The organism is Cellulosimicrobium cellulans, from assembly GCF_016907755.1.
Taxonomy (GTDB): domain Bacteria; phylum Actinomycetota; class Actinomycetes; order Actinomycetales; family Cellulomonadaceae; genus Cellulosimicrobium; species Cellulosimicrobium cellulans_D.
The window spans coordinates 3,904,156-3,961,826 of record NZ_JAFBCN010000001.1 but is presented as its reverse complement, the minus strand read 5'-3'; the positions used below and the strand labels follow the sequence as shown (position 1 = coordinate 3,961,826).

At 74.7% G+C, this 57,671-nt stretch carries 43 protein-coding genes (2 of these 43 only partly in view); 19 read left to right on the top strand and 24 right to left on the bottom strand.

Translation table 11 applies throughout. The features are described 5' to 3' along the window. A protein-coding gene (locus JOE63_RS17140; protein WP_087469629.1) for a carbohydrate ABC transporter permease crosses the window boundary here: on the top strand, positions 1-686 show its 3' portion. Its footprint begins 376 nt before the window's first position; the window shows 686 of its 1,062 coding nt (coding positions 377-1,062); its start codon lies off the left edge, out of view; its stop codon occupies positions 684-686. 120 nt (positions 687-806) lie between these two features. Here the strand turns inward: JOE63_RS17140 and JOE63_RS17135 are convergent, their stop codons facing one another. Further along, the gene (locus tag JOE63_RS17135; protein WP_204542740.1) at positions 807-1,838 is read right to left on the bottom strand and encodes a DUF2804 domain-containing protein; all 1,032 of its coding nucleotides are present in this window, start codon (positions 1,836-1,838) and stop codon (positions 807-809) included. Positions 1,839-2,042: 204 nt separating this feature from the next. On the opposite strand from JOE63_RS17135, the gene JOE63_RS17130 reads away from it, so the two are divergent. Next, complete coding sequence (locus JOE63_RS17130) at positions 2,043-3,260, top strand: ferrochelatase (RefSeq protein WP_204542739.1); 1,218 nt, start codon at positions 2,043-2,045, stop codon at positions 3,258-3,260. 93 nt (positions 3,261-3,353) lie between these two features. Then, entirely contained in the window at positions 3,354-4,088 is a 735-nt protein-coding gene (gene hemQ, locus JOE63_RS17125) for a hydrogen peroxide-dependent heme synthase (protein WP_047232081.1), read from the top strand. A 125-nt stretch (positions 4,089-4,213) separates the two neighbouring features. Here the strand turns inward: hemQ and JOE63_RS17120 are convergent, their stop codons facing one another. Continuing rightward, complete coding sequence (locus tag JOE63_RS17120) at positions 4,214-6,091, bottom strand: M48 family metallopeptidase (protein ID WP_204542738.1); 1,878 nt, start codon at positions 6,089-6,091, stop codon at positions 4,214-4,216. Between the two features lie 138 nt (positions 6,092-6,229). On the opposite strand from JOE63_RS17120, the gene JOE63_RS17115 reads away from it, so the two are divergent. After that, on the top strand, positions 6,230-7,060 hold the full coding sequence (locus JOE63_RS17115) for a tryptophan-rich sensory protein (protein WP_204542737.1): 831 nt from the start codon (positions 6,230-6,232) through the stop codon (positions 7,058-7,060). An 83-nt stretch (positions 7,061-7,143) separates the two neighbouring features. Here the strand turns inward: JOE63_RS17115 and JOE63_RS17110 are convergent, their stop codons facing one another. The 3 genes from JOE63_RS17110 to JOE63_RS17100 all read right to left on the bottom strand — a co-directional run bounded on the left by JOE63_RS17110 (position 7,144) and on the right by JOE63_RS17100 (position 10,262). Beyond that, positions 7,144-8,469 (bottom strand): Glu/Leu/Phe/Val family dehydrogenase, encoded by a 1,326-nt coding sequence (locus tag JOE63_RS17110; RefSeq protein ID WP_307840186.1) that lies wholly within the window; start codon positions 8,467-8,469, stop codon positions 7,144-7,146. 86 nt (positions 8,470-8,555) lie between these two features. Continuing rightward, positions 8,556-9,359, bottom strand: a complete 804-nt coding sequence (locus JOE63_RS17105) for an aldo/keto reductase (RefSeq protein ID WP_204542736.1) — start codon at positions 9,357-9,359, stop codon at positions 8,556-8,558. Between the two features lie 153 nt (positions 9,360-9,512). Further along, positions 9,513-10,262: a helix-turn-helix transcriptional regulator gene (locus JOE63_RS17100; RefSeq protein WP_087469626.1), complete on the bottom strand. Its 750-nt coding sequence runs from the start codon at positions 10,260-10,262 to the stop codon at positions 9,513-9,515. 53 nt (positions 10,263-10,315) lie between these two features. Between JOE63_RS17100 and JOE63_RS17095 the strand changes: the two genes are divergently transcribed. Next, entirely contained in the window at positions 10,316-13,951 is a 3,636-nt protein-coding gene (locus JOE63_RS17095) for a proline dehydrogenase family protein (protein WP_204542735.1), read from the top strand. Positions 13,952-14,063: 112 nt separating this feature from the next. On the opposite strand, the gene JOE63_RS17090 is transcribed toward JOE63_RS17095, so the two are convergent. The 7 genes from JOE63_RS17090 to JOE63_RS17060 all read right to left on the bottom strand — a co-directional run bounded on the left by JOE63_RS17090 (position 14,064) and on the right by JOE63_RS17060 (position 22,359). Further along, positions 14,064-15,269 carry a DNA glycosylase AlkZ-like family protein gene (locus tag JOE63_RS17090; protein WP_204542734.1) on the bottom strand — a complete coding sequence of 402 codons (1,206 nt, stop codon included), beginning with the start codon at positions 15,267-15,269 and terminating at the stop codon, positions 14,064-14,066. 79 nt (positions 15,270-15,348) lie between these two features. Further along, the gene (locus JOE63_RS17085; protein WP_087469623.1) at positions 15,349-16,365 is read right to left on the bottom strand and encodes a LacI family DNA-binding transcriptional regulator; all 1,017 of its coding nucleotides are present in this window, start codon (positions 16,363-16,365) and stop codon (positions 15,349-15,351) included. Between the two features lie 55 nt (positions 16,366-16,420). Then, on the bottom strand, positions 16,421-17,956 hold the full coding sequence (locus JOE63_RS17080; protein WP_204542733.1) for a glycoside hydrolase family 1 protein: 1,536 nt from the start codon (positions 17,954-17,956) through the stop codon (positions 16,421-16,423). Between the two features lie 139 nt (positions 17,957-18,095). Further along, positions 18,096-19,016 carry a carbohydrate ABC transporter permease gene (locus JOE63_RS17075; protein WP_154798131.1) on the bottom strand — a complete coding sequence of 307 codons (921 nt, stop codon included), beginning with the start codon at positions 19,014-19,016 and terminating at the stop codon, positions 18,096-18,098. After that, a complete protein-coding gene (locus JOE63_RS17070) occupies positions 19,013-20,137 on the bottom strand; it encodes a carbohydrate ABC transporter permease (RefSeq protein WP_204542732.1) in 1,125 nt (374 codons plus the stop codon). Before JOE63_RS17070 ends, JOE63_RS17075 begins: the two co-directional genes overlap by 4 nt. Before the next feature lie 123 nt (positions 20,138-20,260). Continuing rightward, on the bottom strand, positions 20,261-21,595 hold the full coding sequence (locus JOE63_RS17065) for an ABC transporter substrate-binding protein (protein ID WP_087469619.1): 1,335 nt from the start codon (positions 21,593-21,595) through the stop codon (positions 20,261-20,263). Between the two features lie 263 nt (positions 21,596-21,858). Then, complete coding sequence (locus tag JOE63_RS17060) at positions 21,859-22,359, bottom strand: DUF2505 domain-containing protein (protein ID WP_204542731.1); 501 nt, start codon at positions 22,357-22,359, stop codon at positions 21,859-21,861. A 145-nt stretch (positions 22,360-22,504) separates the two neighbouring features. Here JOE63_RS17060 and JOE63_RS17055 point away from each other — a divergent pair, with 145 nt between their 5' ends. Continuing rightward, positions 22,505-23,986, top strand: a complete 1,482-nt coding sequence (locus JOE63_RS17055; protein WP_087472486.1) for a sensor histidine kinase — start codon at positions 22,505-22,507, stop codon at positions 23,984-23,986. 120 nt (positions 23,987-24,106) lie between these two features. Here the strand turns inward: JOE63_RS17055 and JOE63_RS17050 are convergent, their stop codons facing one another. Further along, positions 24,107-24,355 carry a WhiB family transcriptional regulator gene (locus JOE63_RS17050; protein ID WP_021481972.1) on the bottom strand — a complete coding sequence of 83 codons (249 nt, stop codon included), beginning with the start codon at positions 24,353-24,355 and terminating at the stop codon, positions 24,107-24,109. A gap of 236 nt (positions 24,356-24,591) precedes the next feature. On the opposite strand from JOE63_RS17050, the gene JOE63_RS17045 reads away from it, so the two are divergent. Then, a complete protein-coding gene (locus tag JOE63_RS17045; RefSeq protein WP_157759451.1) occupies positions 24,592-25,053 on the top strand; it encodes a hypothetical protein in 462 nt (153 codons plus the stop codon). Between the two features lie 19 nt (positions 25,054-25,072). Here the strand turns inward: JOE63_RS17045 and JOE63_RS17040 are convergent, their stop codons facing one another. From JOE63_RS17040 to JOE63_RS17020, 5 genes are all read right to left on the bottom strand, one after another. Further along, positions 25,073-29,419, bottom strand: coding sequence for an FtsK/SpoIIIE domain-containing protein (locus tag JOE63_RS17040; protein WP_204542730.1), 4,347 nt, complete (start codon positions 29,417-29,419; stop codon positions 25,073-25,075). A 113-nt stretch (positions 29,420-29,532) separates the two neighbouring features. After that, a complete protein-coding gene (locus tag JOE63_RS17035) occupies positions 29,533-32,067 on the bottom strand; it encodes an ABC transporter permease (protein WP_239576740.1) in 2,535 nt (844 codons plus the stop codon). A gap of 23 nt (positions 32,068-32,090) precedes the next feature. Further along, positions 32,091-32,915: an ABC transporter ATP-binding protein gene (locus JOE63_RS17030; RefSeq protein WP_204542729.1), complete on the bottom strand. Its 825-nt coding sequence runs from the start codon at positions 32,913-32,915 to the stop codon at positions 32,091-32,093. 247 nt (positions 32,916-33,162) lie between these two features. Further along, positions 33,163-33,906: a response regulator gene (locus tag JOE63_RS17025; protein ID WP_087469613.1), complete on the bottom strand. Its 744-nt coding sequence runs from the start codon at positions 33,904-33,906 to the stop codon at positions 33,163-33,165. Continuing rightward, positions 33,903-35,471, bottom strand: a complete 1,569-nt coding sequence (locus JOE63_RS17020) for a sensor histidine kinase (RefSeq protein WP_087469612.1) — start codon at positions 35,469-35,471, stop codon at positions 33,903-33,905. The genes JOE63_RS17025 and JOE63_RS17020 overlap by 4 nt, the downstream gene beginning before the upstream one ends. Positions 35,472-35,576: 105 nt before the next feature. On the opposite strand from JOE63_RS17020, the gene JOE63_RS17015 reads away from it, so the two are divergent. Together JOE63_RS17015 and JOE63_RS17010 are read left to right on the top strand one after the other, a co-directional pair. After that, positions 35,577-36,260: a response regulator transcription factor gene (locus tag JOE63_RS17015; RefSeq protein WP_031316534.1), complete on the top strand. Its 684-nt coding sequence runs from the start codon at positions 35,577-35,579 to the stop codon at positions 36,258-36,260. A gap of 43 nt (positions 36,261-36,303) precedes the next feature. Beyond that, on the top strand, positions 36,304-37,635 hold the full coding sequence (locus JOE63_RS17010) for an ATP-binding protein (RefSeq protein WP_087469611.1): 1,332 nt from the start codon (positions 36,304-36,306) through the stop codon (positions 37,633-37,635). 27 nt (positions 37,636-37,662) lie between these two features. On the opposite strand, the gene JOE63_RS17005 is transcribed toward JOE63_RS17010, so the two are convergent. Then, complete coding sequence (locus JOE63_RS17005; protein ID WP_307840185.1) at positions 37,663-38,184, bottom strand: GtrA family protein; 522 nt, start codon at positions 38,182-38,184, stop codon at positions 37,663-37,665. 138 nt (positions 38,185-38,322) lie between these two features. Between JOE63_RS17005 and JOE63_RS17000 the strand changes: the two genes are divergently transcribed. From JOE63_RS17000 to JOE63_RS16985, 4 genes are all read left to right on the top strand, one after another. Further along, a complete protein-coding gene (locus JOE63_RS17000; protein WP_087469610.1) occupies positions 38,323-39,576 on the top strand; it encodes a 5-(carboxyamino)imidazole ribonucleotide synthase in 1,254 nt (417 codons plus the stop codon). Then, a complete protein-coding gene (purE, locus tag JOE63_RS16995) occupies positions 39,573-40,112 on the top strand; it encodes a 5-(carboxyamino)imidazole ribonucleotide mutase (protein WP_087469609.1) in 540 nt (179 codons plus the stop codon). Before JOE63_RS17000 ends, purE begins: the two co-directional genes overlap by 4 nt. Before the next feature lie 129 nt (positions 40,113-40,241). Beyond that, positions 40,242-42,368, top strand: a complete 2,127-nt coding sequence (locus tag JOE63_RS16990) for an acyltransferase family protein (RefSeq protein ID WP_167550997.1) — start codon at positions 40,242-40,244, stop codon at positions 42,366-42,368. After that, a complete protein-coding gene (locus JOE63_RS16985; RefSeq protein WP_204542728.1) occupies positions 42,368-44,512 on the top strand; it encodes an acyltransferase family protein in 2,145 nt (714 codons plus the stop codon). The genes JOE63_RS16990 and JOE63_RS16985 overlap by 1 nt, the downstream gene beginning before the upstream one ends. A gap of 6 nt (positions 44,513-44,518) precedes the next feature. On the opposite strand, the gene JOE63_RS16980 is transcribed toward JOE63_RS16985, so the two are convergent. From JOE63_RS16980 to JOE63_RS16965, 4 genes are all read right to left on the bottom strand, one after another. Then, entirely contained in the window at positions 44,519-45,970 is a 1,452-nt protein-coding gene (locus JOE63_RS16980) for an LCP family protein (RefSeq protein ID WP_087469606.1), read from the bottom strand. Positions 45,971-45,974: 4 nt separating this feature from the next. Next, positions 45,975-47,183, bottom strand: coding sequence for an LCP family protein (locus JOE63_RS16975; protein ID WP_204542727.1), 1,209 nt, complete (start codon positions 47,181-47,183; stop codon positions 45,975-45,977). Positions 47,184-47,362: 179 nt separating this feature from the next. Beyond that, positions 47,363-47,767, bottom strand: coding sequence for a DUF2304 domain-containing protein (locus JOE63_RS16970; protein WP_087469604.1), 405 nt, complete (start codon positions 47,765-47,767; stop codon positions 47,363-47,365). Between the two features lie 13 nt (positions 47,768-47,780). Next, entirely contained in the window at positions 47,781-48,503 is a 723-nt protein-coding gene (locus JOE63_RS16965; protein WP_087472484.1) for a glycosyltransferase family 2 protein, read from the bottom strand. 138 nt (positions 48,504-48,641) lie between these two features. On the opposite strand from JOE63_RS16965, the gene JOE63_RS16960 reads away from it, so the two are divergent. The 4 genes from JOE63_RS16960 (at position 48,642) to JOE63_RS16945 (ending at position 54,234) form a co-directional block, all read left to right on the top strand. Further along, positions 48,642-49,238, top strand: coding sequence for an acyltransferase (locus JOE63_RS16960; RefSeq protein ID WP_087469603.1), 597 nt, complete (start codon positions 48,642-48,644; stop codon positions 49,236-49,238). Beyond that, positions 49,235-50,335: a DegT/DnrJ/EryC1/StrS family aminotransferase gene (locus tag JOE63_RS16955; RefSeq protein WP_087469602.1), complete on the top strand. Its 1,101-nt coding sequence runs from the start codon at positions 49,235-49,237 to the stop codon at positions 50,333-50,335. Before JOE63_RS16960 ends, JOE63_RS16955 begins: the two co-directional genes overlap by 4 nt. After that, positions 50,335-51,321: a Gfo/Idh/MocA family protein gene (locus tag JOE63_RS16950; protein ID WP_087469601.1), complete on the top strand. Its 987-nt coding sequence runs from the start codon at positions 50,335-50,337 to the stop codon at positions 51,319-51,321. Before JOE63_RS16955 ends, JOE63_RS16950 begins: the two co-directional genes overlap by 1 nt. A 156-nt stretch (positions 51,322-51,477) precedes the next feature. Further along, complete coding sequence (locus tag JOE63_RS16945) at positions 51,478-54,234, top strand: FG-GAP-like repeat-containing protein (RefSeq protein ID WP_204542725.1); 2,757 nt, start codon at positions 51,478-51,480, stop codon at positions 54,232-54,234. Between the two features lie 7 nt (positions 54,235-54,241). Here JOE63_RS16945 and JOE63_RS16940 read toward each other — a convergent pair whose 3' ends face one another. Next, positions 54,242-56,239, bottom strand: a complete 1,998-nt coding sequence (locus JOE63_RS16940; protein ID WP_204542723.1) for a SpoIID/LytB domain-containing protein — start codon at positions 56,237-56,239, stop codon at positions 54,242-54,244. 132 nt (positions 56,240-56,371) lie between these two features. Between JOE63_RS16940 and JOE63_RS16935 the strand changes: the two genes are divergently transcribed. Together JOE63_RS16935 and JOE63_RS16930 are read left to right on the top strand one after the other, a co-directional pair. Continuing rightward, the gene (locus JOE63_RS16935) at positions 56,372-56,827 is read left to right on the top strand and encodes a GtrA family protein (RefSeq protein WP_204542721.1); all 456 of its coding nucleotides are present in this window, start codon (positions 56,372-56,374) and stop codon (positions 56,825-56,827) included. Between the two features lie 2 nt (positions 56,828-56,829). Further along, positions 56,830-57,671: the 5' portion of a glycosyltransferase family 2 protein gene (locus JOE63_RS16930; RefSeq protein ID WP_087469597.1), read on the top strand. Its footprint extends 121 nt past the window's final position; the window shows 842 of its 963 coding nt (coding positions 1-842); it begins with the start codon at positions 56,830-56,832; the stop codon falls past the right edge of the window.

Sequence of the window (57,671 nt, the reverse complement as noted above, 5' to 3'; positions counted from 1 at the left end):
GCATCGCGTGGGACAACCTCGACAAGGCCTGGAACGACGTCCAGGTCAGCCGGTACTTCCTCAACACGATCTGGCTCGCGGTCGGGTCGTGGGCGTCGCAGATCATCGTGGCGACGACGGGCGGGTACGCGCTGTCGGTCCTGCGGCCGAGGTACGGGAAGGTGGTGCAGGCGCTCGTCCTGTCGACCATGTTCGTCCCGGCGATCGTCCTGCTCGTCCCGCTGTACCTGACGATCCTCGACCCGCCGCTGCTGGGCCGGTCGCTCATCAACAGCTTCTGGGCCGTGTGGCTGCCGGCGGGCGCGAGCGCGTTCAACGTGCTGCTCGTCCAGCGGTTCTTCGACAGCCTCCCGCGCGAGGTGTTCGAGGCCGCGCGCATGGACGGTGCGGGGCCGTACCGGCTGTTCTGGTCGATCGTGCTGCCGATGTCGAAGCCGATCATCGGCGTCGTCTCGGTGTTCGCGGTCATCGCGGCCTGGAAGGACTTCCTCTGGCCGCTGCTGGTCCTCAAGGACCCGGCGATCCAGCCGTTGTCCGTGCGCCTGCCGTCCATCGAGGCGTCGACCGACCTCGGCGTGTTCCTCGCGGCTCTCGCGATCTCCACGCTCATCCCGGTCGGCCTGTTCCTCGTCTTCCAGCGCATGTTCCTCCAGGGCGCGGGCCTCGGCGGAGCGGTCAAGGGCTGACCTGCGGTCCGCTGCCGAACACGACGTTGGTGTCGTTATCCCGCGGATAACGACACCAACGTCGTTCTCGACCGCGAGCAGGGTCGTGCTCGACCGGGAGCAGGGCCCGGCGGCGGGCGGTCACCAGCGGTTGTGGACCTCCTCGGCCCAGCCGACGAGGCCGTCGAACCGCACCGGCTCCGGTGCGGCGCCGCCGCCGGTCCCCGCGGCGGGCGGCGTGAACGTGCCGGACCAGTGACCGAAGCACTGGTCGGTCGACGACGAGACGACCCCGAGGTGCGTCCGCGTGACCTTGGTGTGGAAGGGCTCGAACGTCGCGTCGAGTCCGCCGCCGGTGACGCGCCACGGCCGGTGCGGGCCGGCGAGGTCGTAGTCCCAGACGAGCTCGTCGGGGAGGTGGTGGATCCGACCGTCGAGGGAGACCGCGTTCTCGGTCGAGCCCGTGCCGACCGTCCAGCGTCCGCCGACCTGGATCCCGACCACCCGCCCGTGGCACTCGCCCGAGCCGGCGCCCCAGTTCCACCGGACGTCGTAGGGCCAGCGCCCCCGGCCGTGGTCGAGCACCGCCCACGACGACCCGGCCGGGACGTCGACGGTCCGGCCGTCGACCCACAGCGTGCCGTGCGCCGGGCGTGCGACGTCCTTGACCGTGTACTGGAAGCGCGAGTCGCTCCACGGCACGACGACGGCGAGCCGCTCGTGCCCGGGCGGCAGCTCGGCGACGACGTCGAACGAGACGTCGCGGGTCCGCGCGCGCAGGCGCGTCCCGCCGTCGACCTCGTCGAGGTCGATCGCGAGGTTCTTCGCGCGTGCCCGGGCGGGGCCGTCGCCGAGCGAGCCGGGCAGCTCGACGCCGCGCGCGGGCACGACGGTCGCGTCGGCGCCCCACGTGCGGCCCGACTCCCGGTCCAGCACCCACACCTCGTGCACGGCCGCGTAGTCGAGCGACGAGACGGTCAGCGCGAGGACGTGCGTCGGGGTGACGACGCCCCAGTACTCCCAGCGCTTGTTCCGGCCCGCATGGCGGCGGCCGTCCCGCGCGACGCCGGACGTGTCGACGAGCGGCTGCCGCGCCCACCCGATCGAGCGGCGGTCGAGCAGGCCGTCGGGCAGGGTGAGCGGCACGCGCTCGGTGATCTCCGGGAGCGGCACCGCTCCACCTCCACGTGGTACGGCTCGGGCGGTCCTGCGCGGCGGGCGACGGTGCCCGGTGCCCGGCCCGAGGAGCGAGCGAGCCCGAGTCTAGGGGCCTCGGCGAGGGGCCCTGACGAGGTGACACTCTGTCCCGTCAATGTCACGTCCCCCCGGTCGGCTTCCGGGCGGGCGGGGCCCGGAGCAGGTGCCATGATCGGGAGCATGCCCCCGTTCTCCCCCCAGGACGTCGCTGCCGACGCGGGCCGGGCCGCCGAGCCTGCCGCTGCCGCGAGCGCCGTCGACCCCGGTCCCGCCCCCGACCTGAGCCCCTACGACGCGCTCCTGCTCTACTCGTTCGGCGGCCCGAACAAGCCCGAGGACGTCGTGCCGTTCCTGCGCAACGTCACCGCCGGCAAGGGCATCCCCGACGCGCGCCTCGAGGAGGTCGGCGAGCACTACTACGGCTTCGGCGGCAAGAGTCCCATCAACGAGCAGAACCTCGCGCTGAAGGCGGCCCTCGAGGCGGAGCTCGCGCGCCGCGGCGTCGAGCTGCCGGTCGTGTGGGGCAACCGCAACTGGGAGCCGTACACGACCGACGCGATCGACGAGCTCGAGGCGAGGGGCGCGAAGAACGCCGTCGCGCTCGTGACGTCGGCGTACTCGTCGTACTCGGGGTGCCGCCAGTACCGCGAGGACCTCGCCGTCGTGCTCGACGGGCGCGGTCAGCTCGGCCCCGACGGGTCCACGGGCGTGCAGTTCGACAAGGTGCGCTCGTACTTCAACCACCCGGGCTTCGCGCAGGCGAACGTGGACGCGGTGCTCGACGCGTACGCCGCGCTCGCGGGCCGGGGCGGGGACGTCGCCGCCGCTCGCCTCGTGTTCGTCACCCACTCCATCCCGGACACGATGGAGGCCGCGTCGCGCGTCTCGCACGCGACGTACTCCGAGCAGCACCTCGACCTCGCGCGCGTGGTCGTGGCCGAGGTGTCGGCGCGCCTCGGCCACGACGTCGCGTGGGACCTCGCCTACTGCTCGCGCTCGGGCCCGCCGAGCCAGCCGTGGCTCGAGCCGGACGTCAACGACCACCTCGAGGAGATCGCGAAGGACGGCGTCCGCGACGTCGTGCTCTCGCCGATCGGGTTCGTGTCGGACCACATGGAGGTCGCCTACGACCTCGACACGGAGGCCATGGCGACCGCGACGGAGCTCGGGATGACCGCGGTCCGCGCCGGGACCGTCGGCACGCGCGAGCCGTTCGTGCGCGGGCTGGTCGACCTGCTCGTCGAGCGCGCGGCCCTCGCGCGGGGCGAGGACATCGAGGAGGCCACCGTCGGCGACCTCCCGGCGTTCCGGTCGGTGTGCGCGCCGGGCTGCTGCCTGCGTCGCGACGGCGAGCCGAGCGGCGTGCCCGCACTGTGCAGCACGGACGTCCACGGCTGAGCCCGCCCCCTCGAGCTCGACGTCGAGCTCGACGTCGAGCTCGACGCTGAGCTCGACGCTGAAGAACCCGCACCGACCAGGGAGGAACCCCCGATGAACGACGCCGCGCGCGTCCCTGCGGACCACGAGCAGATCAACACCACCATCCGCTACGCGATGTGGTCCGTCTTCGCGACGGCGGCGCCGCTGCCCGCCGACGCGGACGAGCGGGCGGGCCTCGTGGCGGACGCGCTGACCGCCGTCGGCGGCGGGGACGACCCGGCCGCGACGGACGGCGACCTCGTCGTGCGCGGCTGGTACGACGTCGCGGGTCTGCGCTCGGACGCCGACCTCATGGTGTGGTGGCACGGCCCGACGGTCGAGTCGGTGCAGGGCGCCTACCAGCGCCTGCGCGCGAGCGGCCTCGGGGCGCACCTGGAGCCGGTGTGGTCGAACGCGGCGCTGCACCGCCCGGCCGAGTTCAACCGGGGGCACGTGCCGGCCTTCCTCGCGGGCGAGGCGCCGCGCGACTACCTGAGCGTCTACCCGTTCGTGCGGTCGTACGACTGGTACCTGCTGCCCGACGCGGAGCGTCGGACCATGCTGCGCGACCACGGCCTCGCGGCGAAGGACTACCCGGACGTGCGTGCCAACACCGTCGCGTCGTTCGCGCTCGGCGACTACGAGTGGATCCTCGCGTTCGAGGCGGACGAGCTGCACCGCATCGTCGACCTCATGCGCGAGCTGCGCGCCACGGAGGCCCGCCGCCACGTCCGCGAGGAGGTCCCGTTCTTCACGGGCCCGCGCACGACGCTCACGGCCTGGGCCGACCGCCAGCCCCTGTCCTGACCCCACGGCGTCGAACATGACTCTGGTGTCGTTATCCGAGGGATAACGACACCAGAGTCATGCTCGACGGCGCGCAGGGTCGTTCTTGGCGCAGCCGAGGGGGCTGGGGCCCGAACCCTGCGGGGTCAGCCCGCGGGGACGGCGTCCGGCTCGCCCTCGCGGACGTACGGCGCGACGTGCGCGACGAGCGCCTCGTCGCTGTCCTTGGTGAGCCGCTCGCCCGACCACGTCTCGTGGAGCGTGAGGGTCGTGCCGTCGTGCAGCGTGAGGTCGACGCGCACGGGTGTGACCTTGCGGATCGCGGCCGCGGCGACCTGCTCGTAGGGCACGTACCGGTACCGCGCGGCGAGGTCGGCGACGGGGGCCGAGCGCAGGAGCTCCACGAGGCGAGCCTTGCCGCCCTCCGTCTTCTTGGGGCAGGGCGCCAGGACCAGCCCCACGTCCAGCACCAGGACGTCGTGGTACGCCCCGTCCACCTTGACGTTGGCGAGGCCGCCGACGACGTCGCCGCCGTGCGCGGTCGCCTGCGCGGTCTGCTGGACCGCGCCCGCGACGTCGATGCCGAGGGCGTCGAGCCGGGCGCGAGCCTCCGCGGTGGTCGCGGGGTCGGCCGCGAGGCGCGCGACCTCAGCCAGGTCGAGGACGGTGCCGTCGGGCGTCTCGAGCGTCGCCGGTCCCGTCCACGACGCGCGCCACCGCGCCGCGCCGGAACGGACGGCCGCTGCCGCGAGGGCCGAGGAGATCGCGCCGGTGATCGCCTCGCGCGCCTCGGCGGCGGGTGCCCCCGGCACGAGGTCGCGCGCGACGGCGTCGAGGCGGCCGGCGCCGAGGAGGTCGAGCAGGGTCGCCAGGTCGCCCTGCGGGCGGCCGGCGGCACGGCCGACCGCGCGGTAGAGGGTGTCCGCGGTGCGCTGGTCGTGGATCGGCATTGCCGCCGCGACGAGCGCGTCCCACGGGAGCTGCGCGCGCGTCCCGAACGCGACCTCCTCGACCGCGACGCGCTCGGCCCGCGTCGCGAAGCCCGGGACGAGGGCGGTGGCGGGCCGCTCGTCCGTGGCGGGCGCGCCGCCGTCGGGCATGGTGTCCATCGCGGCGACGCGCCGCGCGATCGACGGGTGCGTGTCCCACGCGGACTGCTCGGCGGGCGCGTCGTCGGACCGGAGCTCGGCGAGGTCGCCGGCCCGGCCGCGCAGGAGCTCGTCGAAGCCCCCGAAGACGCCCGCCGGGGTCGGGGCGAGGCCGTGCTCCCAGCCGAGCCCGACGTACTGGCTCGTGTAGAAGCCCCATGCCGCGTCGATCACCGGGACCTCGCGCAGCGCCGCCTGGGCGGTCGCGCGACCCGCGACGCGCACCGACAGCTCGTCCGCCTCGAGCTCCTGGCGCCGGCTGACCGCCGCCGAGACGAGGACGTAGAGCTTCGCGTACTGCTTGAGCAGCCAGCCGACGACGTTCCCCCGGAGCTGCCCGACCGTCGCCATGATCGCCTCGCGGCCGCGGTACGCGAGCGGGCCGAGGCGCGTGTGCGAGCGGGAGTAGTGGCCGAGCTCGTGGGCGAGGACCGACCGGAGCTGCGCGGCGGACAGGCCCTGCAGCAGCGGGACGCCGAGGTACAGGCGCCGCGTCCCGCCGACGAGACCGAGCAGGCGCGTGTCCTCGCCGACCGCGGCGTTGACGTCGGCGACGAGCCGGATCTCGTCGGGGGCCCGCGTGTCCGCGACCTGCGCGAGCTCGCGGACCGTGGCCCAGAGCTCGGGCGCGTCGCGCTCGGCGAGCAGCACCCCGCCCGGACCCTGCTTCTCCGCCCTGGCGACGCGCACGAGCGCGACGACGAGGCCCACGGCGACGACGATCGTGAAGAACCCGAGCTTCGCGGCGCCGCCGCCCGCGTGCTCCGAGAACGCCCAGACGGTCGCGGCGCCGAGCCCGACGACGGCACCGAGCGCGAGGACGTAGAAACCGACGAGGAGGAGGACCGACAGCGCGGCGCGCAGGGTCGTGGTCATGGGCGTGCCTCTCACGATGCGCCGCACCCGCGCGGCGGTCTGGCGCCGGAGCATAGTGGGACGCGTGCTCGGGGCACCAGTCCCGTCCACGGGGACGGACCAAGATGCTCAGCATGCTGATTGATGCGACGGTGGAGCATGACCACCGCAGCCGTCCCGGCGGGCGCCGTCCCCGCGCCCGCGCCCTCCGACCGCGTCCGTCAGGTCGTCGTCCTCGTCGGCTCGCTCGTCGCCGCCGGTGCCGCGGCCTACGGTGCGGGCGCGTTCGGCGGGACCGCCGTCGAGCAGACCGCCGGGGGCGCGCTCTCCTCGACCGCGACGCCCGTCGCGCCCGACAACCCGGCGTTCCGCATCTGGTCCGTGATCTACCTCGGGCTCTTCGTCTTCGCGGTCTACCAGGTGCTGCCGCGGCACGCCGCGAGCCCGCGCCTGCGCGCGACGGCGTGGTGGGTCCTCGTCTCCATGGTCCTCAACGCGGCGTGGATCGGCGTCGTGCAGGCGGGTTGGGTCCCGCTCAGCGTCGTCGTCATCGCGGCGCTGCTCGCGGTCGACGCCGTGGTCGTGGTGCGGCTCGTGCGCCGGCGGCCCGAGTCGACCGTGCAGGCCGTCGTGCTCGACGGGACCATGGGCCTCTACACCGGCTGGGTGAGCGTCGCGACGCTCGCGAACGTCGCGGCGGCGCTCGCGGACGCGCGCGTCGGCGGGCTCGGCCTCGGCGCGACGGGCTGGTCGGTCGTGCTCGTCGTGCTCGCCGCGGCGCTGTCCGTCGCGTGGGCGGCGTTCGCCACCGGGCGCCGCGCGCTCGCCCTCGGCATCGGCCTCGCGATGGCGTGGGGACTCGCGTGGATCGCCGTCGGGCGGTTCCAGGGCGAGCTCGTGGACACCACCGTGGCATGGGCGGCCGTCGGTGCGTCCGTGGTCGCGCTCGTCGCCGCGGTCGTCGCGGCGACCCGGCCTGCGCGCGCCTGATCACCCGCCGAGCACGGGATCCGCGACCGGATCGAGCCCAGGACGGTCGCGGAGCCCGCGCTCGGCGGGCCGAGCGTCGCGGGTCAGGGGTAGAGGCCGCGGATCTGGTGGGCCTCCGCGACGCGCTGGACGCCGATGACGAGCGCGGCGTCGCGCAGGCTCAGCTCCTCGCGGCGCGCGAGGCTCGCGACCTCCTCGTACGCGTGCAGCATGCGGTGCTCGAGCTTGTCGCCGATCTCCTCCGCGGTCCACCAGTACGCCTGGTTCGCCTGGACCCACTCGAAGTAGGAGACGACGACGCCGCCCGCGTTCGCGAGGACGTCCGGCACGACCGTCACGCCGTTCTTCGCGAGCACGCGGTCGCCCTCGGCCGTCGTCGGGCCGTTCGCGCCCTCGACGACCCAGCGGGCGCGCACGGTGCGCGCGGTGTCGCCGTCGAGCACGCCCTCGACCGCGGCGGGGACCAGGACGTCGACGTCGAGCGCGAGCAGCGCGTCGTTGTCGACGGGGTCGGCACGGTCGAAGCCGACCACGCTGCCCGCCGCCGCGACGTGCTCGAGCAGGGCGCGCACGTCGAGCCCGTCCGGGTCGTGCACGCCCCCGTACTGGTCGGACACCGCGACGACGCGCGCCCCGCGCGCCGCGAAGATCGCGGCGGCGTGCGACCCGACCTTGCCGAAGCCCTGGATCGCGACGGTCACGTCGGACAGCGCCACGCCCGCCTCGTCGAGCGCCGCGGCGGTGACGTGCACGACCCCGGCGCTGGTCGCCGTCGTGCGTCCGAGCGAGCCGCCCACGGTGATCGGCTTGCCGGTCACGACGGCCGGGATCGTGTAGCCCTGGTTGACCGAGTAGGTGTCCATGACCCAGGCCATGGTCTGCTCGCTGGTGCCCATGTCGGGCGCCATGATGTCCCGCTCCGGGCCGATGACCGGCATGATCTCCGACGTGTAGCGGCGCGTCACGCGCTCGAGCTCGGCCTCGGAGTAGCAGCGCGGGTCGATCGCGACGCCGCCCTTCGCCCCGCCGTAGGGCAGGTCGACGATCGCGCACTTCCACGTCATCCACATGGCCAGCGCGCGGACCTCGTCGACGTCGACGCTCGGGGAGTAGCGCAGCCCGCCCTTGCCCGGGCCGCGCGAGACGTTGTGCTGCACCCGGTAGCCGTGGAAGAGGACGGTGCGGCCGTCGTCGCGCCGCAACGGGACGGCGACGTTCACCTCGCGTCGCGGCGTCGCGAGCATCTCGTGCAGGCCGTCGTCGTAGCCGAGGAAGCCGACCGCGCCGGCGAGCTGCGCGTGCGCGGTGTCGAGGGCAGAGGCGGGGGTCGTCTGCGGGGTCGGGGTGAGGTGGTGCGGGGTGGTGGTATCGCCGCTCGTGAGGGTGGGCGGCACGGACGTCGTCGTCACGGTTCCTCCGGTTCGAGGTTCTCCTCGGTGCCGCGGGGGTGTGCGGCACCGAGGGTCACGCTACCTCCGGCGCGGGCGCTCGCCGCTCACGCGCCCCGGCGGTGCCCGAGCGCGTCGATCGCCGCGAGCTCGTCCGCGGAGAGGGTGAACCCGGTCACCTGGAAGTTCGCCTCGATGCGCTCCGGCGTCACCGACTTGGGGATGACGACGAACCCGTGGTCGAGGTGCCAGCGCAGCACGACCTGGGTCGGCGTGACGCCGTGCGCGGCCCCGACCTCGGCGAGCACCGGCGCCTCGAGGTCGGTGCGCTTGAACGGGCTGTACCCCTCGAGCACGACGCCGCGCTGCGCGAGCTCGTGCGCGAGACGGTGGTCGTAGTCGGCGGGGCTCCACGGGATCTGGTCGACGGCGGGCGTCTCGCCGACCTGCTCCGAGATGACGTCCACCTGCTCGACCGAGTAGTTGCTCACCCCGATCGACCGCACCTTGCCCTCGTTCCGCAGCTCGACGAACCGCTCCCAGACCCACGGCGACGCCTCGCCCGCCGGCGGCCAGTGGATGAGCCACAGGTCCACGTGGTCGGTGCCGAGGTCGCGCAGCGACGCCTCGAGCGTCTCGCGCTCGCGGCCCGCGGCGTCCGGCGGGAGCTTGGTCGTGACGAACACGTCGGCGCGGTCCACGGACGAGTCGGCGAGCGCGCGCCCGACCTGCGCCTCGTTGCCGTAGCCCGTCGCGGTGTCGACGTGCCGGTAGCCCACGTCGAGCGCGTGGCGCACGGCGCGGTACGCGTCGTCGCCCTCGGACTGCCAGGTCCCGAGCCCGAGGAGCGGCATCGCACCGCCGGGCAGGTCGACGGTCGGGACGGTGTGCGAGGAGTCTGCGGAGGTCATGCCGTCAGTCTCCGTGCCCGACGCCGCCTCTCGCCACCGCGGCAGCCTCCATCGGTGCGTCACCGGACGCCGAGCCCGGGGTTCGCGGTCAGCCGACGCTCGGAGCGACCCGCAACCCCGGGCTCGGCAGGAGGTGGGCCGGGCGGACGCGGGTCAGCGGCGGGTGCGGCGGCGGTACTGGGCCGGGGTCTCGCCGGCGAGGCGCGCGAACGTGCGGGTGAACGACGGCTGGTCGTAGAAGCCGCTGTCCGCCGCGATGTCGCCGATCGAGGCGGTGCTCCCCGCGAGCAGGCGCGTCGCGTGGTCGACCCGGGTGCGCAGGACGAGCTGGCGCGGCGTCACGCCGTACACGCGTCGCACGCGCCGGTCGAGCACCGCGGGCGTGGATCCCGCGGCCTCGGCGAGCCGCGCCGTCGTCCAGCGGGCTCCGAGGTCGGCCTCCACCGCCGCGACGAGCGCGGCGAGGGAGTCCATGGTGGCGTCGTCCGCCGCGCCCGCGCGCAGGTCGTGCGAGACGGACACGATCCCCACGAGGTGGCCCGCGTCGTCGTGCACGGGGAGCTTGGACGTGAGGAACCAGCCCGACGTGCCGCCGAGCCGCCGGATGCGCTCGAGCTCGCCGCGCAGCGCGCGCCCGCGCAGCACCTCGGCGTCCTGCTGCTCGTAGCGCTCGGCGAGCTGCGGGACGAACAGGTCGCGCGCACGTCGGCCCAGCACGGCGCGGCGCGAGCGTTCGTTCGTCCGCGCGACGAACACGGGGTTGACCGCGACGTACCGGCCCGTGACGTCCTTGGCGCAGAACATCGTGTCCGGCAGCTCGTCCATGAGCGCGACCATGGCGGGGCTGAGGGCGGCGAGGAGCGCCGCGCCCTCTGGCCACAGGTTGTCGCGGACGGGTGCCATGTCGCCCCGGATCGTACAAGACGAGTCACCGCGACCCGAGGCACCCTGGAGGGATGAGCAACGACGCGCCCGCCCGGCCGCTCCCCACCCCCGGAGCCGTCGGCGACACGACCCTCACCTCCCCGGAAGACCTCGTCGAGGAGGCCGTCGCCCTGGCCGGTCGCTGGCTCGCCGCCAGCGAAGGTGCCGGTGACACCCGCGCCCGGCAGACCGCCGAGCGGCTCGGCGCGCTCGTCTCCGACCCCGCGGGCCTCGAGCTCGCGGTCCGGTTCGTCGACGACGTCGCGCGCCCCCAGGACGTGCACGTCGCCGCGCGGGCGCTCGGCCGCCTCGGCGAGCTCGCCGGGAGCGCGGGCTCGTTCCTCGGGCCGGTCGACCGGACGCTCCTGCGCGTCGGGGCGGGCGTCGCGCCCGTGCTGCCGCGCGTCGTCGTGCCGGCCGCGCGGATGCGCCTGCGCCAGCTCGTGGGGCACCTGGTGGCCGACGCCGGGCGCGGCCTCGGCCCGCACCTCGCCCGGACGCGGGCGGAGGGCTACGCGCTCAACGTCAACCTGCTCGGCGAGGCGGTGCTCGGCGAGGCGGAGGCGGACGCGCGGCTCGAGCGCACGCTCGCGCTCGTGCGGCGCCCGGACGTCGACTACGTGTCGGTCAAGGTGTCGTCCGTCGCGTCGCAGCTCGTCACGTGGGACCTCGACGGGTCGTGCGAGCGCGTCGTCGAGCGGCTCCTGCCGCTCTACCGCGCGGCGCGCGACCACGGCGTCTTCCTCAACCTCGACATGGAGGAGTACAAGGACCTCGCGCTGACGACCGCGGTGTTCCGCGAGATCCTCGCGCACGACGACCTGCACGACCTCGAGGCCGGGATCGTGCTCCAGGCCTACCTGCCCGACGCGCTCGGCGCGCTCGACGGGCTCACGCGGTTCGCGACCGAGCGCGTCGCCGCCGGGGGAGCGCCGATCAAGGTCCGCCTCGTCAAGGGCGCGAACCTCGCGATGGAGGCTGTCGAGGCCGAGCTGCACGGCTGGCCGCAGGCGCCGTACCCGACCAAGCCCGACGTCGACGCGAACTACGTCCGCCTGCTCGACCACGCGCTGCGCGAGCCCCGGACGGACGCCGTGCGCATCGGCGTCGCGAGCCACAACCTCTTCCATGTCGCGCTCGCGGTGCTCCTCGGCCGCGCCCGCGGCGTGAGCCACGCGCTCGACGTCGAGATGCTCCAGGGCATGGCTCCTGGCGAGGCGCGCGCCGTGCGCGACGAGGTCGCGGCCGACCGCGTCGTGACCGGCCCGCACGCGGGGCGCGGCGGCCGCGTCGTGCTGTACACGCCCGTCGTGCGCGACGAGGACTTCGACGTCGCGATCTCCTACCTCGTGCGCCGCCTCGAGGAGAACGCGGCCGAGCAGAACTTCCTGCACGCCATGTTCGCGGACGGTGGCGCCCCCGCGGGCAGCCTGATGGAGCGCCAGGAGGCCGCGTTCCGCGCGTCCGTGCGCCACGGCGTGCACTACGAGGATGCCGACGTGACACCGCGCCGCCGCCCGCGCGCGGACGCCCCGACCGCCGCCGGTCCGCACCAGCCCGCCGAACCCGGGGTTGTCGGCCGCGACGGCGCCGAACCCACCCGCAACCCCGGGTTCGGCGGGGGCGGGTTCGCCAACGCCGCCGACACCGATCCCGCTGTCGCCGCCGCGCGTGAGTGGGCGCGCCACGTGACCGGGCCCGGGTCCGGGTTCGTGGCCGTGCGGACGCCCCAGCTCACCTCCACGGCCCAGGTGGACGACGCCGTCGCGACCGCCGTGCGCGCGACCGCGGCGTGGTCGCGGGTCGCCCCGACCGCCCGCGCCGCCGCGCTGCGCGCCGTCGCCCGGCGGCTCGAGGAGGCGCGCACCGACCTCGTCGCCGCGATGGTGCACGAGCCGGGCAAGACCGTCGCCGAGGCCGACCCCGAGGTGAGCGAGGCCGTCGACTTCGCGCGCTACTACGCGCGCTCCGCCGAGGAGCTGGAGCACGTGCCCGGCGCCCGGTTCACGCCCGACGGCGTCACGCTCGTCACGCCGCCGTGGAACTTCCCCGTCGCGATCCCCGTCGGCGGGGTCCTCGCGGCGCTCGCGGCCGGGTCCGCCGTGCTCGCCAAGCCCGCGCCGCCGACGCCGCGCTGCCTCGAGGTGGCGGTCGAGGCGATCCACGCGGGCCTGCGGGACGCCGTCGCGGCGTCGCCGGGGGACTTCGCGGGCCTGGACGCCGGGTCCGTCACCGAGGTCGTGCAGTACGTCCGCGTCCCCGACGACGAGCTCGGGACGCGCCTCGTCACGCACGACGACGTCGCGCGCGTCGTGCTCACGGGCTCGATCGAGACCGCGCAGCTCTTCGCGCGGTGGAAGCCGTCGCGCCCGGTGCTCGCCGAGACGTCGGGCAAGAACGCGCTCGTCATCACGCCGTCGGCGGACCTCGACCTCGCGGTCGCCGACCTCGTGCGGTCGGCGTTCGGGCACGCGGGGCAGAAGTGCTCGGCCGCGTCGCTCGCGATCCTCGTCGGCTCGGCGGGCGACCCGCGGACCGAGACGGGGCGCCGCGTACGTCGCCAGCTCGTGGACGCGGTGCGCTCGCTCGCGGTCGGCCCGGCCACCGACGTCGCGACGACCATGGGCCCGCTCACCGAGCCCGCCTCGGGCAAGCTCTTGCACGCGCTGACGACGCTGGAGCCGGGGGAGTTTTGGCTCGTGCGTCCGCGGCCGCTCGACGGCGGGCCCGACCTGGAGGGCCGGCTCTGGACGCCCGGCCTCAAGGAGGGCGTCGCACCCGGGTCGCCGTTCCACCTCACCGAGTACTTCGGTCCCGTGCTCGGGATCATGACCGTCCCCACGCTCGACGAGGCGATCGCGCTGCAGAACGCCGTCCCGTTCGGGCTCACCGGCGGGATCCACAGCCTCGACGACGCCGAGGTCGCGCGCTGGCTCGACGCCGTCCAGGTCGGCAACGCCTACGTCAACCGGCACATCACTGGCGCGATCGTGCAGCGCCAGTCCTTCGGCGGGTGGAAGCAGTCGGCCGTCGGGCCGGGCGCCAAGGCGGGCGGGCCGAGCTACGTCGCGCAGCTCGGGCGCTGGAGCGACGCGCCGGGCGCGGGCGCCGACGAGGGCGCGGGGACGTCGTCGGGCACCACGGCGCCCGGGCGGGCCGCGCCGGCCGACGCCACGCCGCCCGCGCGTGAGGCCGCGCCCGAGGCGTGGCTCGCGTGGGCGAAGGCCGACGACGCGCGGTGGTGGGAGCGGGAGTTCGCCGCTGAGCACGACCCGTCGGGGCTGCACGTCGAGTCGAACGTGCTCCGCTACCGCCCGGTCGACGTGCTCACGGTGCGGGTCGGTGCGGACGCCCTCCCGGTCGAGGTCGAGCGCGTGCTGCACGCCGCGCGGACGGCGGGCGTCCCGGCGGTGGTCGTGCCGTCGTCCGGTGACGCCGCGGTGAGCGACGACGAGCTCGCGCGCCGCGTCGCGTCGGGCGCGGTCCGGGGTCGCGTCCGCGTGGTCGGGTCGGCGCCCGGGCTGCACGAGGCCGCCGCCGAGCACGTCGGCGAGGTCACGGTCCTGGACCACCCCGTCGTCGCGAGCGGCCGCCGTGAGCTGCTCACGGTCCTGCACGAGCAGGCCGTCAGCCGCACCACGCACCGGTACGGCCACGTCAAGGGCTGAGTATGTGTCGCCGCCGAGCGAGGGGGCCCGGTCACGACGGGCCTCTCGCGCGACGGGCCAGCCCTCTACCTCGGCGGACCGGGCCCCTCCCTCGCGTGACCAGGGCGCTCGGTCAGCCGGGCGGGGCGACGGTGACCGAGGCCGCGTCGCGGAACGCGCGCAGGCGCTCGGCCTGCTCGCCGACGGCGTCCGCGAGCCCGGCGTCCCACGACACCCACGGATCGGTGAGCACCGTGAGCCGCCGCCCCGACGCGCGGGGCCGCCAGGTCCCGACGACCTCGCCGTCGGCGAGCACGGCTCCGGGCCGTCCGAGCACGCGCCACAGGTCCTGGGCGCGCGCCGCGTCGGGCACGAGCGTGGCGCGGTCGCGGAGCTGGAGGTACAGGTCGTACGGGCCCACGAGCCGGACGACGGGAGTGCCGGCCCCCGCGCGGGCGTCCCGGCGCCGCGCCGCAGCGCCCGCGAGCTGCTCGACGTCGTCGTCCAGCGCCCAGCGGTCGACCGGGCGCGCGCCCGGGTCCGCGTCCGGGACGTCGACGCGCACCGCGTCGTCGGGCCAGCGGTCCCGCACGTCCTTGACCGGCGCGTCGAGGAACCCCGCGACGTCCTGGACGCTCGCGGCGGGGAAGAAGCGCAGGTAGCCGCGCACGACGTCGAGCCGGGGCTCGGCCTCGACCCCGAGCCGACCGTAGAACGGCGGGTCGAGGCCCGGTACCCGCCGCAGCACCGGTGGCGACGTGCCGGGCTCGAGCTCGAGCCCCGCCTGGAGCGCCGCGAGACGGAACGTCTGCTCGTAGCTGTGCGTCGCGCCGCACGACCGGCACCAGCGCAGGTGCGGCTCGGGGAGGCGCTGCGTGAGCCGCGTCGAGAGGTCCCCCTTGACGGTCGGCTCGACGACGATCTCGCGCTCGAGCCGCGCTTCCGTGCGCAGAGCCTCGAGCACGGCGAGGCCCGCAGCGCGCAGGGGCTTGCTCGCGTCGAAGACCCGCTTGGCGGCGTCGGCCTCGGAGAGCGGGGCGGTCGCGACCGCGACGTCGCCCAGGTCAGCGCGACGGTAGACGTGCGGCGCGCCGCGCAGGGTCCACGCGAGGGCGACGTCCGGCGGCAGGGTGCCCGGCGCGACGGCCGGGGCGCCGCGGACCGTGAGGGCCCAGGCGGCGCCGTCGGGCCCCGTGTCCTGCACGCCCAGGTCGAGCACCGCGACGTCGGCGGGCGAGGCGGCCGTGCCCGGCGCCCGGTCGAGCTGCTGGGCGTGCCAGCGCGCGGTGAGGACGTCGGCCCGCGAGACCGTGGTAGGAGGAGCCGTGGACGGGTTCACGACCTCAGGCTACGGTCGCCCACCCACGCCGCCACGGGGTCGGTGCGACCGGGTCCGTGGCGGGCCCGGCCGTCGCCGGTCAGACCGAGTCGCGCTCGACGAGCTCCGGGGAGAGGACCTGCGACGCGATCTCGTCACCGCGTCCGCCGACGAGCTCGAGCAGGAGGTCGGTCGCGCCGCGCACCATCTCGACCATCGGGTTCTGGACCGTGGTGAGGGGCGGGACCGTCGACGCGGCGGTCGCGAGGTTGTCGAACCCGACCACGGACACGTCGCGCGGCACGTCGCGCCCGTGCGCCGCGAGGACGCGCAGCGCGCCCTCGGCCATGAGGTCCGAGGCGACGAACAGGCCGTCGACGTCCGGGTGCGCCGCGAGGATGCGCTCCATCGCCGCCGCACCGCCCGAGACGGCGAAGTCGCCGATCTCGACCGCGTCGTCGGGCAGGCCGGCGTCCTGCAGCACCTCGCGCCAGCCCGTGAGCCGGTCGACGCCGGCCGTCATGTCCTGCGGGCCGGCGATCGTCGCGATGCGGCGGCGGCCCGCCTCGACGAGCCGCCGCGCGGCGAGGCGCCCGCCCTCGACGTTGTCGACGTCGACGTAGAGGAGGTCGGGCGTCGGGCGGAACGGCCGCCCGACGAACACGGCGGGCAGCCGGGCCGCGAGCAGCGCCTCCTCGAGCTCGTCGTCGCGGTGGTGCGACGCGACGATCGCCCCGTCCACGTGCCCGCTGCTCAGGTACCGCACGATGCGGCCCGGCTGCTCGTCGGGCCGCGCGAACAGCAGCACGAGCTGCAGGTCCGTGCCGCCGAGCGCCGCGCTGACCCCGCGCATCGTGCCCGCGAGGAACGGGTCGGTGAGGATGCGCTCGTCCGGCTCGGGGACCACGAGGGCGATCGAGTCGGTGCGGCGCGTCACGAGCGAGCGGGCGGCGCGGTTGGGCGTGTAGCCGAGCTGGGCGACGGCGGCGTCGACCGCCGCCTGGGCCTCGGGCGACACGCGCAGGCCGCCGTTGATCGCGCGCGACGCGGTCGAGCGCGAGACACCCGCCGTCTGGGCCACCTCGTCCAGGGTCGGCGCGGAGCGCAGGCTGTTCATCAGGACAGTATCCCGCGCCCGCCCGGCCGACCGCACCGCCCCGCTCACCGTGTCGTCACTCCCCGGCGACGGCGTCCGCGGCGGACGCCGCGCGCGGGGGGACGGCGTTGTCGCGCGCGACCTGGGCGTACCAGGCGCCGCTCGACTTCACCGTGCGCTCCTGCGTCTCGTAGTCGACGCGGACGATGCCGAACCGCTTGGTGTAGCCGAGCGCCCACTCGAAGTTGTCGAGGAGCGACCACGCGAAGTACCCGCGCACGTCCGCGCCGGCGTCGATCGCGTCGCGCGTCGCCCGCAGGTGCGCGTCGATGAACTCGAGCCGGTCCTGGTCGTCCACCGAGCCGTCCTCGCCCACCTCGTCGGGGTAGGCCGCGCCGTTCTCCGTGATGTACATCGCCACGCCGCGCGGGCCGGTGAAGTCCTGCTGCAGACGCGTGAGCAGGCGCGTCAGCCCCTCGGGCTGCACCTCCCAGCCCATGTCCGTGCGGGGCAGCCCGCGCGAGCGGTCGTGCGCGTCGTCCGCGGCCGGGAAGGGCGACGACGTCGTGCGCACCGGCGCGTCGTCCGCGGGCTCGTCGCGCACGCCCTCGGGGCGCGTCCCGCCGCCGGACTCGGCCGGGGGCAGCGGGTGACCCGAGACGGCGCCGCCGTTGTAGTAGTTGACCCCGAGCGTGTCGATCGGGGCGGAGATGATCTCGAGGTCGCCGTCCTTGACGTGGTCGAGCAGCCCGTAGGGCGCGACGTCCTCCAGGACGTCCGCCGGGTACTCGCCGTGGAAGACGGGGTCGAGGAAGATCCGGTTGAACTGCCCGTCGATGCGGCGCGCGGCGTCGACGTCGGCCGGGTCCTGCGGGTCGACCGGGTCGGAGACCGTGAAGTTCAGGGTCAGGCCGAGGTTCGCCTCGGGCGCGCGCTCGCGCAGCGCCTGGACGGCGAGGCCGTGGCCGAGCAGGAGGTGGTGCGCCGCGGCGAGGCCGTCCTCGCGCGACTGGCGCCCGGGGGCGTGCACGCCCGCGGTGTACCCGAGGAAGGCGGAGCACCACGGCTCGTTGAGCGTCGTCCACACGCCGACGCGGTCGCCCAGCGCCTCGTGCATCGTCACCGCGTACTCGGCGAAGAGGTACGCCGTGTCGCGCGACGTCCAGCCGCCCTTCTCCTCGAGCGCCTGCGGCAGGTCCCAGTGGTAGAGCGTGAGCCACGGGAGGAGGTCCGCGCCGAGCAGCTCGTCGACGAGACGGTCGTAGAACGCGAGCCCGGCCGGGTTCACGGCGCCGCCGTCGGGACGCACGCGGGCCCAGGACGTCGAGAACCGGTAGGTCCCGAGGTTGAGGCTCCGCATGAGCGCGACGTCCTCGCGGTAGCGGTGGTAGTGGTCGCACGCGACCATGCCGTCGTCACCGTTCACGACGGCGCCCGGGACGCGGGCGAACGCGTCCCACACCGAGTCCGTCCGACCGTCCGTGTGCCCGGCACCCTCGATCTGGAACGCGGCCGTCGCGGCGCCCCAGAGGAAGCCCGGGGGCATCTCGACGCGCCCGGTCGCGGTCGCCGGGTTCGGGAGGAGGGGCACGGACGGGACGAAGCTGGTCATGGGTCGATTGTCCTTCGAGAGGTCGAGGAATGGCGCGCGGGCGGGCCGGTGGGCCGCCCGCGCGACGGTCGGCCGCACGGCCGGTCGCGCGCCACGTCGAGGTGGCGCGCGACCGGGTGCCGCGCGGTGGCGCCGGGCGTCAGCCCTTGACGGCGCCCTGCATGATGCCCGCCACGAGCTGGCGGCCGGTGAAGATGAAGATGACGATCAGCGGCAGGGTCACCAGGAAGATCCCCGCCATCACGAGCGAGTAGTCGACGAAGAAGTTCGCCTGGAGGGACCGCACCACGAGTGGCAGCGTCGGGTTGTTCTGGTTGAGCACGATCGACGGCCAGAAGAAGTTCGTCCACTGCTGGACGAACGTGAACAGACCGAGCATCGCGGCGGCGGGACGCGCCGCGGGGAGCGCGATCGACCAGAACGTGCGGAACATCGACGCACCGTCGACGCGGGCCGCCTCGATGAGCTCGTACGGCAGCGCCTCGCCGAGGTACTGCGTCATCCAGAAGACGCCGAACGCGGTGACGAGCGCCGGCACGATCACGGCCTGGAGCTTGCCGATCCAGCCGAGGTCCGACATGAGGATGTACATCGGGATGACGCCGAGCTGCGTCGGGACCGCCATCGTCGCGATGACGAACACGAGCAGCGGCCCGCGCCCGCGGAACCGGAGCTTGGCGAACGAGAAGCCCGCGAGCGTCGAGAAGAGCACGACGGACAGCGACGTGAGCACCGCGACGACCACCGAGTTCCAGGCGGCCTTCCAGAAGTTGATCGCGTCCGAGTTCATGACCTCGGCGAACCGGTCGAACAGGCTCGCGTCCGGCAGGAGCTGCGGCAGCGCGCTGCGCGAGATCTCCTCCGGCGTGGACGAGCCCAGGATCAGCGTGAAGTACAGCGGGAAGATCGAGACCAGCAGGACGACCCCGAGGATCGTGTACGTGACCCACCGCGGGCGGCGCTGGGTGCCGCCGACGTTCTTCCCGGCGCCGCGGCGTCGGGCGGCGGCGCGGGCCGCACCCGGCCCGGCGGTCTGGGCGATGACGGGGACGGAGCTCATCGCTTCCTCCGGTCGGTCGTGCTGGCGGCGGTCGGTGCGGGCGCCTGGTCCCCGGGGGCGGAGCGCTGGGCGGACATGGCACCCTCGGCGCGCAGGCGCTTCTGGGTCTCACGGCGCCGTCGGACCCACCGGGGCGGGCGCGGCTGGGCGTTGGACGTGGAGATCCGTCGGGTGACGAGGAAGTTGACGATCCCGACGATGATGATGAGGAGGAACAGCAGCCAGGCGACGGCGGCCGCGCGGCCGAAGTTCTTCTGGTTGCCCCAGGCGACGTCGTAGAGGTAGAGCACGGTGGTCATCCACTGGCGGTCGGCGCCGCCGAGGCCCTGCGCGTCGAACATGCGCGGCTCGTCGAAGATCTGCAGGCCGCCGATCGTCGACGTGATGACGACGAAGATGATCGTGGCGCGGATCTGGGGGACGGTCACGGAGAAGAACTGGCGGACGCGGCCGGCGCCGTCGATGATCGCGGCCTCGTAGAGCTCGCGCGGCACGGCCTGCATCGCGGCGAGGAAGATCAGCGCGTTGTAGCCGGTCCAGCGGAAGTTCACCATCGACGCGATGGCGACGTGGCTCGCGAGCGCGTCCGCGTGCCAGCGGATCGGCTCGATGCCGACGAAGCCCAGCAGCTCGTTGATGAGGCCGTACTGGTCGGCGAAGAGGCGACCGAAGATCATCGAGACCGCGACGGGGGCGACGACGTACGGGAGCAGGACCCCCATGCGCCAGAACGTCGCGGCGCGGAGGTTCTGGTCGAGCAGCGCGGCGATCGCGATGGCGGCGATCACCTGCGGCACGGACGACAAGACGAAGATCGAGACGGTGTTGCGCAGGGACTTCCAGAACGTCGGCTGCGCGAGGACGTCCGTGTAGTTCTGCAGGCCGACGAAGTCGCCCTGACCGCCGAGCAGGTTCCAGTCGTAGACCGACACCACGGCCGTGTACACGAGCGGGAAGAGCCCCGTGATCGCGAACAGGATGAAGAAGGGCGAGATGTAGAGGTAGGGCGAGACCTTGACGTCCCAGCGGCTCAGGCGCTGGGAGAAGCCGACGCGTCGCGGCGTGCGCGGCGTCGGCCCGCTGAGCCCCGGAGTGGGCTGGGTGGGCGAGAGGACGGCCATGTGGATTCCTGGGCTGCTGGTGACTGCTTGACGGCGGTCGGGCGGCTGCCGGGGCGGCGGCGCCCGGCGGTGGACGCGGGCGGGGCCGGGGCGGCACCGAGGTGCCGCCCCGGCCCCGTCAGGTCACAGGCCCAGGTCCTGGAAGGACTGGAGCGTCTTCTGCCACGAGGACGCGGCGTCATCGGTCTTCTCGACGTCCACGCGCTTGATGCCGTCCTGGACGGTCGTGTGGATCGAGAAGTAGTTGGCGCCCTTGAACGGTGCGCTGTCGATCGCGAGCGCACGGTTCACGAAGATCGTGCCGACCGGTGCGCCGTTGAAGAAGTCGTTCGTGAAGGACTGCACGGCGTCGGACTCCTGCGCCTCGATCTGCGACGGGAAGGTACCCGCGTTCTCGAACGCCGTCGTCTGCTGCGCCGGGTCGGTCAGCCACGCGGCGAGCTCCTTGGCCGCCTCGGCGTTCGGGCCGGAGGCCGGGACCGTGAGGAACGAGCCGCCCCAGTTGAGGCCGCCGCCGGGGAAGACGTCCGCGACGTTCCAGCCGGTCACGCCGCCCGAGCGCTCCTCGACCGGTCCGGTCATCCACGCCGGGCAGATCATCGTCGCGAAGCCGTCGTTCTGGAACGCGGCGTCCCAGTCGCCCGACCACTGCTCGAGGCCGGCCGACAGGCCGTTCGTCGTCGACTGCTCGAGGACCGTGTCGTAGATGTCGATGATCGGCTGGTTCGTGGCGAGGTCCTTGGGCGTGCCGTCGGACTCCTCGTACGCGTTGTCGATCTGGTTGACCATCGCCTGCGAGATGGACATCGCGGAGTCGTACCAGGCCGAGTCGCTCGCGCCGACGAAGGTCGCGCCCGCGGCGAAGTAGTCGTCCCAGGTCGCGTCCTCGCCGCCGAGGAGCTCCGCCACCTCGGCGGGGTCGGTCGGCAGGCCGGCGGCCTCGAAGAGGTCCTGGCGGTAGCAGATCGCGCTCGGGCCGATGTCGGTGCCGTAGCCGATGAGCTTGCCGTCCGGCGTCGTCGCCTGCTGGACCTTCCAGTCGACCCAGCGGCCGTCGAGCGCCGAGTCGGTGAGGTCGGTGAAGAGGTCGGGGAACTGCATGAGCTCGGGCAGCCAGTCGACCTCGATGGCCTCGATGTCCGCCAGGCCCTCGCCGCCGGCGGCGAGCTTGGTGGTGAGGTTGGTCCGCGCGTCCTCGGACTTGGCGGCCTTGGTCTGCTTGACGGTGACGTTCGGGTGCTCCTCGGTGTACGCGGCGAGGAGCTCGTCGGTGTAGCCGAAGTCGTTGAACGTGGCGACGGTGAGCGTGATCTTGTCTCCGTCGCCGGAGCCCGTCTCGTCGTCGTTCGAGCCGGAGCCGCTCGAGCACGCGGTCAGGGTGAGGGTGATGGCCGCGAGGCCTGCGACGGCGGCGATCGCCTTGCGGGGCCGGCGGGTCGTACGGGTGCTGCTCAGCACGGTGACTCCCTTGTCGGTGGGGCGGGGTCGTGGCAGCGCTCCCACCTCCAAGTGGTAGCGCTTCCACACAACGGGGTGATCGTGCTTTCCCTGCCGAACCCGTGTCAAGCGCCGGTTGCCTTCCGCGACGTGTGGTCGCGCTCCCACCCACGCATCACCGCAGGTCAGAGCGTTCTGATGACCTACCGGCCGGTCGGGTTCTACGGAAATCGTTACCGGTTCGAGACCGGCTCCGCAGGGCTCGTGGGCACCCGCGCGCGACCTCAGCGGGCGAGCCACTCCCGGCCCGCGGCCTCCTCCGCCGCCAGCGCGGCGCGGACGGCCTCGGCGGCGGCCTGCTCGATCGCGCCCCCGAACAGCGGCACCGAGGCCTTCACCTCGCCCGCGTAGCGCTCGACGGTGCCGTCGCCGTCGGGGGAGAGCGTGACCGTGCCGGTGAGCCGCACGGGGGCGCCGGTGATCTCGAGCGACACGGTCCCGGACCGCTCGCCCGCGCGCTCCGGCTCCCACGCCTCGGCCTGCCGGATCTCGAGCTGGCCGCCGACGAAGGACCGGACGTGCGCCGGGATCTGGTCGGTGGGCAGGGTGCGGCGCACCGTCACCGTGAACCCCTCGCCGGCGCTGCCGGTGACGTCGACCTGCTCGACGTGGGCCCCGTCGCCACCCGAGCGCGCGGCGCGCCAGCGGACGAACTCCTCGTCGGCGAGCATCGTGCCGACCACGGGGACGGCGGCGGGGTAGCGGAGCTCGACGCTCAGGTGCACGGGACCTCCTCGGGCCCTGGGCCGACCTGCCACCGGCCCGGTGGGGTCGGCCGCCGGGTCGGTCGACGGGTTCGGGCGCCCGCGCGCGCGGGCGCTGAGGGGACTCTACCGGTCCGGCCCCCTTACGCTGGGGTCCGTGTCTGCCATGAGTGACCTCATCTCCCGCCACGCCGACCTCAGCCCGGCGGACAACGAGTGGTTGCACCTGCTCGTGGGCGACTGGCAGGTGATCTCCGACCTCGCGTTCGCCGACCTCGTGCTGTGGCTCCCCACGACCGACGGCAACTTCGTCGCGGTGTCGCAGTGCCGCCCGTCGACCGGCGCGACCGTCCACTACGACGACATCGTCGGCTCGTTCGCGCCCGAGGGGCAGCGCCCCCAACTCGAGCGCGCCCTCACCGAGGTCCGCTCGCAGCGCTCGCGCGAGCCGCGCTGGTTCGGCGCGTACGCGGTCCGCGAGGAGGCCATCCCGGTCCTGCACTCCGGGCGCGCGATCGCCGTCGTGGCGCGGCAGACGAACCTCGGCAGCGGGCGCACGCCCAGCCGTCTCGAGCTCAACTACGTCGAGGCCGCGGACGACCTGATCGCGATGATCTCGCGCGGCGAGTTCCCCTTTCCCAACGCCGCGACCGGTCCGCGGCGGGGTGCCCCGCGCGTCGGCGACGGCCTCATCCGGCTGAACTCCGAGGGCGAGGTCCTCTACGCGAGCCCCAACGCGCTGAGCTGCTTCCACCGCCTCGGCGTCATCGGCCCGCTCGTCGGGCGGTCGCTCGCCGAGGTGACGGCCGACCTCATCGAGCACCAGACGCCCGTCGACGAGTCGCTCCCGCTCGTGGTCATGGGCCGGGCGCCGTGGCGCACGGAGATCGAGGCGCAGCGCGTCGCGCTCTCGCTGCGTGCGCTGCCGCTCACCGAGTCCGGCCAGCGCATCGGCGCCGTCCTGCTGTGCCGCGACGTGTCCGAGCTGCGGCGGCGCGAGCGCGAGCTCATCACCAAGGACGCGACGATCCGCGAGATCCACCACCGCGTGAAGAACAACCTCCAGACGGTCGCTGCGCTCCTGCGCCTGCAGGCCCGGCGCATGGACGTGCCCGAGGCGCGCGCCGCGCTCGAGGAGGCCATGCGCCGCGTGGCGACGATCGCCCTGGTGCACGAGAGCCTGTCGCAGACCCTCGACGAGGAGGTCGAGTTCGACGACATGGTGGGCCGGGCCCTGCGCCTCGCCGCCGACGTCGCGTCGGCGGACACGAGCGTCCGCACCGTCCGGACCGGCAGCTTCGGCCTCGTGCCCGCCGAGGACGCGACCCCGCTCGCGCTCATCCTCACCGAGCTCGTCACCAACGCCGTCGAGCACGGCCTCTCCAAGCAGGACACCGGGACCGTCGAGGTCGCGGTCGAGCGCGAGGGCTCCGCCCTGCGCATCGTGGTCGCGGACGACGGCATCGGCATGCCCGACGGCGACGTCGCCCGGGCGGGCAAGGCCGCGAAGAGCGGCCTGGGGACGCAGATCGTGCGCACGCTCGTGACGAACGAGCTCGGCGGCTCCATCGAGTGGTCGCCGCGCCCCGGCGGGGGGACGCAGGTCGTGCTCGCGCTCGTCCTGCGCGACGGCAACCGGCAGGCCTGAGCCCGCGGGTACCGGCGCGACCGCCTGGCGCGACCGCCCGGTACGACGACGGGCCGCCACCCCGGAGGGTGACGGCCCGTCGTCGACGTGCTGCTCGACGCCCGTGGCGGGCGGAGCGTATCAGCCGGCGCGGCGCGCGCGCGCGGTGCGGCGCTTGAGGGCGCGGCGCTCGTCCTCGGAGAGGCCGCCCCAGACGCCCGCGTCCTGCCCGGACTCGATGGCCCACTTGAGGCACGTGTCGACGACGTCGCAGCGACGGCACACGGCCTTCGCCTCCTCGATCTGCAGGAGCGCGGGGCCCGTGTTGCCGATCGGGAAGAAGAGCTCGGGGTCTTCGTCGAGGCAGGCTGCGCGGTGGCGCCAGTCCATGGTCGTCGTCTCCTTGGCAGAGGGGAGCCTGGTCGCGAGGTGATGACTCGTCGCGGTGATGCCCGGCAGGGGGCTGCCTGGACCAGGGCTCGAGGCGGGGGTGATTGATGCTTGAACCAGGTTCACACCTCGTGAAGCGCAGCACAAGGGGTTACGAGAAAGTTTCCGTCGCATGAATCGTGAGGCCTTCGTCACACGGGTGTGAAGCCGCAGGTCGGCGCGTACGCTGGGTGATCGTGCCTCCCCGCAAGCCCTCCGGACACCCGCCCGAGCAGCCCTCGCCGACGCCTGACCCGGCCCCCGACGGCGCGTCGCGACCCCCGGCGCTGACCGCGCTCCTCGTCGGGATCGGGCTCGAGGTCGCGGTCCTCGCCGTCGGCGCGGTCCTGCTCCTCGTCGAGCTCGTGCGCGGCGGGTCGCAGTCGTTCGGGGTGAGCGCGTTCCTCGTCGTCTTCGCGCTGGGCGTCGCGGCGGTGCTCGCCGCGAGCCTGCGCGGCCTGCTGCGCGGGCAGCGCTGGGCGCGGTCGCCCGTCGCGACGTGGCAGATCCTGCAGGGCGTCGTCGCGATCAGCTCGCTCCAGGTCGGCGTGACGCCGTGGGTCGTCGCGGCGCTCGTGCTCGCGGTCGTGGTCCTGGTCCTGCTCATGCTGCGCCCGGTCGTCGAGGCGACGACCCGCGACTCCCGAACCACCGCCTGACGCCTCGACGCCCGGTCCGTCAGGGCTGATGCCCCGACGGCTCGTCCCGGGACGTCCTGGACGGTCGAGCGTCCGCCGAGGGCAGCGCGAGCTGCACCGGGGCGAGCCGGGCGCCCTGGACGAGCACCCCGCGGCCCGGCCGCGGCCGCCCCGGCTCGGCGAGCCACTCGAGGCCGCCGCCGAACACCTCGGTGCTGCCACGCTCTCCCGGCGCGAGGACCACGCCGGTGCGCACCCCGCGCAGGTCCGCGAGCGGGCCGCGCAGCGCCGACGCGGCCCCGCCGGTCGTCGCGGAGGCGAGGAGCACGAGACCGTCCCGGCACGCCGCCGCGAGCCGCTCTCCCTCGACCACGCAGAGCTGGACGAGGACGTCCAGGTCGTCGACCACCACGACCCCGGGCGGTGCTGGCGGCCCGTCCTCCGGCACCTTCTCCTGCGGGCTCTCGCGGGCGGTCGTGCGCGTGCCGGCGGCGACGGCGTCGAGGAGCGCGCCGACGTCCGCCGGCGCGTGGCGCCGCACGACGATCGTCGGAGGACCTGCCGCGGCGGCGAGGGTCTCGTCGCGGGCGACGACCGCGGCGAGGACGCCCTCGCGCGCCAGGTGCCGAGCGAGGAGGACGAGCGCGCTCGTGCGTCCCGAGCCGGGCGGTCCGACGACGAGCGCTCCCCGCGACACGTCCAGCGTGACGGTGCCGGCGACGTCTCCGCCCCGGCCCACCGGGATCTGGAGCCTGCCGGCCCCCGCCGCGCGCGGTCCGGACGCTGCGGGGCGTGGGACGAGGGAGGCGAGCTCGGCGGGCACGACCCGCTCGGGCAACGGCAGGAGCCGGAACGCGCCGGGCCGGGCGCCTCGGTCGGGAGCGCCCGACCCGGTGCGGGCGGCCGGGTGCGTCGTCCTCCCGGGACCGGGCCCCGGTGGCGGCGCCGCCGGGAGGGCGACCTGGCACAGGACCGGCTCACCGGGTCCGAGCCACACGGCGCGCCCCGGCGGGCCTCCTCGCCCGGCGAGCGCCGCCGGCACGCCCAGCGACACGTCGTCGTGACGGTCGCGCGACACCAAGACCGCACGCACCCCGACCAGCGACGACAGCCCCGCGACCGTCGGACCGCCGCACCCCACGGCGACGGCGACGGGGCCGGCGAGCACGTCCGTGAGCGCGTCTGCACCGGCCCCGCCCGCCAGTCCCGCGAGCACCGACCGGACGGCGTCGACGTCGTCCACGAGCAGGAGCGCCCCGTCGACGGCGTCGGTCCCCGGGGGCCGCTCCTGCCCGTCGTCGTGACCGGCCAGCAGCCGGAGGAGGCGGACGAGGCGGCGCGGGTCGTCGCGGTCGACGACGGTCCCCGTCCCGGGGTGGGCCGCGAGGTCGGCGAGCCCCGACCCGACGGCGTGGACCGTCCACCCGCGGTCGACGGCCGCCCACCCCAGAGCACGCAGGGCCGTCGTGCGGCCTGAGCGTGCGCGTCCCAGCACCGCGAGGTGCCCGTCGCGCGGGTCCCAGCGGACGACCGTCCGGCGCTGGAGGTCGGGGAGGTCGCCGAGCGCGACGGGCAGCGTCGCGACCGCGCTGCGTGCCGCGCCCTCCGCGAGGCCGAACCGGCCGTCGCCGGACCGCACCGGGTCGTCCGACGGCTCCTCCGGGAGGTCGCCGGTCCGGACCTCGCCGTCGTGCGCGACGTCGGCGAGGTCGTCCGGACCGACATGGTCGGGCAGGGCGGGCAGCCACGGCGGCGGCGGCGGGCGCAGACCGGCGCGCTCGGCGACCTCGCGGAGCGCGGCCACGATCCGGGGAAGCTCGTCGTCCGCGGGCCGGGGTGCTCCCGCGCCGGCTGCGTCGCCGTCGTCGTGCGCAGGAAGGGCGTCGCGGGCGCGCCCGCGTGCGACGCCCCACGGGGGAGCGGCGCGCGCACCCGACGCCGGGACGGGCGTCGGCGCCCCGGCACGGGCGCACTGCACCGCGAGCGGAGGTTCGGCACCCCGGCGCAGGACGAGCCGGCCCGGCGCCGAGGCCGGGACGAGCGCCGCGAGCGGTGACTCGACGACGTCGCGCGAGTCGGCGACGTCGACCACCCGCAGGGCGAGACGCAGGGTGATGTTGGCCCGCACGTCGGTGCTCACCGCCCCGGCGGGCCGCTGCGTCGCCAGGACGAGGTGCACGCCGAGCGAGCGGCCCTGGGCGGCGACGCGCAGCAGCCCGGGCAGCAGGTCGGGCAGGTCGTCGGCGAGCGCCCGGAACTCGTCCACCACGACGACGAGCCGTGGCAGGCGCCCGCGAGGCAGCTCGTCGATGCTCGTCGCCCCCGCCGCGGCGAGCACGTGCTCGCGCCGGCGCAGCTCGGACCGCAGCCCGGCGAGCGCGCGGCCGGCGAGTCCCGGGTCGAGGTCGGTCACCGTGCCCACGACGTGCGGCAGGCGCCCGCAGGCCCCGAAGCTCGCGCCGCCCTTGAAGTCGACGAGCGCGAACGACAGCTCCTCCGGCGAGCGCCCGAGCGCGAGCCCCGCGACGAGGGTCTGCAGGAGCTCCGACTTGCCCGCGCCCGTGGTCCCGGCGACGAGCACGTGCGGGCCGTCGCGGACGAGGTCCACGGCCACCGTCGCGCCTCCGGAGCCGACGCCGAGCACGGCCCGCAGGCCGGACCCGTCGCGGCGCGCCGCGTCCTGCCAGCGGGCGTCGACCCACGCGGTGAGGTCGCGCGGGACCGTCGGCAGGCCGAGGAGCTGGCCGAGCGCGACGTCCGCCGGCAGCCCGGGGGAGGTCGGGTCGCCGGGGTCGCGCCCGGCCGGGTCGGTACCGTCGATCCGGCCGAGGTGCTCCGCCGCGGCGATCCGACGCGCGAGCGCGACGGCCCAGTCCTGGCCCGCTCCGACGTGCTCGCGCACGGCGCGCGCTCCGTCCGGGCCGGTGACCACGGCGGTCGGCCCGGTCACGTCCACGACCGTCCTGCACCACGCCGGGACGCGGGCCGCGTCGTCGAGCACGAGCAGCAGGTCGGTCCCCGCGGGCCCGAGCCGCTCCCAGGCCCGCGCCGGCTCGCCCGCGGGCAGGGCGCCGTCGACGACCAGGACGGTCGCCGCGCCGGTCGGGGGTCGCACGGTCTCCAACGAGTCGACGGTGCTCGCGCGCGAGAGCCAGCCGCACCAGGCCCAGTCGGACGCGGCGTGCGGCGGGTGCCGGACGACCGGCACGGAGCCCGTCGACAGGAGCTCCCCGAGGACGGCGCGTGCGGCGGCGAGCGCAGCGGCGCGCGGACCGACGACGGCGACGCACCCGTCAGGGAGCCGCACCCGCGGGACCGGGGTGGCCGCGGCGGTGCCGGGTCCGACGCCGAGACCGGGCGGAGCCGTGCCGGGGAGCGCCGTGGCCGGTGCGAGCCGGGCGACAGCCGCCCAGGTGAGCGCGTCGGCGGGCCGCGGCCGTAGCGGGTCGACGGGCGTCGTCGCGGGGGAGCCGTCGGTGCCGGGAGGCGACGCACCGTCCCGGTCGGGCACGTCGCGCCGCCCGGTCCGGCGCGCGGCGCGGCGTCGCCGGGCCTCGACGAGCGCGGGGACGAGGAGCGCCAGCGGCCCGGCGAGCGCGAGCAGCGCGTAGAGCGGCTGGCGGAAGGTCACGGCGAGGGCGAGCGAGGCGACCGCGGGGGCGGCCGCGGTCGCGAGGAGGCCGGTGCTCGGCCGGCCCGGTGCCGCGTCGACGGACGAGGGGTCGGCGGGGCCGGTGCGAGGCCCGTGCACCAGGACGGGGCGAGGTCGCAGGGCGTAGACGCCCTGCGGGGTGACGAGGGCGTCGCCCGCGCGCCAGCGGACCGCGCGCCACGACGCGACCCGGCGACCTGCTCGGGCGGGCCGCGCGACGAGGACCGCCGCGTCGTCGGGCACGCGCCGGGAGCCACGCGGTGCGCGGACCCGGACCCGCACGCCACGGCGGGAGACGCGCCGGCGGAGGTCGAGCCCGTCGACCCGGGTGCGGCCCGCGCCGTCCGGGACGGCGACGAGCCGGCCCGCGTCCCCGCCGGCGAGGACCGCGACGTGGAGCGGCGCGGCGAGCACGTCGTCCGTTCGGGCCGCCGCCCCGGCGACGGCCCTCCGACCGCGGGACACGACTGCGACCGTCGCTCCGGGGAGCAGGGGGCGGGTCCCGCAGCGCTGGTCGTCGTCGACCGGGACGCCGTCCACGAGCAGGGCGGCGGTGCGCAGCTCCGGGCGGCACACGAGGTCGGCGAGGCCGGCGCGCACGTCGCCGAGGCGCGCCCCGGGAGGGAGCAGGACGTCCGTGCCCGGGTGCACCGTGACCCGCAGCCACGACTCGTCTGCCGGCGCGGCTGGGGCGGGGCCGGTGACGGGGGACGGCGGGGCGGGGGCGGCTGGCACGCGCCGATGGTGCCCGACGGCGCGGCCTCCCCGCCGGGGAACGAGCGCGCCCCTGTGGACGGAGGTCCGTCCACAGGGGCGCGCGTCGACCGTCTGGCCCGGCGAGCCGCGGCTCAGTCCACGGCGAGCGCCGCGACGGGCGACGTGCGGGCGGCCGTCCGGCCGGGCACGACGGACGCCACGAGCCCCGCCACGAGCGCGACGACGAGCACGAGCGCGACGTCCCGCCACGGCACCGCGAGCGACACGTCGCCCATGACGCTCAGCGCCGTCGCCGCACCCGCCCAGCCGTACAGGACGCCCAGCACGATGCCGAGGACCGCGCCCACGCCCGCGATGAGCATGCCCTCGAGCGCGAGCATCCACCGCAGCTGGGCGCGGCTGAGGCCGATCGCGCGGAGCGTCGCCGACTCGCGTCGCCGCTCGATGACCGAGAGCGACAGCGTGTTCGCCACGCCGATGAGCGCGATGACGACGGCGACGGCGAGCAGGCCCACGATGACCCCGAGGATCGTGTCGATGACGCTCTGCATGGCCGCACGCTCGACGGCGATGCCGGCCACCTCGACGGGCGTGTCCGACTCGACGATCGCGTCCTGGATCGCCGGCACGACCTGCGTCGCGTCGCCGGCGTCGTCGAGCCCGACCCACAGCCGGGACACGAGGGCGTCCGGGGCCAGGGTCCTCGCGTCGTCCGCGTCGAGGAGCCAGCCGTCCCCGATGGCCCCGACGTGGGCCGTCACGTCGAGGGTCGCCCCGTCCGGCCCGGTGAGCTCCAGCGTGTCACCCTCGGTGACGTCCCAGGCCTTCGCGTCGCCCTCGGGGACCATGACCGTGCCCGGGGCGAACGCCGCGAGCACGTCGGGCGAGCGCACGACGGCGCGCGCCTGGTCCGGGTCCACCCCGTGCATCGTGATCTCGGCGCCGTCGAGCAGCGTGACCGTCGCCGCGGAGAGCTCGACGACGCGCGAGACGCCCTCGGTCCCCGAGACGGCGCGCACCACGTCGCTCGGCACCGCGTCCTCGGTCGACCCGTAGGCGTCGGTCGCGACGAGGACGTCGACCGGGTACTGGTCGTCGAGCGCCGCGTCGAGCGACGTGCGGGCGCTCGCGGCGCCGGTCGACATCATCGCGACGAGCGTGACGCCGATGAGCAGCGCGGTGCTGGTCGCCGTGGTGCGGCGCGGGTTGCGCAGGGTGTTCGCGGTGGCGAGCCGCGCCGTCGACCCGGTGCCGGCGAGCAGCCGACCGACGAACGACACGACGCCCGGCAGCCAGTACACGGCGCCGACGAGGACGCCGACGAACGACAGGGCGCCGCCCGCGACCCCCGCGAGGAGACCGATCTCGGGGCTGCCGGAGCTGCCGAGCCAGATGCCGCCGCCGAGGACGGCGAGCCCTCCGAGGGTGAGCAGGGTCGCGATCACGAGGCGCACGCGGCCCCCGCCGCGCGTGAGGCTCGGCGCGTCGGCAGGGCGCAGCGCCTCGAGCGGCGCGACGCGCGTGGCGGCGCGCGCGGGGGCGAACGACGCGACGACCGTGACGAGCGTGCCGACGAGCAGCGGGACGAGCACGACCGCGGGCGTCACGGTGATGGTCGCCGGGATCGGCACGCCCAGGTCCGCCCCGCGGGCCACGAGGAGCGCGACCTGCGTGAGCAGGCAGCCGAGCAGGATGCCGCCCACGGAGGACAGGACGCCGAGGATCGTCGCCTCGGACAGGACCGACCGGGCGAGCTGCGACCGGTTCGCGCCGACGGCGCGCAGGAGGGCCAGGGTGCGCGTGCGCTGCGCGACGAGCACCTGGAACGTGTTCGCGATGACGAGCGCCGCGACGAGCAGGGCCACGGCCGCGAAGCCGAGGATCACGTACGTGAAGACGTCCTGGCCGCCGGTCATCTTCTGGGCCTGCGCCTGGGCGTGCTCGGCGGGGGTGACGGCCTCGGCCTCGTCCGGCGACGCGGCGACGAGGTCGGCGCGCGCCGTCTCGAGGTCGGTGCCCGGCGCGAGGCCGACCATCGCCGCGGAGTACAGGCGCTCCGCGTCGTCGGGGCTCGCCTGCGCGGCCTCCCACGCGGCCACGTCCTCCGCCGTCACGACGACGGCCCCGCCCATCTGGGCGTACGCGCCGTAGGGGTCGTCGGTCGTCCCGACGACGGTCAGCTCGTCGCGGACCTCCTCGTACGCGCCGCCGTCGGGCGCGGACGCGTCCCACACGTTGCGCGAGCTCGCGACGGTGTCGCCGATGCCGACGCCCAGGCGCTCGGCCACGGCGGTCGGCAGCGAGACCTGTCCGGACGCCGTCGGCATCGACCCCTCCACGACCTCGAGCGCCTCGAAGCGCGGGTCGGAGGGTGCGGGGACGCCGAGCTGGAACACGCGCTTCGCGCCGTGCGACAGGTCGAGGTAGGTGAACTGGACCGCGTCCACCGCGTCGACGCCGGCGACGGAGCGCAGGGCGTCGACGTCGGACGCCGTGAGGTCGCTCGGCGCGGAGACGACGAGGTCCGCGTCCGCGAACTGCGCGGCGATCGAGTCGTTCGTGGTCTGGGTGATGACGTTGCCCGCGATCAGGGTCGCCGTGACGAACGCCGTCCCGATGACGATCGCGACGCCGGCCGCGACGAGGCGGCCGATGCTGCGGCGCATCTGCGCCAGGGTGAGGCGGAGCATCAGGCGCGCACCGCCTGCGACGCGGTCGGGGCGGAGCCGTCGGCACCCGGAGCCTCGAGCGTGCGCAGCGCGTCGAGCCCGGCCAGCACCGACTCGGGCGTCGGGTCGGTGATGTCGCCCGCGATGCGCCCGTCGGCGATGAGCACGACGCGGTCCGCGTACGCGGCGGCCGTCGGGTCGTGCGTGACCATGATGATCGTGCGCCCGAGCTCACGGACCGACCGGCGCAGGAAGCTCAGCACCTCCGCGCCCGAGCGCGAGTCGAGGTTGCCCGTCGGCTCGTCGGCGAACACGACCTCCGGCCCGGCGATGAGGGCGCGCGCGATGGCGACGCGCTGCTGCTGCCCGCCGGAGAGCTCGCTCGGGCGGTGGCTCAGGCGGGCCTCGAGGCCGAGCGTGCGCACGAGCGTGTCGAACCACTCGCGGTCGACCTTGCCGTTCGCGAGCTCGACGGGCAGCGTGATGTTCTGCTCCGCCGTGAACATGGGCAGCAGGTTGAACGACTGGAACACGAAGCCCACCCGGTCGCGGCGCAGCTGCGTGAGCGCGTTGTCGTTCAGGCCGGTGACCTCGGTGTCGCCGATGAAGGTGTGGCCGCTCGTCGCGGTGTCGAGCCCCGCGAGCAGGTGCATGAGCGTCGACTTGCCCGAGCCCGACGGGCCCATGATGGCCGTGAAGTGGCCGCGCTCGAAGTCCACGTCCACGCCGTCGAGCGCGTGCACCGCCGCCTCGCCCGTGCCGTAGGTCTTGCGCAGCGAGCGGGCCCGGACCGCGGGCGGGCCGGCGGGGGCGGGGTCGGTGGGGCGGTACACGGTCGTGTCCACGGCATCTCCAGGGTACGTTCGAGGGTCGTCGTCGGGTCCGTCGCGCGCTCTCGCCGACCAGGTCGGAGGCGTGCGCCGGGATCGTGGACGACGCTACGGACCGGCCCCGCCCGGCCGCGTCCGGCGAGGGTCGGGTCCTGCACGGGAGCCGGGTCATCCCGTGGTCGTACCCGCGCCGCGCCGAGGGCTGACACGACGGCGCCCCACGGGTCCGGGGACTCGTGGGGCGCCGTCGGCGGGCGGAGGGTCAGGAGCCCGGGCGGACCAGTCCCGCCTCGTAGGCCGTGACGACGGCCTGCACGCGGTCGCGCGCGCCGAGCTTGGCGAGGATGCGCCCGACGTGCGTCTTGACCGTCGCCTCCGCGACGAACAGGTCGCCGGCGATCTCGGTGTTGGACCGGCCGCGCGCCATGAGCACGAGCACCTCGCGCTCGCGCTCGGTGAGGCCCTCGACGGCGGCGTGCGCGGGGGAGTCGTCGGTCTGCTCGGCGGGCAGGGCCGTCACCAGGTGCTCGAGCAGGCGCCGCGTGGACGACGGCGCGATGACGGCGTCGCCGCGGTGCACCGTGCGGATCGCGGCGAGCATCTCCTCGGGCGGGGCGTCCTTGAGCAGGAAGCCGCTCGCGCCGGAGCGGATGGCCTCGAGCACGTACTCGTCGAGGTCGAACGTGGTCAGCACGATGACCTTGGGGGCGTGCCCGCCGTCGGCCGCGGCGGCGGTGAGCCGGGCCGTCGTCTGGAGCCCGTCGAGGTGCGGCATGCGGACGTCCATGAGCACGACGTCGACCGGGTGGTCCGCGAGGAGGCGCAGCGCCTGCAGGCCGTCGCCCGCCTCGACCGCGACGGTGAGGTCCGGCTGCGAGTCGATGACCATGCGGAAGCCCGCGCGCACGAGCTGCTGGTCGTCGACGAGCGCGATGCGCACGGGCTCGAGGGGCGCGAGCGGGTCTGCGGCGTACGCCCCGTCGGGGACGGGGAAGGCGTCGGTCATGGTGTCCTGTCGGTCGGTCGGTCGGGTGCGGTCTGCGAGGAGCCGTGCGCGACCGGTGGTGGCGGTGGGGGCGGGGCCGTCGCGGCGGCCGGGCGGCCCGGGCCCATCCTGCCCGACGGCGCGGGCGCGGGTGCGGGGGCCACCTGGCCCGAGGGCTGGGGGAAGGCGCCCGGCCCGGGGGCGGTGCCCGGCAGGGCGGGCACGGGGATGCGCAGGTGCACGCGGAAGCCGCCGCCGGCGCGGGGCCCCACCTGCACGGACCCGCCGAAGAGCGCGGCCCGCTCGCGCATGCCCAGCACGCCGTAGCCGCCGGGCCGGGCGTCCTGCCGCGCCGCGGCGGAGGCCGACGCGCCGCGCCCGTCGTCCTCGACCTCGAGGTCCAGGGTGGCCGCGCCCCAGCGCACGACGACGGTGACCTCCGGGTCGGGTCCGGCGTGCTTGAGCACGTTGGTCAGGGCCTCCTGGCACACGCGGTAGACGGTGAGCCCGGCCCCGGGCGGGAGCGGCCGGGCCTGGCCGACGCGGACGAACGACACGCGCATGCCGCTGTCGCGCACCTGCGCGACGAGCGTCTCGAGGTCGGCCGTGTCCGGCTGGGGGGCGCGCTCGAGCGCCGCCGTCGCGCCCGTCGCGGACGCCGGGTGCCCGGGTGCGGCGGGCCCGTAGGGCGAGCCGCTGGGCGGCGTCCCGGCCGGGCCGCGTCCGGACGGCAGCGTGAGCGTCCCGGACGGCCCGACTCCGGAGCCCGGCGGCACGACGACGCGCGGCGGCTCCGACCGGAGCACGCCGAGGAGCCGGCGCATGTCCGCCAGCGCGGTGCGGCCCGTCTCGGACACGGTCGCGAGCGCGCGCGTCGCGGCGTCGGGGTCGTGCGCGGCGGCGTACCGGCCGCCGTCGGCCTGGGCGATGACGATGGAGAGGGAGTGCGCGACGATGTCGTGCATCTCGCGCGCGATGCGGGCCCGCTCGGCGGCGGTCGCGATCTGCGCCTGCTGGTCGCGCTCGACCTCGAGCCGTTCCGCGCGGTCGACGAGCGCGGCGATCGTCTCGCGCCGGGAGCGGCGCACGAGGCCGAACGCCCAGACCGCGAGGAAGGTCATGCCGCCGAACGCGGACGTGAAGAAGACCATCGTCGCGAGGTCGGTGAGCCGACCGGACAGCAGGCCGAGCGCCACCCCGAGGACGACCGCGCCCACGAGCGAGGACACGATGGCCGTCCGGTGCGCCCAGCGCGGCCCGTAGACCGTCACGGAGTAGAGCGCGACGAGCACCGCGAAGTCGGCGGGGAAGATCACGAGGTAGCCGGCCAGCAGGTGCACGAGCGCGACCGAGTACACCGTGATCGCCGACACGAGCGGACGGGACCGGCGCCAGGGCAGCGGGGCGAGGAGCAGCAGCGCCCAGAACGCGGCCCAGCCGCCGCTCGTGCCGGTACCGCTCGCGCCCATCGACGTGAAGGCCGCGGACGCGGGCACGAACACGACCGCGAGGACGAGCGTGACGGTGAGGTCCACACCGAACCGGTGCTCGTCGGACCACTGCCCGAGCCGCTCGTACCATCCCATGCGTTCCAGCCTAGGCAGAGGGCGGCGACGGGGCGTCCGACCAGGGTCGCAGAGTTCACGAGACACGATGGGACCGAAGTCGTACGGATGCCCTAGCATGAGCGAATGACCCACGTACTGCTAGCGGAGGACGACCCGGCGATTGCCGAACCTTTGGCGCGCGCACTGACACGTGAGGGTTACAACGTCGTCGTCCAAGGAACTGGTCAAGGGGCGATCGACTCCGCGAGCGGTGCGGACATCGTGGTGCTCGATCTGGGCCTTCCGGACATGGACGGCCTCGACGTCGCGCGCGAGATCCGGCACAAGGGTCTCACCACCCCGGTGCTCGTGCTCACCGCCCGGGCCGACGAGGTGGACCTCGTCGTGGGTCTGGACGCCGGTGCCGACGACTACGTCACGAAGCCGTTCCGCCTCGCGGAGCTGCTCGCCCGGGTCCGGGCGCTCCTGCGTCGCTCGCACGGCGAGCAGGTGGACGAGGAGGAGCTCGCCGCGCAGGACGTGCGCATCGACGTCTCCGCGCACCGCGCCTTCCAGGGCGAGCGGGAGCTGCACCTGACCACCAAGGAGTTCGAGCTGCTGCGCGTGCTCGTCGCGAGCGCGGGCTCGGTCGTCGTGCGCGACGCCCTCATGCGCGACGTGTGGGGCTCCGAGCCGGTCGGCTCGACCAAGACGCTCGACATGCACGTGTCGTGGCTGCGCCGCAAGCTCGGCGACGACGCGAACGCGCCGCGCTACATCTCGACCGTCCGCGGTCTCGGCTTCCGCTTCGAGACCGGCGAGAGCTGACCGACCCCGACCGAGGGACGAGGACACGGGAGCGAGGAGCAGCGTGCGGCGTCGGATGCTGCAGGCGACGGTGGCGGCCGTGGCCGTCGCCGTCATCCTCCTCGGGTTCCCGCTGGCCTTCTACGGCGCGCGGTTCGTGCTCCAGGGGGAGGTCGACGACGTCACGTCGCGCGTCGAGCGCCTCTCGCGCTCGATCGACGCCCGCCTCGCCGCGGGCGACGAGATCCCGGACTACGTCATCACGGACGCGGTGCAGCCCCGCGCGAGCGACCCTCCGGCGCAGGTCTACGTCACCCTGCCCGACGGCACGGTGCTCACGGCCGGCGAGGAGATCACCGGCCGGGGGATCGAGCAGCCGCTGCACTCCGAGTCGGGAGCGCTCGTCACGCTGACCGTCTCCTACTGGGACGCGTACATCCAGGCCGCGCAGGTGGTGCTGCTCGTCGTGGCCGCGGCCATCGTCGCGTTCGCCGCGGGCATCGGGATGGCGGTGTGGCAGGCGAACCGCATCTCCGCGCCTCTGGTCTACCTCGCGGCGTCCGCCGAGCAGCTCGGCTCGGGACAGGTGCGCCCACGGCTCGAGCCGTCGGGGGTCGAGGAGATCGACCTCGTGGCGGCCGAGCTCGCGCGCAGCTCCGACCGGCTCGCGGGCCGGCTCGCGGCGGAACGCCAGTTCGCCGCGGACGCGTCGCACCAGCTCCGCACGCCCCTCACGGCGCTGAGCATGCGGCTCGAGGAGATCTCCATGGCGTCGGACGACCCGGCCGTGCAGGAGGAGGCCCGGATCTCGCTCGAGCAGGTCGAGCGCCTCGTCGGGGTCGTCGACGACCTCCTGGCCTCGTCGCGGCGCGCGCAGGGCGGGACGACGGAGGCCGTCAGCCTGCTCGACGTCGTGCACCAGCAGGAGGAGGAGTGGGTCCCGACGTTCGCGAAGGCGGGCCGGGAGCTCGTCGTCGACGTCCCCGCGGAGTACCAGGTGCTCGCGACGCCCGGGGCGCTCGCGCAGGTCCTGGCGACGCTCATCGAGAACTCGCTCAAGCACGGCGGCGGGACGACGACGGTCCGCGCGCGCCCGTCCGGCACGAGCGGCGCGATCGTCACGGAGGTGTCGGACGAGGGCGCGGGCGTGCCCGACGACCTCGCCCCCCGCATCTTCGAGCGCGAGGTGACCTCCGGGGCCGGGACGGGCCTCGGGCTCGCGCTCGCGCGCGACCTCGCGGCGTCCGACGGCGGCCGGCTCGAGCTCGCCCAGCGTCGGCCCGCGGTGTTCGCGCTCTTCCTCGCGGGCGTGCCGCGGCGCCTCGACCCGCGCGTCGTCCTGCCGACGGGGGTCGCGGTCTCCGCGCACGGCCGACGTCGTCGACGTCGCGGCTGACGCGGGTCTCGCCCCGGGCAGGACCGGTCAGCGCGTCTCGGACCCCTGGGGGGCGACGTCGTCCCGCGCCCGGTCGCCCGTGAACACGAGGCGACGGTAGGCGACGTAGCGGAACGCCGTGCCGAGCGCGAGCCCGACGACGTTCGCGGAGACGTTCTTGGCGAGCGGTGACGTGAGCCCGAGCGCGTACGTGGAGATCGCGAGGCAGCCGACGGCGATGAGCATGCCGCCCACGTTGACGACGACGAAGGCCGCGAGCTCGCGGCCGCGCGCCTGGGTGCGGCGCGTGGAGAACGTCCAGTAGCGGTTGCCGACCCACGCGACGAGCGTCGCGACCGTGACGGACACGATCTTGGCGGTGAGCGGCTTGTGCCCGAGGATCTCGCCGGGACCGAAGCTGAGCAGGTTGAACAGGCCCAGGTCGACGACGTAGGCGACCGCGCCGACGGACCCGAACTTCGCGAGCTCGCGCACCCGGGCGAGGACGCGCTCGCGCCGCGGCAGGGCCGCCGCGTTCGCCTCGGCTCGCCGGTCCAGGTCGCTCGTCACCCTCCGAGGCTACCGGGCGCTCCTGGGCGTCGCCCGGGTGCCGGGGCGGCCGCCGGGTCGCGGGCCCGACGGCCCCGACGAGTCCGGAGTCCGGTCCCCGCGCGGTCCCGCGGCGCCCAGGCACTAGGGTGGGTCCACGTGGCAGCCCCAGTGATCGCCGTGGTCGGCGGAGGACAGCTCGCGCGCATGATGGCCCCCGCCGCCGGAGAGCTCGGCGTGCACCTGCGCGTGCTCGTCGAGGCCCCGGACTCGTCCGCGGCCCAGGTCGTGGTCGACGCGCCCGTGGGCGTCGCGTCCGACGAGGCCGCCATCCGCTCCCTCATCGCCCCCGCCGCCGGAGAGCCCGCGGCGGTCCTCACGTTCGAGCACGAGCACGTCCCGAACGCGCTGCTCACCGACCTCCTCGAGCACGGGACCCCCGTGCGTCCGGGGCCCGACGCGCTCGTGCACGCGCAGGACAAGATCGTCATGCGGCGTCGGCTCACCGAGCTCGGCGTGCCGTGCCCGCGCTGGGCCGCGCTCCCCACCGCGCCCGCCGCCGCCCGCACGGCTCTCGCGGACTTCCTCGCCGAGGTCGGGGGCGAGGCCGTCGTGAAGACGGCACGCGGCGGGTACGACGGCAAGGGCGTCCGGGTCGTCTCGGTCGCCGCCGGTGGTCCCGAGCAGGTCGCGGAGTGGATCGAGGCGGCCGCCGCGGGCGGCCCCGAGCTGCTCGTCGAGGAGAAGGTGCCGTTCACCCGCGAGCTCGCGGTGCTCGTCGCGCGGCGTCCGTCCGGCGGCCCCGACGGACGCGGCGAGGTGCGGACCTGGCCCGTGGTCGAGTCGATCCAGCGCGACGGCGTGTGCGCGGAGGTGATCGCGCCCGCGCCCGGGCTCACCGACGCCGAGGCGGAGCGCGCTCGCGACGCGGCGGTCCGGATCGCCGAGGGCCTCGGCGTCACCGGGGTGCTCGCGGTCGAGATGTTCGAGGTCGCGGGCGAGGACGGGCCGCGCGTGCTGGTCAACGAGCTCGCGATGCGTCCCCACAACTCCGGGCACTGGACCATCGACGGCGCGGTGACCAGCCAGTTCGAGCAGCACCTGCGGGCGGTGCTCGACCTGCCGCTCGGCGACACGACGGCCACGGCCCGCTGGACCGTCATGGCGAACGTGCTCGGCTCGACGCTCGGCGAGCTGACCGACGCGCTGCCCGCCGTCCTCGCCGCGTTCCCGGACGCGAGGGTCAACCTGTACGGCAAGGGCGTGCGCCCCGGGCGCAAGCTGGGCCACGTGAACGTGAGCGGCGACGACCTGGACGAGGTCCGGCGTCGGGCCCTGGCCGCGGCCGCGATCCTGCGGGGCGAGCGTCCCGCGAGCACCGACGAGGACCCCGAGAACGAGGAGCGAGCATGAGCGAGAACCCTGTCGTCGGCATCGTCATGGGGTCGGACTCCGACTGGCCCGTCATGGAGGCCGCGGCCGACGCGCTCGCCGAGTTCGACGTGCCCGTCGAGGTCGACGTCGTCTCCGCGCACCGCATGCCCGTCGAGATGATCGACTACGGCCGCACCGCCGCCGAGCGCGGCCTGCGCGTGATCGTCGCCGGCGCCGGGGGCGCGGCGCACCTGCCGGGCATGCTCGCGGCCGTGACGCCGCTGCCGGTGATCGGCGTCCCCGTGCCGCTGCGCCACCTCGACGGCATGGACTCGCTCCTGTCGATCGTCCAGATGCCCGCGGGCGTCCCCGTCGCGACGGTCTCCGTCGGCGGCGCCCGCAACGCGGGCCTGCTCGCCGCGCGCATCCTCGCGGCGGGGACCGACGACGACGCCGCGCGCCTGCGGGACAGGATGGTCGCCTTCCAGACGGACCTGGGCGACCAGGCGCGCGCCAAGGGCGCGCGCCTGCGCGCGTCGCGGTCCGGGGAGCAGCGCACGGGCTTCGGCGCCTGACCGGCGCGCCGCGGGTTTCTGCGGCAGGCGGTTGTCGGGTTAGCCTGCGGGCGCGTCTCGCGACGCAGGGGGCTGGACCGACGACGGTCCGTGGCGGGTCGGTCCGACACCCACCCGGAGCAGCTTCACGTGGCAGCACTGCAGGAGCCTGGCGCGCCGACGGCGCCGTCCGACGCGACCCCCGGTGCTGGTGCGACGGCGGCCGGCGCCGTCCGACGGCACGCACGCCCCCGGACCGCGACCTCGCGCGAGGGGTACCGCTACGACCTCGACGGGCTCCGGGCCGTCGCGATCCTGCTGGTGGTGGTCTACCACGTCTGGCTCGGCCGGGTGTCGGGCGGCGTGGACGTGTTCCTCATGCTCTCGGCGTTCTTCCTCACCGGGTCGTTCGCGCGTCGCCTGAGCGCCGGGCGCGGGGTCGCCGTCGGGGCGTACTGGGCGCGCACGTTCAAGCGGCTCGTCCCCGTCTCGGCGGTGGTGCTCCTCGGCGTCCTCGGGACCGCGTACCTGCTCTACCCGCCGTCGTCGTGGCCGTCGATCTGGACGCAGACCTGGACGTCGCTGGGCTACGTGCAGAACTGGGAGCTCGCGCGCGAGGCCGTGGACTACTACGCCCGCGACGGCGCGGCCGCGAGCCCGCTGCAGCACTACTGGTCGCTCTCGGTCCAGGGTCAGGTCTTCGTCCTCTGGCCGCTCCTCCTGCTCCTGTCCGGACTCGTCGTCCGGCGCCTGCGGGTCTCCGTCACCCCGGTGCTCCTGACGGTGTTCGGGACCGTGTTCGTGGCGTCGTTGGCCTTCTCCGTCGTCGAGACGGCGTCGAACCAGGGGCTCGCCTACTTCGACACGAGGACGCGACTGTGGGAGTTCGCCCTCGGCTCCCTCGTGGCGGTGGTGCTGCCGTTCGTCCGGATGCCCGCCCGGGCCGCCGTGGTCGTCGGCTGGGTGGGGCTCGCCCTGATCGTGACCTGCGGACTCGTGCTCGACGTCCAGGGCGGGTTCCCGGGATACTTCGCGCTGTGGCCCACGATGGCGGCCGCGGCCGTCATCGTCGCCGGCACGTCCGCGCACCCGTGGGCCGTGGGCAACGCGCTCGCGCACCCGGTGCTGCGGTCGCTCGGGCGGGACGCGTACGCCCTCTACCTCGTGCACTGGCCGCTGCTCATCACGTGGCGGGTGGTCACCGGACGTCAGGTCCCGTCCTGGCACGAGGGTGCGGCGATCGTGGTCGTCTCGCTCGTGCTCGCCCGCGTCCTCACCACGCTCGTCGAACGCCCCGTCCGGGACCTGGCGTGGGCGCGCACCGTCCCGTGGCGCGGTGCGGTCGCCGTGCTCGTCGCGGTCTCGGTCGTGGCCGTCCCCCTCGTCACCTGGCAGTCGGCCGAGCGGGCGCGGGCCGCCGAGGCGCTGGCGGGCGCCTCGGCCGACAACCCGGGGGCGCGCGTGCTCCTGCCGGGGTACCAGGACCTGTCGGACCCGACCGCACCTCCCGTCCCCGCGGCGACGGCGCTCGACGCCCAGTGGGTGTCGCTCGCCGAGCGGTGCTCGGGTCCGTTCGCACCCGACGTCGCGGAGCTCGCGAAGCGGTGCGGGCAGCTCGTGCCCCCGGAACCTCAGGGACCGACCGTCGTGGTGGTGGGCGACTCGCACAGCGAACAGTTCATGGGGGCGCTGATCCCCGTCGCCGAGCGGGAGAGCTGGACCCTCGTGTCGGTCCTGTACGGGGGGTGCTCCTTCGGCACCGCGGGCCATCCGTGCCGGGCGTGGAACGAGCAGGTGCTCGACTACGTCCTCGAGCTCGGCCCGGACGCGGTCTTCACCGTCACCACGGCCGCCGAGGTCGACGGCCCGGGCGAGTCCGTCGTCGCCGGGCTCCAGGAGGCGGCCGACACGCTCGCCGACGCGGGGATCGCGCTCCTCGGGGTCCGGGACAACCCGCGGTTCTCGACCGACATGTTCGTCTGCGCCGAGCAGCACGGTCCCGACGCGGACGCGTGCCGCCTCGACCTCGCGTCCCGCTCCGCCGCACGGAACCCCGCGGACGACCTCAGGGTGGGGGACGGGTCGGTGCTCGTCGACCTCTCCGCAGCCGTGTGCCCTGACGGGTGGTGCGTCCCGGTGGTGGGGAACGTGCACGTCTTCCTCGACGACAACCACCTCACGTGGGACTACGCGCGCTCGCTCGCCCCGTTCCTCGAGGACGAGCTGTCGCCGTGGACCGACCGCGCGACGACGACCACGCGACAGGGGGAGCCGTGATGACCGGACCCGTCGGCACGGGCGCGCACGCCCACGGCCCGACCCGGCCGACGGCTCCACCCCGTCATGCGCGGCCGGGTGCGGCCGGCCGGTCGACGGGCGCAGCCGCGCCGTACCGGCACGACCTCGACGGCCTGCGGGCGCTCGCCGTCGTGCTCGTCGCCGTCTACCACGTGTGGGTCCACCGCGTCTCGGGCGGGGTGGACGTCTTCCTCATGCTCTCGGGATTCTTCGTCGCCGGGGGACTGCTCCGCTCGTTCGCCCGCGGGACGCCCGTGCGACTGCGGACGTACCTCCCGCGGCTCGCCCGCCGGCTCCTGCCCGCGCTCGTCCTGGTGCTCGCCGCGGTGCTCGTCGCGAGCGCGGTGCTCCTCCCGCGCACCCGGTGGACGGGGGTCTCGGGCGACGTGCTCGGGTCCCTGCTCTACGCCGAGAACTGGCGGCTGGCCGCCGCGGAGCAGGCCTACGGCGCGGCGGACGTTGGACAGAGCCCCTTGCAGCACGTCTGGTCCCTCTCCGTCCAGGGGCAGCTCTTCGTCGGGCTGCCGATCCTTCTCCTCCTCGTCTGGTGGGCGGCCGGTAGCGCAGGGGTCGCGAGACGCCTGACGATCGTGCACGCGACGGTGCTGGCCGGGGCCGTCGCCTCGTTCGCCTATGCCGTGGTCGCGGTGCGCGCCGACCAGGCGGCCGCCTACTACGACACGTTCGCCCGCGCGTGGGAGTACCTCGCGGGTGCGCTGCTCGCGCTCCTCGTCGCGCGCGTGCGGCCGCCCGGTGCGTGGGGGCTCGTCGCGGGATGGGTCGGGCTCGCCCTCGTCGTCGCGAGCGGCGTCCTCGTGGACGGCGCGGCTCTCTTCCCCGGTCCCGCCACCCTCGTGCCCCTCGCGGGCGCCGCGCTCGTCGTCGTCGCGGGAGCGCCCGGCCCTCGCGGGATCGCCGTCGCACACCCGTGGTCGGTCTCGCGGCTCCTCGCGCGGTCTCCGGTCGCCCGGGCCGGCGGGTACGCGTACGCCTTCTACCTGTGGCACTGGCCCGTGCTCGTGTTCACGATCGTCCTCCGCGACCGGCCCGTGGGCTGGCTCGCGGGCGTCGGCGTGCTCGGCCTCGCAGCCGTGCTGGCGGTTCTGACGAAGCACCTCGTCGAGGACGTGCTCCGTCGAGACCCCCGAGACGTCCGGGACGCCACGCCCGCGCGGCCTCCTCGGTGGGCGCTCCGTCCTCTCGTCGTCGCGGTCACCGCGACCGTGGCGATCGCCCCGCTCGTGTGGAACGCCCACGTCCTGTCGATCCAGCGCTCGTACCAGGGCACCGTGCAGGACGCCGACGTCGCCGCCTACCCCGGGGCGCTCTCCGTCCTCGAGCCGGGCGCGTACGCGGCGGCGACCGCCGACCCGGTACCAGCCGTGGAGACGGTGGCCGAGGACACGTCGCGGGTCGTCCCGGACGGCTGCATGACGGGGAACGGGGAGAGCGACGTCAAGCGCTGCTCGTACGGACCGGAGGACGCCACGACGGTCGTCGCGCTGGTCGGCGCGTCGCACAGCGAGCACTGGTTCGCCGCGCTCGAACCGATCGCCGAGCGTCGCGGCTTTCGCGTCGTCCCCGTCCTCAAGGCGGGATGCCTCTTCCTCGACCCCGAGGACAGCGTCGGCGACGGTGAGTGCGCGACCTGGCAGCGCGAGGCGATGGACTACGTCCTGTCGGTCGAACCTGACGTCGTCATCACGACCTCGACGCGTCCGACGATGTCGGACGGGTCTCGTGAGACGGTCCCGGACGAGTACGTCCGCGCCTGGGAGCGGCTCGCGCAGGACGACATCCCGGTCGTCGCCATCCGGGACAACCCGTGGTTGCCGTTCTGGATGCCCGAGTGCGCCGCCGTCCACGGCTCGGACTCGGACGAGTGCGCCGTGGCATGGGAGGACGTGCTGGACGACGTGGACCCTTCGCTCGACGCCGTGCAGGAGCTGTGGAACACGACGATCCTCGACTTCAACGACGTCCTCTGCCCGGACCGTGTCTGCCGGCCCGTCCAGGGCAACCGGTTCGTCTACCGCGACGACAACCATCTGACGGCGACCTACGCCGTGACGCTCAGCCCGGTCTTCGACGAGCGGTTCGGCGTCGCGACCGGGTGGTGGTGACGACCGCTACTGCGGCAGACCGCCGACCTGGCCCGGGGCGAGGTTGCCGTCACGGATGTCGACCCAGAACTGACCCACGGTCTCGGGGTCCAGCTGCACGGTGGACCCGACGTTGCCGCCCGGCCGGTAGTCGGGGTTGGAGATCGGCGGCGTGCCGGTGATGCCCCCGGGGCCGTTGGCCTTGCGGAACGCGAGGGCGAGCTTCCCGAGGTCGACGATGCCCGTGCTCTGGTCGACGGTGAGCGAGCCGAGGCCCGACTCCAGCAGCGAGACCTGGTCTCCCGGGCGGAACAGGATGCTCGGGTTCGCCGCCTTCGAGCTGATGGCGCCGATGACCTGGCGCTGGCGCTCGGCCCGCCCGATGTCGCCCTTCGGGTCGGAGTAGCGCATCCGCGAGAACGCGAGCGCGGTGTGGCCGTCGGCGACGTGGCACCCGGCGGTCCAGACGAGCTCGCTGCGCTCGTCGTTCACGTCGTAGTCGAGGCACAGCTCGACGCCGCCCACGGCGTCGACGATGCCCTCGACCCCGCCGAAACCGACCTCGACGTAGTGGTCGACGGTGAGGCCGGTGAGCTGCTCCACGGTCTGCACGAGCAGCGGCGGCCCGCCCCACGAGTAGGCCGAGTTGAGCTTGCTGGCGCCGTTGTCGGGAATCTCCGCGTACGTGTCGCGCGGCAGGCTGATGAGCGCGACCGGGCCGCTCGGCGGGGCGTGCAGGACCATGATCGTGTCCGTGCGCGCGCCCTCGGTGCCGTCCTCGCTGATGCCCTCGCCGCGCGCGTCGGAGCCCGCGAGGAGGTAGGTGTTCCCGGGCGTGCCGGGTGCACCGGAGAGGGCCTCGACGTGCTGGATCTTGCCGTTCGCCCAGATGAGCAGGCCGACCGGCCAGGCGAGGAGCGCGACGATCACGACGCAGGCCACGAGCCCGACGACGCGGCCCTTGCGGACGCGGAATCCGCCTCCGCCGGTGCGTGCGGTCCCCGTGCCCGACGGCGGTCGCCCGCCCCCGCCTCCGGACCGGCCGGCGCTCGGCCGCGGCGCGGCGCCGGGACGGCTCCGTGTCGTCGCGGGCGCCGCTGAGGCGCTCGCGTGGGGCGACGACGAGACGCGCGGAGGCGCCGTCGTCGCCGCCTGGCGAGGCTGGCGGGACGGAGCGACCGACGGCGGGAGGGCCGACGCCGACGAGCCCGCACGGGGTCGGGCGCTGCGTGCGGGAGGTGCCGGTGGGGGCGTGCCCTTGCGCGCCGGGGTCACGGGGATCTCGCGCGACGACTGGCGTTTGATGCGTGGCTCGAGGCGCACCGCGTCGTCGGGCACGGCGGGCCGGGGCCGCGCCTGGCCACGTCCGCTGTTGCCCACGGCGATCGCGTCGTCGACCGACGACGGCCGCGGGGCGCGACCGCCCTGGGGCGTGAAGCTCGGGGGGAGCGACCGGGGGTCGCGCGACGGGTCGGTCATGGCGTCACCCGCACTGGGCGGTCTCGTCGGCGGCGGAGAACGCCTCCTTGCCGGCTTCCTTCGTCTGCACCGGAGCCGGCTCCGGCGCGGCCTCGCCGGTCCCCACGGGGGTCTCCTCGGTGCCCGACGACGGGGCGGTGGCATCCGTGGCGGCGTCGGAGCCGACCGCGGGCCCTTCCGGCGACGGGGCGACGACGGGCTCGTCGGCCCGCACCTTCGCCCACAGCTCGTCGGCCTCCGGGGTCCAGACGACCGTCGCGTCGGGATTCTGCGGGTCTGCCGTGTTCGGGACGGTCATGAAGGTGATGTTGCCACTCGTCGCGCCCTTGAGGCTGAAGGCGAGCCCGGCGAGGCTCGGGATCGACGACAGGTTGGCGCTCATGGTCAGCGACCTGGTCCCCGCGTCGACGAAACCGTAGATCTGCCCGAGGTCCGCGAGCACGTTCTTCGAGAGCACCTGGTTCACCGTCGCGGCGAGGAGCTGCTGCTGGCGGCCGATACGGCTGAGGTCCGACCCGTCGCCCACGCCGTAGCGGGCCCGCGCGAACCCGAGCGCCTGGGCACCGTCGAGCGTCTGCATCCCCGCGTCGAGCCGAAGGTCCGCCTTGGGCGAGTCGATCGCCTCGGGGATGCACAGGGGGACGCCCCCGATCGCCGTGACCATGTTCTGGAAGCCCGCGAAGTCGACCACGACGAAGCCGTCGACGAACACGTCGGTCAGGTTCTCGACGGTCTGGGTCGTGCACGCCGCGGCCGAGTCGACGTCGCCGCCGACGGTCGCGCCGTTCGCGAACGCGGCGTTGAAGCGCGTGTTCGCCGGCGCGGTCGTCTTGCCGTTCGTCGTCTGGCACGCCGGGACGTCGACGCGCGAGTCACGGGGGATCGAGATCATCTCCACGCGTGTCCGGTCGGCCGAGACGTGCACGAGGATCGTGGTGTCCGAGCGCATCCCCTCGACGCCCGCGACCTCGTGGCCGTTCTCGCCGCCGCGCTCGTCGGACCCCATCACGAGGATGTTGAGCGGCTTCCCGGCGTTGGGGTCGCTCGGGTCCGGGGCGGGCTGCTCAGGTCGGTCCGTGAGGAGCTCGAGCCCGTCCGAGGGAGCGATGTTCCCCTGGATGTTCGACACCGCTGCGGCTCCGCCGACCGCGCCGAACGCGAGCAGCGCCGTGGCGACGAGCCCGACGGTTCGGGCAGCCCCGTGGGTCCTCATGGCCCGCGCGTGCGCCGGACCGCGCGACGGCTTGTCGGCCGCCGCATCGCGGGTCTGGGCACGGGAACGGGCTGTCACGGGAGTCGAGCATAGGCGCGCCGTGCGACCTGGCCGCGCGGGCTACGGGCTCGCGGGGTGGAGGAGTTGTGCAGGCGCGGACGGGTGCGAGGGCCGATCGGTCAGCCGGCGGGCGGCGCGTCCGGCCGGCCGCCCTGTCCGTCGCGCTGCTCGAGCTCGTCGACCGACGCGTCGACCCGGCTGAGCCGTGCCTCCGCGAGGCTCAGCTCGCGCGTCAGCAGCGTGATCTTGCGGGCGAGCGCGTTCGCGCGCCGGTGGCTCGTGGCGATGTAGCTCACGAACGCGATGACGAGGGCGTAGAGGAGGAGGTCGGTCCCGCGTCCCACGTCGAGCAGGTTGGCCAGGCGGGTGAGCCATTCGGGGAACAGGACGGAGAGCCCGGCGACCACGACGAACCCGACGAGCAGCAGGCGGCGGATCGCCTGGTGCCGCGCGTCGACCGTGGAGCGGGTGAGCAGGACCGTGACCACGGCGATGGCGACGACGAGGACGATCTGGATGAGCATGTGCGGCTCCCGTCTACTTGAACACGAGGTCGACCAGGATGTTCACGGAGTTCCACAGCGACTGCCCCTTGGCCCGCGAGTAGTCCGTGTAGAGGACGTGCACCGGGTACTCGCGCCAGGGGAGACCCGTGCGTCCGAGCTGGAGCACGATCTCGCTCGCGTGCGCCATGCGGTCCTGGCGCAGCTCGACCTGGCGCGCGGCGTCGACCCGGATGACCCGCAGCCCGTTGTGGGCGTCGGTGAGCCGCAGGCCGGTGCTCCGGTTCGTGAACCAGACCGCGGTGCGCAGGACGACGCGCTTGAGGAGCCCGGGCCGGGTGCGGGCGTCGAGGAAGCGGGACCCGAAGACGATCGCGACGTCCTCGCGCCGGGCCAGGTCGACCATGGCGGCGGCGTCCTCCACCTGGTGCTGGCCGTCTGCGTCGAACGTGACGAGGTACCGGACTCCCGGGAGGTCGCGGGCGTACTCGATCCCGGTCTGCAGGGCGGCGCCCTGGCCGAGGTTCACGGCGTGCCGCAGGACCGTGGCGCCGGCCTCGGCGGCGCGTCGGACGGAGTCGTCCGAGCTCCCGTCGTCGACGCAGACGACGTGGGGGAACGTGGCGAGCGCGTTCTCGACCACGCCGGCCACCACCGCGCCCTCGTTGTAGAGCGGGACGACGAGGCAGGCGTCGTCGACGGGTCCGACGGCCGCGGCGCGCGGGCGACCACGCGTCGCCGCGTCCGGTTCGTGCATGGTGTCCATTGTTGCAGCCCGCCGACGGGACTCGGGACCTTCGGCGCTCGAAGCCGGGTTCCGTGGCCAGGTAACCTTGCCGACGCGACGCCCGCGCCCGACGCGGGACCGTCCACCTCAGACACCGAAGGAGCCTGCATGGGAGTCCGCATCGCCCCCAGCGCCGATGTCGCGGACGGCGCGTCGATCGGTGACGGGAGCCAGATCTGGCACCTCGCCCAGGTGCGCGAGGGGGTGTCGATGGGGGAGTCGTGCGTCGTCGGACGAGGCGCCTACATCGGGACCGGAGTGCAGATGGGCAAGAACTGCAAGGTGCAGAACTACGCGCTCGTGTACGAACCGGCCTCGCTCGCCGACGGGGTGTTCATCGGCCCGGCCGTCGTGCTCACCAACGACACCTACCCCCGCGCCGTGAACCCGGACGGGTCGCTCAAGAGCGCGGACGACTGGCACGCGGTGGGGGTGACGATCGGCGAGGGCGCCGCGATCGGTGCCCGGGCCGTGTGCGTCGCTCCGGTGACGATCGGCGCGTGGGCCACGGTGGCCGCGGGCGCGGTCGTGACGAGGGACGTCCCCGACCACGCGATCGTCGTCGGGGTCCCTGCGCGGCGCGTCGGGTGGGTGGGACGTGCAGGAGAGCCGTTGCAGCGCGACGGGGAGCACTGGGTGTGCCCGGTGACGGGCACGCGCTACGAAGAGCACGACGAGACCATCAGAGAGGTTGCGGCCGAATGAGCCAGACACTGATCCCCGCGGCGAAGCCGATCGTCGGGGACGACGAGCGCGCGGCCGTGGACCGCGTCCTGCGCAGCGGGATGATCGCGCAGGGCCCCGAGGTCGCCGCGTTCGAGCAGGAGTTCGCCGAGGTGCTCGTCGGCGGGCGCACGTGCGTCGCGGTGAACTCCGGGACCTCGGGGCTGCACCTCGGCCTCCTCGCCGCGGGCGTCGGCCCCGGCGACGAGGTCATCGTCCCGTCCTTCACGTTCGCGGCGACCGCCAACTCGGTCGCGCTGACGGGCGCGACGCCGGTCTTCGCCGACATCGAGCCGGACCAGTTCTGCCTCGCCCCCGACGCGGTGCGCGCCGCGATCACGGAGCGCACCAAGGCGATCATGCCGGTGCACCTCTACGGGCACCCGGCAGACATGACCGCGCTCGGCGCCCTCGCGGACGAGCACGGCCTGCTCCTGTTCGAGGACGCCGCGCAGGCGCACGGGGCGACCCTGGACGGACGACCGGTGGGCTCGTTCGGCGCGTTCGCCATGTTCAGCCTCTACCCGACGAAGAACATGACGTCGGGCGAGGGCGGCATGGTCTCGTGCGCGACCGACGAGATCGCGCGCAACGTCCGCCTGCTGCGCAACCAGGGCATGGAGCGCCAGTACGCCAACGAGGTCGTGGGGTTCAACGCCCGGATGACGGACGTCCACGCGGCGATCGGCCGCGTGCAGCTCACCAAGGTCCAGGGCTGGACCGCGGACCGCCAGCGCAACGCGGCCTTCCTCTCCGAGAACCTCGAGGGCGTCGTCACGCCCCCGGTCGCGGACGGGGCGGTGCACGTCTACCACCAGTACACGATCCGCGTCGCCGACGACCGCGACCGTGTGGTGACGGCTCTCCGCGAGGAGCACGGCGTGGGTTCCGGGGTCTACTACCCGATCCCGAACCACCGCCTCGAGAGCCTGAAGCACTTCGCGCCCGGCCTCGACCTGCCCGAGACCGAGATCGCGGCGCAGCAGGTGATCTCCCTCCCGGTGCACCCGTCGCTCACGCAGGGCGACCTCGAGCGCATCGTCACCGCGGTCAACACCGTCGTGAAGGCAGGTGCGTGATGGCAGACCTGCGTGCGGGCCTGATCGGGCTCGGAGCGATGGGACGGCACCATGCCCGGGTGCTCCGCGAGATCGACGGCGTCGACCTCGTCGCCGTCGCGGACCCCGGCGGAGACCCGTACGGCGTGGCGGGGGACCTGCCGGTCCTGCCCGACGTCGGCGGACTGATCGACGCCGGCATCGAGATGGCCGTCGTCGCCGTCCCGACCGTGTACCACGAGGAGATCGCGCTGGCCCTCGCCGCCGCGGGCGTCCACACCCTCGTGGAGAAGCCCATCGCGGCCACGAGCGAGGCCGGTCGCAAGGTCGCCGAGGCGTTCGCCGCGGCAGGGCTCGTCGGCGCGGTCGGGCACATCGAGCGGTTCAACCCGGCGCTCCAGGAGCTGCGTCGCCGCATGGAGGCGGGCGAGCTCGGGGAGGTCTACCAGATCGCGACCCGACGGCAGGGGCCGTTCCCGTCGCGCATCGCCGACGTCGGCGTGGTGAAGGATCTCGGCACCCACGACATCGACCTCACGGCCTGGGTCGCCCAGAGCTCCTACCGTGCGGTCGCCGCGCAGACCACGCACCGCAGCGGGCGCCCGCACGAGGACATGGTCACCGCGACCGGTCGTCTGGAGAACGGCGTCGTGACCAACCACGTCGTCAACTGGCTCTCCCCGATGAAGGAGCGCGTCACGATCGTCACGGGCGAGCGGGGCGCGTTCGTCGCCGACACGGGCACGGCCGACCTCACCTTCTACGCCAACGGCGTCATCCCGACCGAGTGGGAGGCCGTCTCGGCGTTCCGCGGCGTGTCCGAGGGCGACATCACGCGCTATGCGTTCGCGAAGCGCGAGCCCCTGCGGGTCGAGCACGAGGCGTTCCGGGACGCCGTCCGGGGGATCCGCCACGACGTCGTGACGATGGAGGAGGGTCTGCGCACCCTCGAGGTGGCCGAGGCCGTCCTGGAGTCGGCGTCGTCGGGGCGGACCGTCACGCTCTGAGCCGGAGCCCGGCGGCCCCGTGGTGGGGTCGCCGGGCCGACTCCCGACTCTCCCGGCGATCGTCCTGCGAGAACGTGCCCGCCTTGTGATACTGGCCGGGTTCGTCGGGGCGCGAGCAAGCCCTGGGTGATCTCTGCGACGACCGGGGTGAGCACGATGACCAAGAGGTGGACGACCGTCCTGACGGTGCTGGCGGTGACCGTGACGTCGGCGGTGACGGGCAGCACCACCGCCGGGGCGGCCAGCCCCGCGCCACGGGCCGCGACCTCGGTGGCGCCACACGTCGCACCTGCCCCGGTGGCCGTGCCCGCACCGGTCGCCCCCGAGATCGACGAGACACCGCTCGAACCCGTCGACGCGTCCGGAGACGCCCCCACGACGCCGGCGCCGTCGGAAGCGGGCGCTGCCGAGGGGCGCGGTGAGCAGGTGCTCCCCGAGGCCGCGGCCGACGACACGACGAGCCCGGAGGGGACCTGGTCCGCGACCAGCCCGGCGACCGGTGCGACGACCGTCGTCGGCGTCACCTGGGACCTCGGGTCGGCAGGGGACGACGTCGTCGTCGAGGTGCGTTCACGTACCGGGACCGTCTGGACCGGGTGGACCGACGTCCACGCGGAGGATGCCGAGCAGACCGGAAACTCCGGGGAGCAGCGCGACGGTACCGAGCCGCTGTTCGTCGGGGACGTCGACGAGGTCGAGGCGCGGGTCCTGCCCGGCCAGGGGGCCGCCCCGGTCGATCCGGTCCTGGTGGTCGTCGATCCGGGAGCGGACGCGGGAGGAAGCGGGGGCGGCGCGGGCGGGCTCGGACGGTCGACGACCTCCGCGCTCGCGACGCCTGCCGCCGCACCGGCAGCCGCTCTGCCCACCGCCACGACCCGTCCGGCGATCTACTCGCGCGCCCAGTGGGGTGCCGACGAGCGGCTGATGACGTGGACGCCCCAGACCGGCAACGTCGTCGGCGCGGTCGTGCACCACACGGCCGGGTCGAACGACTACACCGCGGACCAGGTCCCGGCCCTCATCCGGGGCATCTACGCCTACCACGCGCAGTCCCGCGGGTGGGGCGACATCGGGTACAACTTCCTCGTCGACAAGTACGGGCGCATCTGGGAAGGGCGCGCCGGAGGGATCGACCGGGGGATCGTCGGTGCGCACGCGTCCGGGGTCAACTCCCAGCGCTTCGGTGTCTCCGTGATGGGGAACTTCGACGCCGCGCAGGTCTCCTGGGCCGCCGTCGACGCCGTCTCGGCCGTCATCGCGTGGAAGCTCGACATCCACGGGGTGCGAGGCACCGCGGGAAGCATCGTGGTGGGGCACCGCGACGTCGGCCAGACGTCGTGCCCCGGGGCCTCGCTGTACGCGGCGCTCCCGCAGGTCCGCGCGCTGGCAGCGTCCCGCCAGGGACCTGTGACGGATCGCTCGCTGCGGCGCGACGTCGGGCTCGACGGGTACCCCGACCTGGTGGCACGGACGTCCGGCTCGATCTCGTTGCTCACCGCGCCCGACGCCGGGTGGGGAGCCACCCGCACGGTGGGCTCGGGCTGGCCCGGGGAGCGGGTGATCGCCCCGGGGGACTGGAACGGCGACGGCAACCCTGACCTCATGCTCATCGACCCCGCCACCGGCTACCTGTGGCTGTACCCGGGGACGGCCTCCGGCGGGTGGGCCGGCAAGCAGCGGATCGGCACGGGCTGGGGCGTGGCGAACCTGATCGTGGGCGGCCAGGACTGGGACGGAGACGATCGCAACGACCTGATCATGCGACGCCACGACGGGTCCCTGTGGCTCTACCCGGGCGACGGCCGCGGCGGGTTCGGGACCGCGAGGAAGATCGGGGCCGGCTGGAACGGCATGAGCACGATCGCCATGGTGGGCGACCTGCGCGACGGTCGGCCCGCGCTCGTCGCGCGTGCCGGGGGCGACCTCTACACCTACGTGGGCGACGGCCGTGGGGGCTTCTCGGGCACGCGGACCTTCGTCGGCCCGGGCTGGGACGTGATGTCGACGATCGTCGGCGCGGGCGACCTCAACGACGACGGCCTGCCCGACGTCGTCGCACGCGACACCCAAGGTCGCCTGTGGCGCTACGTGGGTGACGGCGGTGGCGGACTCGTCGGCCGCTCGCTCATCGGGACCGGGTGGGGCGGCTTCAGCGTGGTCCATCCGGCGGGGCGGTCGGGTCGCGGCGAGGACTTCTTCGCGGTGCGACGTGACGGCACCCTGCTGCGGTACGACTACCGAGGCGGCGCCGCGTTCTCCCGGGTGGCCGGGACGGGCGTCTCGGGGTCCGGTGTCGTCGAGGCGATCGCCCCCGGTGACTGGAACGGGGACGGCCGGCCCGACCTCATGACGCGCCGTTCGAACGGCGACCTCTACCTCCACGTCGGGACGGGTACCGGCAGCTTCAACGCGGCGGGATCCCGCGTCGGGACGGGATGGGGCGTGATGACCCAGGTGATCGGTGCGGGGGACTGGCTGGGCACGGGCGTGCCCGGGCTGATCGCGCTCCAGCGCGGGACCGGCCAGATCTGGCTCTACCCGGGCGATGGTCGAGGCGGGTTCGGCACCCCGCTCGTCATCGCCCGGGGTGCGCAGTTCATCGACCGCATCGTCAACGCCGGCCACTGGCGCGGCGCCGCGACGCCCGACCTCATCGCCCGCGACGCGGGCACCGGTCGGCTCCTGCTCTACCCGGGGAACGGCGGCGCCCTGCTCGGGTCGTCGACGGTCGTCGGGACGGGGTGGCAGGGGATGTCGAACGTCGTCGGAGCGGGCGACGTCGACGGCGACGGGCGGCCCGACCTCGTCGCGTCCCGCGCGGGCTCCCTGGTGCTCTACCCAGGGAACGGGACGGGCGGCTTCCGAGCGGCACGGACCCTGACGAGCGCGCCGTCCGGCGCGAACGTCTCGTAGGTCCCGCCTACAGGGTCCGGACGATCCCGCCCCACCCGGTGCCGACCTGGACACGGCCGGCGAACCGTGATCCCGTCCACGGGTACAGCCAGTACCGGCCGGACGAGTCCGCCGCGAGCAGGTCCGGCACGCCGTCGCGACCGAAGTCGTTCACCAGGGTCAGCAACCGCATGCCCCGCCAGCCGGAGCCGATCTGCACGGGGGTGAACCCTCCCGCACCGTCGCCCCGGTAGAGCAGGAGGCGCCCGCCCGTGTCGACAGCGAGGAGGTCCGACCAGCCGTCGCCGTTCCAGTCGCCGCCGCCACCGACCCACGTCATGGCGTTCCACCCGCTGCCGACGAGCACGGCGTCGCCCAGGGTGCCGTTCCCCAGGCCCGGGTACAGCCAGAGCCGTCCCGACGTGTCGACCGCGAGCAGGTCCGCCGACCCGTCGCGTCCGACGTCGCCCGGGGCGACGAGGAAGCGCATGGCGCCCCAGCCGCGACCGGCCTGGACGCGGGTGCCGAGCGTCCCGGACGCCGTCGTCGGGTAGCGCCACAGTCGCCCGGCAGAGTCGACGGCGAGGACGTCGTCGCGACCGTCGCGGTCGAGGTCGTTGGCCCGGACCGCGAGCCGCATCGTCTGCCAGTCGTGACCCGCCGGGCGGCTGCCGACGAACCGCCCGTCGCCGTCCCCGAGGTACGCCGTGAGACGGCCGTCGGCCCACTGGCCGAGGACGTCCACGCGCCCGTCGTTGGTGGAGTCGCTGTCGAGCCGGCTCGTGCCGGTGAGCTTCCACCAGTCGGAGCGCAGACCGAAGGCGCTGCGGAACTGCGCGCCCGTGAGCGCGACCGAGCCTGCCGATCCGGTGACGACGACCCGGACCACGCGCCCGCCCCACTCCCCGTCGCCGGTCCGCGACGTGACGTCGATGCTGCGCGGCGAGCCGATCTGCGGGTACCGCGCGCCGACGTCCGAGGCCCGGAGCGAGACGCTCCACGCGTGCACGGGGTTGCCCTGCGCGTCCCAGGGGTCCGGTCGGGACGGGAGGTAGGGGAAGGACCCTGCCGCGCTCCAGCCGCCGTTCGACGAGCCGAACTGGGTGAAGGCGAGACTGCCGCCGTAGTGGCGCACCTGCCCCGAGGTCGCGGCGACGGCGGCGTCGGTCGAGGCCGCCTCGTGGTGGCGCGTCTCGACCCCCGCGGAGGTGAAGCTCTTGTGCCCGGGGTAGACCTGGCAGGCGGTGGTGTCGCACGTCTGCCAGGAGCCCGACCGGTGCGCGCGGTCGTACGACGCGTAGGTGCGCGCGGCGACGGCCTGCGCCCGCAGCGCGTCCGCCGGCCAGCTCGACGGCGACTCCGCCGGCACGACGGAGCGCAGGTAGTCCTCGAGGCCCACCACGTTCACGGTCTGCTGCCCGGGGCTCGTCCCGGAGGGGACGGCTCGGACGGTGCCGCGGTAGTCCGTCTGCGTGCCGTCGGGCCTGATCAGCCGGATGAACCCCGACGGCGCGGCGATGCTCAGGAAGCCGGGGGAGGCGCCTTGCGACCACTGCCGCCAGGACCCGCCGACGAGCCCGTGCAGCACGAACCCGCCGGGGCCGCGCACGATGCGCCACTGCTGCGGCGTCGCGCCGCCGAAGCTGATCGGGGTGCCGGTCGAGGCCGCGTCGCTCGCCGTCATGCCCGGGACCGCGAGGATGCGGACGTCGTTGTCGGTGTCGCCGCTGATGAGGACGCTGATCGTGCTCGCTGCCTGGGTGACCCGTGTCGTGCCGGGGTAGTACGCGTCGAGGATCTGCTGGTAGCCCACCCCCTGCGCAGCGGCCGCCCGTGCCCCCCACTGCGACATCCCGCGGCCGTGACCGAAGCCTCGCCCCGCGACCGTGACGGTCGTGCCGGTGCCGAGGACCACCCGTTCCTGGGTGAGCGTGTCCGCGTGCGCGGTGACGGACTGCGCGACGAACGACGTCCCGACCAGGACGGCCGTCAGCAACGACGCCGTCATCCTCTTCCGTGCGCCCATGGGTGACCTCCGTAGCCCTCGGTCCGATCCACGGTAGGTCGGGTGACGGGAGGGCGCCCGGCGGGCAGGTACCCTGGGGCGTCGTCGGGCGCGGTGCCCGACCCGAGACGAGGGGGAACCCTGGCAGGCGTCGTGCGGACAGTGCTCGAGCACTCGGCGTTCCGCTACCTGCTGGTGGGCGGCTTCGCCTTCCTCCTCGACCTCGGGCTGCTGGCTCTGACCTACCGGGTGCTGGGCGCGCCGCTGTGGCTCGCGACGGCGGTCGGGTTCTGGGGGAGCTTCGCGTTCAACTTCACGCTCCAGCGGCGCTACGCCTTCGGCGGTGCGATGCCGACCGGGCCGGCGCTGTGGCGGTACGGCGTCCTCCTGGCGGCGAACTCGCTCGCGAACATCGCGGTGGTCGGTGTCTTCGAGCACCTCGGTTGGGGTTTTGCCGTCGGCAAGGTCGCGGTCACCGTCGCGCAGACCGTCTGGAACTACTTCGCCTACCGCTACTGGGTCTTCGGTGGGCGCGCTGCCCCCACCCCGCCCGCAGACGACCGAGCAGGGCCCCCGTTGCCCGTCGAGCACGACCACAAGGAGAGCTGAGGATGTACAAGGGCGCGCGGATCGCCGCCGTCGTGCCGGCCTATCGTGAGGAGGCGATGATCGCGACGGTCGTCACCACGATGCCGGACTTCGTCGACGACATCGTCATCGTGGACGACTGCAGCCCCGACGGGACGTCCGACGCCGTGAAGGCGCTGGACGACCCGCGCGTCACGCTCGTGCGCCACGAGGTGAACAAGGGCGTCGGCGGGGCCATCATCACCGGGCACCGCACCGCGATGGAGCTGGGCTCGGACGTCAACGTCATCATGGCGGGCGACGCCCAGATGGACCCGAACTACCTGCCCGACCTCCTCGACCCCGTGACGTCCGGCGGCTACGGGTTCGCGAAGGCGAACCGCTTCTTCCGTCCCGACTCGTACACGGGGATGCCGCGGTACCGCGTGTTCGGGAACATCGTGCTCTCGTTCCTGACGAAGTTCGCGTCGGGGTACTGGCACCTCTTCGACCCGCAGAACGGCTACACGGCCATCCGGACGTCGGTGCTCGAGAAGCTCGCGCTCGACCGCGTCGCCGAGCGCTACAGCTTCGAGAACGACCTGCTGATCCACCTGAACGTCGCGGGCACGGCGGCCGTCGACGTCCCGATCCCGGCGGTGTACGGCAACGAGGTGTCGAGCATCCGCCTCGGCAAGGTGGTCCCCGAGCTGCTCAGCCTGCTCTTCCGCGGGTACTGGTACCGGATCTGGTACCGGTACGTCCTCTGGTCGTTCTCGGCGGTCGCGCTGCTCCTGTTCTCGGGCCTCCTCCTCACGCTCCTGGGCGTCGCCGCGGGCATCTGGATCATCGCCGCGACCTGGGACTCCCCGCCCGCCACGGCCGG

Excerpts from the sequence above, each read along its gene's own strand:
- JOE63_RS17130 (WP_204542739.1), top strand. The coding sequence starts at position 2,043 with ATGCCCCCGTTCTCCCCCCAGGACGTCGCTGCCGACGCGGGCCGGGCC.
- hemQ (WP_047232081.1), top strand. The coding sequence starts at position 3,354 with ATGAACGACGCCGCGCGCGTCCCTGCGGACCACGAGCAGATCAACACC.
- JOE63_RS17120 (WP_204542738.1), bottom strand. The coding sequence starts at position 6,091 with ATGACCACGACCCTGCGCGCCGCGCTGTCGGTCCTCCTCCTCGTCGGT.
- JOE63_RS17115 (WP_204542737.1), top strand. The coding sequence starts at position 6,230 with ATGACCACCGCAGCCGTCCCGGCGGGCGCCGTCCCCGCGCCCGCGCCC.
- JOE63_RS17105 (WP_204542736.1), bottom strand. The coding sequence starts at position 9,359 with ATGACCTCCGCAGACTCCTCGCACACCGTCCCGACCGTCGACCTGCCC.
- JOE63_RS17100 (WP_087469626.1), bottom strand. The coding sequence starts at position 10,262 with ATGGCACCCGTCCGCGACAACCTGTGGCCAGAGGGCGCGGCGCTCCTC.
- JOE63_RS17095 (WP_204542735.1), top strand. The coding sequence starts at position 10,316 with ATGAGCAACGACGCGCCCGCCCGGCCGCTCCCCACCCCCGGAGCCGTC.
- JOE63_RS17085 (WP_087469623.1), bottom strand. The coding sequence starts at position 16,365 with ATGAACAGCCTGCGCTCCGCGCCGACCCTGGACGAGGTGGCCCAGACG.
- JOE63_RS17080 (WP_204542733.1), bottom strand. The coding sequence starts at position 17,956 with ATGACCAGCTTCGTCCCGTCCGTGCCCCTCCTCCCGAACCCGGCGACC.
- JOE63_RS17075 (WP_154798131.1), bottom strand. The coding sequence starts at position 19,016 with ATGAGCTCCGTCCCCGTCATCGCCCAGACCGCCGGGCCGGGTGCGGCC.
- JOE63_RS17070 (WP_204542732.1), bottom strand. The coding sequence starts at position 20,137 with ATGGCCGTCCTCTCGCCCACCCAGCCCACTCCGGGGCTCAGCGGGCCG.
- JOE63_RS17055 (WP_087472486.1), top strand. The coding sequence starts at position 22,505 with ATGAGTGACCTCATCTCCCGCCACGCCGACCTCAGCCCGGCGGACAAC.
- JOE63_RS17050 (WP_021481972.1), bottom strand. The coding sequence starts at position 24,355 with ATGGACTGGCGCCACCGCGCAGCCTGCCTCGACGAAGACCCCGAGCTC.
- JOE63_RS17035 (WP_239576740.1), bottom strand. The coding sequence starts at position 32,067 with ATGCGCCGCAGCATCGGCCGCCTCGTCGCGGCCGGCGTCGCGATCGTC.
- JOE63_RS17025 (WP_087469613.1), bottom strand. The coding sequence starts at position 33,906 with ATGACCGACGCCTTCCCCGTCCCCGACGGGGCGTACGCCGCAGACCCG.
- JOE63_RS17020 (WP_087469612.1), bottom strand. The coding sequence starts at position 35,471 with ATGGGATGGTACGAGCGGCTCGGGCAGTGGTCCGACGAGCACCGGTTC.
- JOE63_RS17015 (WP_031316534.1), top strand. The coding sequence starts at position 35,577 with ATGACCCACGTACTGCTAGCGGAGGACGACCCGGCGATTGCCGAACCT.
- purE (WP_087469609.1), top strand. The coding sequence starts at position 39,573 with ATGAGCGAGAACCCTGTCGTCGGCATCGTCATGGGGTCGGACTCCGAC.
- JOE63_RS16985 (WP_204542728.1), top strand. The coding sequence starts at position 42,368 with ATGACCGGACCCGTCGGCACGGGCGCGCACGCCCACGGCCCGACCCGG.
- JOE63_RS16980 (WP_087469606.1), bottom strand. The coding sequence starts at position 45,970 with ATGACCGACCCGTCGCGCGACCCCCGGTCGCTCCCCCCGAGCTTCACG.
- JOE63_RS16975 (WP_204542727.1), bottom strand. The coding sequence starts at position 47,183 with ATGAGGACCCACGGGGCTGCCCGAACCGTCGGGCTCGTCGCCACGGCG.
- JOE63_RS16970 (WP_087469604.1), bottom strand. The coding sequence starts at position 47,767 with ATGCTCATCCAGATCGTCCTCGTCGTCGCCATCGCCGTGGTCACGGTC.
- JOE63_RS16965 (WP_087472484.1), bottom strand. The coding sequence starts at position 48,503 with ATGCACGAACCGGACGCGGCGACGCGTGGTCGCCCGCGCGCCGCGGCC.
- JOE63_RS16960 (WP_087469603.1), top strand. The coding sequence starts at position 48,642 with ATGGGAGTCCGCATCGCCCCCAGCGCCGATGTCGCGGACGGCGCGTCG.
- JOE63_RS16955 (WP_087469602.1), top strand. The coding sequence starts at position 49,235 with ATGAGCCAGACACTGATCCCCGCGGCGAAGCCGATCGTCGGGGACGAC.
- JOE63_RS16950 (WP_087469601.1), top strand. The coding sequence starts at position 50,335 with ATGGCAGACCTGCGTGCGGGCCTGATCGGGCTCGGAGCGATGGGACGG.
- JOE63_RS16945 (WP_204542725.1), top strand. The coding sequence starts at position 51,478 with ATGACCAAGAGGTGGACGACCGTCCTGACGGTGCTGGCGGTGACCGTG.
- JOE63_RS16940 (WP_204542723.1), bottom strand. The coding sequence starts at position 56,239 with ATGGGCGCACGGAAGAGGATGACGGCGTCGTTGCTGACGGCCGTCCTG.